The organism is Algoriphagus aquaeductus (genome assembly GCF_003253485.1).
Classification (GTDB): Bacteria; Bacteroidota; Bacteroidia; order Cytophagales; family Cyclobacteriaceae; genus Algoriphagus; species Algoriphagus aquaeductus.
The window spans coordinates 230,686-288,356 of sequence record NZ_QKTX01000001.1; the positions used below are offsets into that span (position 1 = coordinate 230,686).

Sequence of the window (57,671 nt, forward strand, 5' to 3'; positions counted from 1 at the left end):
CATGGCAGGTCCGGTGTATTATCGTTCGGATTTCGAAAAGTCTGAGGTCCGATTTCCGGGATATTTTGACGGGAAGGCCTTTTTCTACGATTGGATGCGCAATTGGATCTTCACGGTCAAGCTGACTGAGGATTTTCAGTACGACACGATGGAGCGCTTTATGCCTTCCACGGTTTTTGACAAACCCGTAGATATGCAGTTTGCCAAGGATGGCTCGCTGTACATCTTGGAATACGGCACGTTTTGGAGTGCGCAGAATGACGATTCGGGAATCTATCGGATTGAATTTGCCTCAGGCAATCGCAAACCCCAAGTGAAGGCGACAGCTAACCAACTAACCGGAGCAGCTCCGCTTCAGGTACAGTTTTCATCGGAAGGATCTGTCGATTTGGATGAGGGCGATGTGCTGACTTACGAATGGGATTTTGGAAATGGAGAGAAAACCTCAGAGCCAAATCCAAGCTTTACCTTTTCCAAACCCGGTGTTTATCCCGTTAAGCTGATCCTCAAGGATAAGGAAGGAGCGGTAGCCACCACTACTCTGGAAATCAAAGTCGGCAACGAAGCTCCTTCGGTCAAGATTGACTGGAAGGGTAACCGAAGCTTTTATTTTGGGCCAGAATCCATTGCTTATGAAGTTAAGGTGAGCGATGCCGAGGATGGAGCGATTGATTCCAATCGCGTGAGGTTTTCGATTGATTACTTGGAGGGAGGTTTTGATTTGGTGCAGGCAGGTCATCAGGCTGATGAACCGGTGAGTTTGGGCGAAAACTATATTACCCAAGCGGGCTGCAAAGCTTGCCACGCGGTAGCCAATGAATCCATCGGTCCGGACTACACGGCAGTTTCTAACAAATACCTGAATCAATCCAATGCACGTGCGTACTTGATCGATAAAATCACCAATGGTGGTGGTGGGGTTTGGGGAGAACGCATCATGCCCGGACATACTCATTTGCCCCCTGCTCAAGTGGAGGCGATAGTCGATTTTATTTTGGGAATAGCCAATCCGAAAGCCAATGTCAGAACATTACCTCTTACCGGAAGCTATGCAATTGACCGAACAGATTTACGAGACGGATATTACCTGATTCAGGCATCCTATGAGGATTTGGGAGCCAATGGAATCCCCCCGCTCAAGTCTCAGGAGGTTTTGACGCTACGCCATGCTACCGTTAGGGCTTCCTCTGCCAATCTGCTCAAAGACGTAGCCAAAGCCAATGGACCCCAGTTTCAGTTTGTCCGGTTTACAGCCTCTCAGGCATGGATCAAGTTTGACCAGATCGACCTAAGCGGAATAAAGTCAATAGACCTTGCGCTCAATCCGGGAAATACCAAAGGTAAAATCCAGTTGAGATCGGGAAGTCCGGAAGGCCAAGTCGTGGGGGAAACCAAAGTGCTTACTAGAGATGATCGACCTAAAGGCCAGGAAGGGCAGTTTTTCACCATTTCAGTTGCTATTACTCCTCCCACTGAGGCGTCAGATTTGTATTTGGTATTTGTGCCTGAGGGGGATGTGTCGATATGGAATACCTTCAATTTAAACACCCTTCATTTCAAGAAGAAAGCAGATTAATGCAAGGCCAGTCCAATCTGCAGGATGATCATGGAAGTTTTTGTTCGCCCGGTTTGATAGGAAAAGTTGCCCAAATTGTCCACTTGGATCGATCCTCGCTCTACAAAATTGATCGTGTCACCGTATTGGTAAAGGATTTTCATATAGAAGGAGGCCGTGTTTGGTTCTCCTTCTTTGGGCAGCTGACGGTTGAAAAAACCCACACCAAGATTTAATCCGAGTCCGCCAAATTTGGTGGACATCAATTGGACTGCTTCCTCGCCATTGATGATCGTTTCCAATAAGGTGTCGTCAAATTGTGTGGAGGTGGACAGAATTTTCCAGCCAAATCCGCCGTCAAAAAATGGAGTGAACCCCTCTTCTTTTTCGAATGGAAAATAGCGGATGATTGGGCCAACCGTCACGAAGTTATAATTGGTTTTTAGTGGAGGATAGGTGGGACTCGCATCGATTTTTTCTTTTCCCAGATAGATATAATTGAATTCTGCTCCGAGGTGCACCGGAGAAAATAGCCCTCGACCTTTGGGATTCACCAAAACATTAACCCCGCCGCCCAATCCGGGGAAGTTTTTTTCTCCGAAAATCGAACGCTTCATTTCCGTAGTCGGCATTCCCATGGTGCCATACATTCCGCCATGAAAAATACCCTGTGCTTTTGAAGGTGATGGAATGACCAGAAAACAGGCCAAGATGATACAAATAGCAAATCTGTCCATATGCGATTTCGATTAGATGAACTGATAAAACCATGGATAAATGAATCCTACTAGGAAGTTGGCCTGAAAAAAAGGAAATCAGGTCAGTCCTGATCAAAAGTTTAATTGACTTTCACTTTTGCGAAAACTGATTTTGACAAAATCTCCAAAAATAGTCGAAGGGGAAAGGATGGATTTCGGATTTGAGTAAAAAACAGACCAATCACCTGAAGTTCAAACTAAAAACCGTCTTTTTTTCAGGCTCAGAAACCACCGTTAAGCTTCCCCGATGCAGGTTCATGATCTGTCGTGAAATCGCCAATCCAATACCCGATCCGGTCTTTTTGGTGGTATAAAAAGGTACAAAAATCCGTTCCAAAGCTTCAGGAACGATCCCCGGTCCATTGTCTTCGATTTGGATGAGGCTTCCCAGATCACCCTGACCGATGGCTCGAATCCAGATCTGTCGATCCGCTTGATTTTGTAAAGATTCGGAAGCGTTTTTGACCAGATTGATCAAGATCATGGTGATTTGATCCGGATCACAAAGGATTTCCAGATTTTCCGGGTTCAGGTCTTTGTGAACTTCGATTTCCTTGGATTTCAGGTCTTCTTTCATCAATTGGCAAACATTCTCGATCAAATTTTCAACAGAAACCAGCTCTTTTTTGGGTTGAGGAATATTGGTGTAGTCCCGGTACGCATTCACAAAATTCACCAAGCCCTTACTTCGGTTGGCAATGGTGTCCAGTCCTTCCTGAATATCCAAAAAGCCATCTTTTTTGATCAAGATGCCCTCTTGCTGCACGTAGCTGTCCTCATCCAGGATGGTACGGAGCGAATCCACCAAACTGGAAATCGGCGTGATGGAATTCATGATTTCGTGTCGAAGCACTTTAGTCAGGTTTTGCCAAGCCTCCAGTTCGTTGGATTGGAGTTCGGCATTGATGTTTTGAAAGGAGAGGAGGGTCCAGCTTTTCCCTCCCATTTTCAGCGCAGTGGATTGGATGATCAGGTGCATGGTGGGATTGACCTTGAAGGAGACCCGCTGCCCGGGCTTCATTTCCAGAATTTCCTGTAGGAGTTTTTTGGAAAGCTTGCCCAGATCGCTGATGTCCCGAAACTGAGGGATTTGCAGGAGATGCTTGGCGGCATTGTTGATCACTCCGATTTTTCCCTCTGCATTGAAGGAGATAATTCCGGTATTGATATGTTGGATGATCACTTGGAGGAAAAGCATCTGTTCCTCCTTTTCGGCCCGGGTCTGCTTGAAAACCTCCATTACTTCATTGAAGGCTTGATTGACTTCACGGAAGGACTGCCCCATTTTACTGTCTGTGGTGAAAGATGAAGAGAAATCCGCAAAACGAATGGAGTCTAAAAAGCGGGCAAGTTTTTGATTGATCGAGTTGACATAATAGATCATCTCTCCGGCCAAAAACGCCACAATGACCACCAAAATCCCCGGCGCAAGCCAGAGCTCTTTGGTGTAGAATAGCCAAACCGCGAGAAAAATAAGTCCTGTGATGGCCAGAATACGGATACTGATTCCAACCGAAAATCTCCTATAAACCATATTTTTCAAGTCTTCGGTACAGCGAAGATCGGGTCAAGCCAAGTTCATCTGCAGCCCGGGTGATGTGCCCGTTGTGTTTTTGGAGTGCTTTCCGGATGAGGATCCGTTCCACGTCTTCGATATTGAGGTGCTCCAAGCTCACATTTTCCTCCGATTTTTCAGGCTGCCCCATTTTTTGCAAAAACAGATCTTCGGGTTGCAGCACGTTGTGGTTGGACATGATCACCGCCCGCTCGATGCTGTGTTGCAGTTCGCGGATATTTCCCGGCCAATGATATTTGGTCATTCGTTTCAACAGCGGTTCGGAGGCCTTACGGATGTCTTTGTTGTATTTTTTGGAATAGTAGCTGATAAAATGATCGGCCAAAAGCGGGATATCTTCCACCCGCTCTCGAAGTGGAGGCAAGGTGATCTCGATGGTATTGATCCGGTAAAGTAAATCCTGCCGGAAACTGTTGTCATAGACCATGTTGTACACCGGCATGTTGGTGGCCGAAATCAGCCGAATATTCACGTCTACCGGTCTATTTGCGCCCACTCGCGTGACTTGTCGGTTTTGAAGTGCTGCCAGTAACTTTGCTTGGAGTGGGAGGGGGAGGTTTCCGATTTCGTCCAAAAATAGGGTTCCCTTGTGCGCTTGTTCGAATCGGCCTGCACGGTCTTCTTTGGCATCGGTGAAAGCGCCTTTTTTGTGTCCAAAAAGCTCTGATTCAAAGAGAGTGGAGGTGATCGAACCTAAATCAACCCCTACAAATGCCTCCCGGCTTCGTCTGGAATGTCGGTGAATGGCACGGGCAATCAGTTCTTTTCCGGTTCCGTTTTCTCCTAAGATCAGGACATTGGCATCTGTAGTTGCTACCCGCTCGATGGTTTCAAAAACTTTTTGCATGACAGGACTTTGGCCAATGATGTCTTTAAACTTATTGTCTATGTCCTGCTGAAGCGTTTGCTTCTGGTCCTTGAGCAGGTTGACCTCCAATTTTTTCTGACGGAGTTGGAGTGCAGAGTTTAGAGTGGCCAGAAGGCGCTCGTTTTCCCAAGGCTTGAGCACAAAGTCCGTTGCCCCTTCTTTGATTGCCTTTACCGCCAGATTCACATCTCCATAAGCGGTGATCAGCACGACAACAGCCGATGGATCGAGCTCCAAAATCCGATCCAGCCAATAGAAGCCTTCCTGACCTGAACTCACGTCTTTGGTGAAGTTCATATCGAGCAGGATTACATCGTAGTTTTCATTGTGCGTAAGGATGGGCAGCAGGTCCGGGTTGGTTTCGGTGTCCACCTGGGCAAAGTGTCTTTTTAGAAAAATTTTGGCGGCTTTAAGCAAGTCTTCATTGTCATCGACGATGAGGATTTTTCCGGTACGTTGCTCGTTCATATTAGAGAAAGTTTTAAAGTCGGCAATTGCCCACTGATCAATGGGATTCCAAAAGTCTGCCGAATTGGATTTTTGGTCAAAAATTTTCCAAAAGGTCCGTTTTCGGGCAAAAATGGCCGATTTTGGCTAGGGCAACCTTGACTAAAAGATAGAATTAAATTTTCGGCTTTGAATCACTTTTGTTCGCTGGCGGACGAAAATGTTCGAGAAGGATTTTTCCTTTCTCACCTAAATCCCGTTTTTGGGGCGATTCTGGCCTTTTTGGGCATGGCACAGCCTTTGGCACATAGGAAGCACCGCCACTAGGCAGCAACACACAATGGACAGAAAAATTGAAAAGAAAACCTGGACTCCCAAAAAGATAGCCGCCATCCTCGGAGGGGCTGTGGTACTTGGGGGAATTATTTACCAGTTGGGATTTGCCGATCATCGCTCCACCATGAATGTGGAAAAGGACCGAATCAGTATAGGGACAGTCAAAACCGGGGAATTTACCGATTACATTTTGGTCTCCGGACAGATTGAACCGGCACGAACTGTTTACCTCGATGCCATCGAAGGAGGGGTCATTCATAAGGTAGTTCGTGAATCCGGAGCCCTCCTTAGAAGAGGAGATACCATCCTGGTCCTCAACAATTCCAATCTTCAGCTCGATGTCATGCAGCGGGAGACCATGCTCTATGAGCAAATCAATAACCTCCGGCAAACCCGATTGCTTTTGGATCAAAACGACCTCAGTCAGCAGGGGCAATTGGCAGAAATCGATTACCAGATCAGCCTTTTGGAACCTCAATACAAGCGATTCAAGGAATTGCATGAGAAAAAGCTGGTTTCTGATCGGGAATTTGAAGAGGTCAAGGAGCAATACGATTACAATGTGAAGCGAAAGAAGCTTACATACGCCTCCTATAAAAATGACTCCATCGCCCGCTCTATCCAGCTCAACCAATTGAGAATGTCTGAAAATCGGATGAATGCATCCCTCACGGGTGTAGGCAACATTCTGGATAATCTGATCATCACTGCACCGATTGCCGGTCAATTGGCTACCCCTCAGCAACTGGAAGTCGGGCAGGCTATCAATCCCGGTCAGCGTTATGGACAGATCGATATTCTGGATGAATTCAAAGTGAGGGTACCGATCGATGAGCTGTATTTGCCCCGAATCAGTCAGGGGCTTAGAGGGAAGTTTACGCTCAGCGGACAGGAATATGAGCTGGAGATCTCCAAAATCTACCCAACCATTGCCAATGGTCGCTTTGAGGTGGATATGATTTTCACCGGAACAGCTCCTGAAGGAATCCGAAGAGGGCAGAGTGTACGAATCCGTCTCGAGCTCGGCCAAAGCGAGCAAAGCCTGCTCCTACCGACCGGAGGCTTCTTCAAAGACACCGGAGGAAATTGGGTCTACGTGCTGAATGCTTCCGGCAATGCTGAAAAAAGAACCATCCGCCTGGGTAGAAAAAATCCTGAGTTCTATGAAGTCCTCGAAGGCCTGGTTGAAGGAGAAAAAGTGATCATCAGCGGGTATGAGAATTTCGGGACGAATGAAGTGTTGAATCTGAAATAAGTGGGAAGACGGAAGACCGGAGACTGAAGACAGATGACCGAAGATTGGTTAAGAGTTTCTGGAATAGGTGGAAGATTGATTGTTTTCTATCCTTGAATTTGGTGAATAATTTTAATATTAAGTTCTGATAATCAAATCAATAAATAGATGAGCTTTAAATTTGAAAAACTTTTAATCTGGCAAAAAGCCATGGATTTGGCTGAAGAAATCCATGAGCTTTCTAAGAAATTTCCCAAAGAGGAATTGTACAACCTGACAGGCCAAATCAATCGGGCTGCTGATTCAATTGCCTTAAATATTGCCGAAGGCTCAATTTCCCAGACTAATCCAGAGCAACATAGGTTTCTTGGTTATTCAATCAGATCTATTGCTGAGGTAGTTACCTGCCTGTATAAAGCAAAGCGAAGGAATTATATAACTATCGAAGAATTTGAAAAAAATTATAAGGATAGTTTTGATCTGATGAATATGACCATTGGATTTAAGAATAACATTAAATGAATTTAACCCCCAAACTTTAATTAATCGATGGGATCCGGATTCTTCGGTCTTCGGTCTCCCGTCTTCAATCTCATCACTATGGAAAACGTCATCAAAACCGTAAATCTCAAAAAGCTTTACACCACAGAAGAAGTCGAGACTACCGCGCTCGACGGCATTCAAATCGAAATCAAAAAAGGAGAATTTGTCGCCATCATGGGACCTTCGGGTTGTGGCAAGTCCACCTTACTCAACATCATTGGGCTCCTGGATAATCCGGATAGCGGAGAATATTATTTTCTCGATAAAGAAGTTGCAGGATATTCCGAAAGGCAGCGCTCCTCTTTGAGAAAAGGAAACATCGGCTTTGTGTTCCAAAGCTTTAATCTGATCGATGAACTGACGGTGTTTGAAAATGTCGAATTGCCGCTTTTGTACCTGAAAATCGGTACAGATGAGCGTAAAAAGCGAGTGGAGGAAGTACTTACCCGTATGAATATCATGCACCGACGCAATCACTTTCCTCAGCAGCTTTCGGGTGGACAGCAGCAGCGTGTGGCCATTGCCCGCGCAATTGTGGCTAAGCCGGCTGTCATCCTTGCCGATGAACCTACCGGTAACTTGGATTCAAAAAATGGGGAAGAAGTAATGCGGCTTTTAGAGGAGTTAAACAATGAAGGGACTACCATCGTGATGGTAACCCACTCTCCTCATGATGCTAATTATGCCCATCGCGTGATCAATCTCTTTGACGGAAAAGTGGTGACGGAGAATATCCGGGAGCAATTTCATGTATGATGAAGGGAAGAATGGGAGTAAGGAAGTCAGGAGGTCATTTTCCTCCTGAGTTTGCACTTACGCGATCCGTTGGCTTTTTGGTTTTCAAAGTAGCCCGAAATGCTCCCATACTGTTCATCAAAGCATAGGCTTGAGTATAAAAGTTGGAAAAATCAGCTTCAGATAGATACTTCCTTCTTCTTGCCTTGTGCAAACAGGTGACCACCTCAGCTAATGATCGTAACGAATAACCGATGAATTTTCGGAATTCCTTGTTCGATTGGCCAGTGGAGCCTTCGGCGATATTTAGAGCTATGGAATCAGCTGCTCTTCGAATTTGTGAGATCAAATTGTATTTCTCGTCGATCGGAAATTGGCCTGAGGCATCAAAAATCAACTCCCCAAAATCCATCGCTGTGTGCCAGATTCTTAGTTTTTCAAATTTGAAAGTTTCCATGATTGGCTAGATTAAATGATGTTAACTGAATGAAAATCAAATTATTGAAATTAGAAGGATTTTAAAACATCTCTCCCAAATTCTATTCAACAAGCTTCCTAACCTCCAAACTTCCCAACTCCCATATCCCCACACTTCCCAACTCCCATACCTCCATCCTCCCCAACTTCCCAACCCCCAAACTTCCCAACTTCTCATGCTAACCAACTACCTAAAAATCGCGCTTCGTGGCTTTGCCAAACACAAACTCACCTTTCTGATCAATACACTGGGATTGTCGCTCGGACTATGGGCAGCGGTGCTGATCGGACTATGGATCAAGAGTGAATTTGAAGTCGGAAAAGGACTTGCCCAATCCGATCAGGTCTATCGGGTCATGGAGCATCAATCCTATGGAGCTCAGATTTTCACTACAACCTCCACTCCCGGGATTTTGGCTGAAACCATGAAAGAAAGCCTTTCTGAAGTAGAAAAAGCGGCTACTTATTCCTGGAATGAAGAGCATCTCTTTGTCAATGGGGAAAAGCGGGTGAAATTGAATGGATTTTTTGCCGGGGCAGATTACCTCCACATCATGCAATACCCATTTCTGCATGGCAACAAGGAATTGGCTCTTACCGATAAGTCCCACATTGTATTGACAGAGGAGGCGGCAGTCAAACTCTTCGGTACTACAGATGCTATCGGGGAATCAGTTCAGTTGATCAGCAATGAAGAAGAAGAACTATATGTGGTGCAGGGTGTGCTCAAGAGCTTGGGATCTACCGTCAGCAGTGCTTTTGAATACATTTTGCCCTATCAGGTGATGTTTGACAAACCTTACAATCAATGGTTGAAATACTGGGGAAATAACGGCCCGAGTACTATCGTGAAATTGAGGGCTGGAACTGATGGGGAGAAGTTTTCCGAATCAATCAAAGACTTTATTCTCGAGCGAAATGAAAACAGCAATGTAAAACTATTTGCCTACCCCCAAAGCGAATTGTATCTCCATGGCTCCTGGAAAGACGGCAAGCTGCAAGAAGGAAGAATTAAAACCGTAAAGCTTTTTGCCATGATCGGGTTCTTTATTTTGCTGATTGCCTGTATCAATTTTATGAACCTTTCCACGGCCAAATCCCAAAAGCGGGCTAAAGAAGTGGGGGTTCGGAAAGTTTCCGGTGCGGATAAGTCCTCATTGGTGTACCAATTTCTGAGCGAATCAGTCTTGATTACGGTTTTTTCAGGAATTCTGGCTTTGCTATTGGTACAGATTACCCTTCCCGTTTTCAATACCCTTACAGGGAAACAAATGGTTTTGCCCTTGGGTGAGGGTATGTTTTGGGCTCAGTTTGGGGCGGTGATTTTGTTTACCGGATTGGTTTCGGGCAGTTATCCGGCATTTTACCTTTCAGCTACCAAGGTGGTATCGGTTTTCAAAAATCACATTCAGGGTAGCAAACGGGTCGTATTGGCACGAAAAGGATTGGTTCTCTTCCAGTTTATTTTGGCTACAGCCTTGATTGTTTCTACCGTGGTGGTTTTTCAACAGATCAATTATGCTCTGAAGCAAAATATTGGGTATGAAAAAGATCAGTTGATCATGGTACCCTTGGAGGGGGAGCTGTTTGGGAAGTATGAGATCTTCAAGACCCAATTGGAAAATAATCCCAATATCGAATCAGTCACTCGGACTACGCATAACTTACTTGGTCGAAACTCCAATACTGGAGGTGTGGAATGGGAGGGGAAAGATCCCGAGTTCAATGCGCTATTTGAGCGGATTTTGGTGGATTATGACTATCTCTCCACGATGGGTATGAAGCTGATCGATGGGGAGGACTTTTCAAGGGACAAAGGCTCAGATTCTACCCAATCGGTGATTTTGAATCAGCGGGCATTTGAAATCATCACTCAGGCCAATCCCGAAGTGCGAACGGTCATCATCAATGGAGAGACCCGACAGGTGACTGGGGTGGTGGAAGATTTTCATTTCCAAAGTTTCCACCAAGTCATGGAGCCTGCCTTCATTATATTGGATCCGAGTTACGCTAGCAATGCTTTCATCAGGGTAAAGGCCGGGGAAATGGAAAAAACTTTGGGTGCTATCCAAGCAGTTGCCGAGGAGCTGAATCCTGTTTTTCCATTCACCTATCAATTTATGGATGACAACTACGCCCGCTTGTATCAGGATGATGTGAGGTTAAGGGATTTAGCTCAGTATTTCAGCATTTTGACGATTTTGATTTCCTGCTTGGGCTTATTGGGACTTTCTGCTCATGTGGCTGAGCAAAAAACCAAGGAAATCGGCATCCGAAAAGTACTGGGAGCATCTACGTTCAATATTCTTCAGGTGATCAATCGGGAGTTTATTCTGGTCGTGATGGTGTCCATTTTGATCGGTTCGGGCTTGGCTTATTGGTTTATGAGCGACTGGTTGGAAGGATATGCTTACCGAATTGATTTTGAGTGGTGGTTTATTCCTTTGGCGGCTGTATTGATTCTAGGGATTGCCTTGATCACTGTTACCCTCCAATCCATCAAAGCGGTGAGAAGTAATCCGGTCCAAGCGATCAAGACGGAATAAGCCAACTATTCATTTTTCCATTCACCATCATTCACAGGCCCTCTTATGATCCTAAACTATCTACGGGTATCGCTAAGAAGTTTACTCAAGCGTAGTGTATTTTCCTCCGTCAATCTTGTGGGATTGATTTTGGGCCTGGTGACCTTTTTGGTACTTTTCGCCTTTGTCGCTACCCAATGGAGTTATAATGAATTCCATATTCGAAAGGATGATCTGTACCGGGTCGTAGTCACCGAGGGCAAGGGTGATTATGAGATTTTCCTTCCTCCGGGGTATGGGCCTATCTTGAAGAGCAACTTTGAAGAGGTGGAGTCAGTCCTTCGGATTGCCTCTGGAATTGGAAGCGGTCTTCTTGCAGTCCCAGACACAGATTTGGCGTTTACAGAAGAGCAAATCTCCTTCGTGGAGGGAGATTTCTTCCGAGCATTTTCTTTTGACATAGTCAGGGGGAACGCTGACCTCAGTAGACCTAAAACGGCTGTTCTTTCAGAATCTTTCGCTCAAAAGCTTTTTGGAGATCAAGATCCTTTGGGGAAAATATTTTCCTTAAGCAATCAGTTTGGAAAAACGGAATTGACGGTCACTGGGGTTATTGCAGCTATATCACCCCGTTCTGATTTTCAAGGTGAGGTTTTTGTATCCATTCATACCCTGGAAAATCCAGCCTATCGTCAGGGCAACGACTGGGCAAATCCGGATGGCTTAGAATCTGGATTTGTAAACCTTATACTTCTAACCAAGGCTGGAGTTTCGGGTGGAGAATTGTCGGAAAGACTGACTTCTTTTATCCAAAAGAATCCTGGGTCAGAGAATTCCCAAGTGCTTTTACAACCCTTCCGGGAGATTCACTTGGGCGGGAGTATTGGAGATCCGATGCCTAGTTATTCAGAAATGGGCAGTGTCTTGGTCTTTTTGGCCATTGCCGTGTTAATCTTGGCGATTGCCTATGTCAATTACCTCAATCTTTCCTCTGCTTCGATCTTGACCAGAATCAAGGAAATCCGTATGCGTCGGATCTTGGGGGCGAGATCATGGCAGCTTGCCCAGCAGTTTATGGCTGAAACGCTCGTATTGATGATCTTGGCTTTGGTGATTTCATCCATAATCTTGGTAATCATAGCCCCTTATCTGGACCAAGTCTTCGGAACTCCTATTTGGTTGTGGGCATTGGGAAAGCCGTCAGCCCTCTTGGCAATTTTGATACTCTTGGGGTTTTGCGTGCTGATTTCGGGGTTTTATGTGGTCTTTTTGTCTGGAAGATTTGAGAAAAAATCCCGTATGCATTTCAAGCTTGATCATCAGTGGCTTCGCAAATCATTGGTTGTCTTCCAGTTTGTGATTTCGGGAGTGATTATCACCTGTACGTTGGTAATCCGGGACCAACTCACATTCATGCAAAATCAGAATCTGGGAATGAATGTGAGCCAAAAAGTGGCCATAGCGGGCCCGAATGATATCGGGGACAACCGTGATGCGAAGATCAATTCATTCAGGGATGCCTTGTCAGCCAAATCTTATATCAAAGGATTGGCTGGGTCTAATAATATACCCGGAATCGGATATAATTTTTCAGCAGGGGGGTTCAGTCCTCAAGTGCCAAGACCGGAAGATGAAGAGCACACCTACTCCATGCTGATTGTCGATGAACAGTTTTTTACAGTCTACGAGATTGATGTACTGGCGGGCAGAAATTTTACTCCCGATGAAACAAAGTCCAGCTGGAACTCTTCTTACAAGGTTATCCTCAACGAAAAGGCCGCTCGTCAGCTTGGCTTTGAAAATCCTGAATCGGCTGCAGGACAGACGATTCTTTGGGGAAAACCTTTTGAAGTAGTCGGCGTGGTACGCGACTATCACCATATGTCTCTCAGAGAAGAAATTCGACCTAGTGTGTTTCTCCCTAGTCAGGCGGGTGGGTTTTTTACCCTGATCTTGGAACCTTCCAGAATAAAGGAGCACCTGGAGGAAATCAAAAATCTTTATCAGGATATTTTTCCGGGCAATCCATTCAATTACTCCTTTACCGATGAAGTGTTTGCCCGGCAATACCGGACAGAAGCCCAATTAAGTCTGGCTTTCAGCATCGCAGGGATCTTGGCAATCGTGATATCCTGTCTCGGGCTGTTTGGATTGGCAGCGTATTCCGTGCAGCAAAGAACCAAAGAAATCGGAATCCGAAAAGTATTGGGGGCCAGCAGTGAAAGTTTGGTTCGATTGGTCAGTAAGGATTTTATGATTTTGGTGGGATTGGCAATTTTATTGGCAATTCCGATTGCCTGGTATGTGATGAGGGCTTGGCAAATGGACTTTCCCTATCAGGCTGGTTTGTCTCTCACCACCTTTGTATCAGCTGGAGCCTTGAGTCTTTTTGTCGCTTTATTGACAGTAGGATTTCAGGCTGTACGGGCTGCCTGGGCCAACCCTGTCGATTCCATCCAAAACGAATAATTTCAAGGATACTCCCATCTAGCCAGATGGATTTTATTTTTTTGTCCGCCTTCGACCAAACTGGACAGATGGCGTTCAGTTTTGTTAGGGTGTAAATGCCATTTGGGGGCTCCTTTGGGCATTTTTATTTTTTGATCCACTATTTGCAACTAATGGGTGAAAAGCAGCATCTGCTTATTTGAAAACTAAACCAACCTCCACTTTTCCAAAAACTAAACCAACTAACCCCGCCAGATATGTGGAAAAACTATTTGAAAATCGCCTATCGTAATGTCCTGAAAAGCAAGGTCTATTCCGGGATCAATATCCTAGGCTTGAGCTTGGGGATGGCAGCGTCTATTTTGATTTTGATTTACATCGTGGATGAACTCAGCTATGACAAATTCCACCCGAATGCAGAGCTGATCTACCGCGTGGGAATGCAAGGCAGTATGAACGGGAATGAGTTTGATATGCCTTTTTCGCCTGCACCGATGGCTCAGGCCATCAAGGACGAAATACCGGAGGCTGCTGATGTGATTCGTTTGGGTCTTTTTCGGACCATGCCGGTGCGTTACGAAGAAAAGTCATTCACAGAGCCGATTACGTTGGTGGCGGACCCGAATTTCTTCGATTTTTTTGGATTTGATTTGGTCAAAGGTGATCCAAAAACGGCATTGGTGGGTCCTAATCGAGTGATTTTGACAGAATCTGCTGCTAAAAGATATTTTGGTGAAGAGGAGGCTATTGGAAAGGTTTTATTTCGAGGCTCTGATAAAACGGCAACTGAAGTCACGGGAGTCGTTGTCGATCCCCCACACAATTCACATATCGATTTCAATATGATTTTGTCCGGGGATAGCTGGAGCTATATGAAAGATCCACAGTGGTCTTCCAACAACCTGTATACCTACTATCGGATTCATCCTGGATCAGATCCGGCCAAAGTCAAAACCATCTTGGATGGATTTATTCCCAAATACTTTGGTCCTGAGGTTCAGAGATTTCTGGGGATTTCATTGGAGGCTTTTCAGGAACAAGGGAATCGCTTTGGTTACGTAGTGTATCCCTTGCTGGACATTCATCTCAAATCCGGAACTGCCGAGGAAATCAAGCCCGGTGGGAGTATTCAATACCTCTATATTTTTGGAGCAGTAGCGCTTTTCATTATTCTGATTGCCTGTATCAATTTCATGAATTTGTCTACCGCCCGTGCCTCTAACCGTGCCAAAGAAGTGGGGGTAAGAAAGGCTGTCGGTGCGGAAAAAAGTCGCTTAGTCATTCAGTTTTTGTCCGAATCATTTTTGTATTGTTTGATTTCCTGGGTAGTGGCCTTGGTTTTTATCCTGTTGGCACTTTATCCATTCAATCAGCTTTCGGGGAAAGAATTGGGCTTGGGAATCTTTACAAATCCCTTGATTTTGTTGGGGATCTTTGGATTCTTGGTTTCAGTTGGTTTTTTGGCTGGATCCTATCCTGCATTTTATCTAACCTCTTTTTCACCGGTGACGGTCTTGAAGGGGAAAATCCGGAGTGGGGTGAAGCGCTCCAATTTTCGAAACGGGTTGGTTGTTTTTCAGTTTTTGATTTCCATTTGCCTGATCATCAGCAGTATGGTCGTGTATAAGCAGCTTCGATTTATGCAGGAAAAAAATCTGGGATTCCAAAAAGAGAATGTGATCGACCTGTTGCATACCCGTGCTTTGGGCAATAATGCAGAGGCGTTTAAGCAGGAATTATTAAGTCAAACCGGCTTCGTGGCGGCAAGTTACGCCAATACACTTCCACCAAATATTGATTGGTCCTCGGTATTCAAGACGACAGATACCCAACAGGATTTTCTTTGCAATCTCAATTTTGTAGACCATGATCAGCAGCAGGCCTTGGGCTATGAATTGGTTCAGGGAAGGTTTTTCTCTCGAGAATTCCCCAGTGATACCGGAACTGTGATATTGAACGAAACGGCTTTCAGACAAATGGGCTGGACTACACTGGACGGAAGCCAAAAAGTAAGTGGTTTTTGGAATGTCAATTCTGAACCGGTAGAGCGGACTGTCATTGGAGTCATGCGTGATTTCAACTTTGAAAGTTTGAGAGCAACTGTAAAGCCTTTGATCATGACACTGGGCCCTACGCCCAACAATGAGATGGCGATCCGAATTAGCCCGGGTAATCCCCAAGAGAAAATAGCGCAATTGGAGCAACTGTGGAAAAAACATGCTGATGGAGCGGCCTTTGAATATACTTTCATCGATTCCAACTTTGCGACCCTTTTTCAGGCAGAGGCTAAAATGGGCAAAATCATTTTGGTCTTCACGGTATTGGCGATCAGCATTGCCTGTTTGGGCCTTTTTGGACTTGCAGCTTATACGACCGAGCAGCGATCCAAAGAAATCAGTATCCGTAAGGCGCTGGGGGCATCGATGAGTCATTTGGTGACCATTTTGAGCAAGGACTTTATCTTGTTGGTGCTCATTGCTTTTTTGATTGCCGGACCTTTGAGCTATTTCCTGATGGAAAAATATTGGCTGCAAAACTTCGCTTTCCGAACGTCCATTGATCTGGTATTGGTGGGGATTTCAGGATTGATATCGATTGTAATCGCCTGGTTGACTGTTAGTTTTCAAAGTTTCAAGACAGCAGCCTCCAATCCGGTGGATTATTTGAAAAATGAATAAGCTGCTTTGATTTCCGTTTTGTCCGTTGGCGGTCAAAAATTTCCCCCAACGGACAACCTAATCCCAAAAAACCTTGAATACATGCTCTTTTCGCATGTTTTCCACTGGCATAATAAATGAAATTCATAAACCATTCTAAACTCAACTTGCTATGAAGATTACCTCAATTCTTTCCGCCCTTTTTCTTTTTATGGCTGTCGTGTTCACAGCTCATGCCCAAAATTCCCAAACCCGTACTCCCGGTACTTTTACCCGCGTGGAGACTGGAGGGAGTTGGGATGTATTTATTACCAAAGGAAACAAAGATGAAGTCCGACTGGAATCTGCCTCCTTTGATCTCAATAAGGTCATCACAGAGCTTGATGGCAGAACTTTGAAAATCAAACTCGAGAAAGGCAACTATCGAAACGTAGAGCTTCAAGTGTATGTCACGGTTCGCGAATTGGAAGCCGTTGGCTGCTCTGGATCCGGAAATGTCCTGTTGGCTTCGGATTTTGGTGCTGACGAATTTTCAATTGGTACCTCAGGTTCGGGTACCATCAAGGCCAAATCCATCAATGCCCGTAACTTGAATGTAGGCATGAGCGGTTCGGGTGATGTAGAAATCGAAGGAGGTCAAGTGGACTATGTGACGATCGGACAGTCCGGTTCGGGGGATTTTGAAGGAATAGACCTCAATGCCCAAACCGTAAAAATCGGTAAGTCCGGCTCAGGACAAACGCATATCACCGCCATCAAAAGCCTCACGGTAGGAGCATCCGGATCAGGAAACGTTTACTACAGAGGCAATCCTGAAATGCAAAAAGTCGGAATCAGCGGTTCTGCCAAGCTGATCAAGGAATAATTACCCAGCCCTATCTATCTCCAGTGCCGGTCAGGTTTCCTGATCGGCACTTTTTCCAGTTTGACCCAATTTATCACCCCAACCCCATCCAGTCATGCTGAAGAATTACCTGAAAATCGCGTACCGTAATCTCCTCAAAAACAAGGTCTACACAGCGATCAATGTGATTGGACTGACTTTGGGCCTGACCTGTTGCCTACTGATTTTTCTTCAGGTGAAGGATGAATTGAGTTATGACTCGTTTTGGGCGGAAAAGGAAAAACTCTATCGGGTAGCATTGGAACGAATCTATCCTGATCACATCAATCTGTATGCGACCATCCCGGATGGATTTGCGGAGGTGTTTAAAAATGAAATTCCTGAGGTAGAAAATGCCACCAGGCTTTTTTCATTTGGTGACTTTGCCAGTACGATTCAGATTGAGGAGGATTTTTATGAGGAACGGGCCGTGGCTTTAGCCGATTCCAATTTTTTTGAATTGTTTCCTATTCGGCTGATTCAGGGTGACCCTCGAACTGCACTTTACAAAACTCAAGCAGTGGTACTCAGCGAAACACTCTCAAAAAATTATTTTAATTCCACCGATATACTGGGGAAGGTTTTTAAGCTCAATGGCCAAGATGTGGAAGTCACCGGTGTAATGGAAGATTTGCCCACAAATTCGCACCTATATTTTGAATTACTTGGAACCACTGCCGGGCAACCCTTCAATAACAATCCTACCTATGCCGCATTTTCAGCCTTGACCTATGTCAAACTTCGGGAAAATGCCACACCAGAATCAGTAGAAAAGGCCATTCCTCCTTTGGTGAAAAAATATGCGGCGGGACAGATCGAAAGGAACACTGGCGTCAACTACGAGGATTATGTCGCTGCGGGCAATGGATACAATTATTTCCTTCAACCCCTGACTAAAATTCACCTTACTTCCCAACTTCAAGGTGAACTCAAAGCCAACGGAAATATTCGGTATGTGTATATTTTTATTTCTGTCGCGCTGTTTATCCTTTTGATTGCCTCGGTCAACTTTATCAATCTCGCCACAGCGCGTTCCGCAGAGCGTTCCAAAGAGGTGGGCGTGAGAAAAGCCATGGGATCGGATCGCAAGCAGCTGATTGTTCAGTTCCTGATGGAGGCCAGTCTTTTGGTAGCAGTGAGTATGCTGTTGTCCTTGATGCTGGTAGGATTAATTCTGCCTTGGTTTAATGGCCTGGCTCAAAAGGAGTTACACTTGAGTCTGAACGTGATCCAAGACTTGATACCGGGGTTATTGGGCATGGGAATCCTCGTCGCTTTGATTGCCGGGTACTATCCGGCATTTCAGATTTCCAATATGCACGCGGTGGAAATCATGAAGGGTAAATTTACCTCTTCTCAAAAAGGACAGTTTCTTAGAAATGGATTAGTGGTTTTCCAGTTTGCCATATCCATAATTTTGATCGCGGGTACGTTGATCATCAACAGACAAATGGAATTCATTCAAACCAAGAATCTGGGTTTCCAAAGGGAGAATATGGTCGTAATCGACCGCTTTAATCAATTGGAAAATCCGGAAACATTTCGGGAGGAAGTCCTCAAACTTCCGGGAGTGATGGAGGCCGGAGGCAGTACCAATATGCCCGGGAAGGGATTTTTCGGAGTTCAGTTTACGCCGGAGGGAAAGGCGGAGGTACTTACCGGCAAAGGAATGGTGGTAGATGATTTTTTTCTTACAACCATGAATATCCGGATGAACGAGGGGAGGTTTTTTGACCAGGACTTCAATGACAGCACTTCTGTGATTCTCAATCGCGCTGCAGCCCAATCTTTTGGGCTCAATGATAGCCCGATCGGTAGCAAGATTTACAGTACGGTCAGGCTGAATGGTGAAGATGTAACGGTTCCGTTTACAGTAATCGGTATCGCAGAAGATTTCCATTTTGAGTCCCTGCATTTGCCGATTACTCCTTTGGCAATTTTTAGCTTGGAGTCCGGAATGGGATTAAGTGCGTATTTGGCTGTTAATATTTCTGGAGATTACCTTCCCTCCACTCTGGGTGAAATTGAAAACCTATGGGGACGGTTTGGTCAAAATCAACCTTTTTCTTTTTATTTTCTGGAAAATGATCTGGAACAACTGTATCAAAATGAGCAGGTTTCAGGGAAAATCCTCACTTCCTTCTCTATTCTGGCCATCGTCATTGCCTGTATTGGTTTGTTTGGTTTGGCGGCTTACACTGCGCATCAAAAAACCAAAGAAATCGGAGTGCGAAAAGTACTGGGAGCTTCCACGACAAGTTTGGTCTGGATGCTTACCACCAAATTCAGCCGATTGGTCATATTGGCTTTTGTCATCGGTGCTCCCGTAGCCTACTATGCCATGACTCAATGGCTCAAATCCTTTGCCTATCAGACCGAAATGAACCTTTTCCTTTTCTTTTCGGCAGGTTTGGCCACCTTGATCATCGCAGTCCTGACCGTAAGTTATCAGGCGTTTTCTGCAGCCCGAAACAATCCAGTGAAAAGCCTCAAAACTGAATAAATCCAACTAGCCATGTTCAAAAACTATTTCAAAATCGTCTTCCGGAATGCCAAAAAGCATCCGATGTATGTCTTGATCAACCTGATAGGCCTTGCCCTGGGAATGGCAGTGAGTATGGTTATTTTATTGTACGTGCAGTTTGAATTGAGCTATGATCGGCACCATCCGGATGGAGACCGGATTTTCAGAGTGAGTAGGGCATGGTTTAATCCAGATGGGGAAATCAGTCTCCACTTGGGCCATACTGCACCACCTTTTGGTCCCTTGATTCAGTCGGATTTTCCTGAGGACGTGGAGGTTTCTGCACGGATATTCAATTTTAATCCCTTAATCAAATCCGGCACGGAGGCTTTCGAAGAGGATCGGTTTTTCTTTGCCGACCCGGAGGCTTTTGATCTTTTTTCCTGGGAAATTGTAGCAGGTCAGGGCAAGGAAGCTCTCCTTGAAGCAGAAGGAATAATTCTGACCGAATCCACAGCCAAGCGTTATTTTGGGAATCAGTCTCCCATTGGCAAAGAGCTGATTGCGGTTCTCCCGGGAGGAGATTATCCCCTTCAGGTAAGAGGAGTGATGAAGGATCTGCCCGAAAACTCACACTTTCATGTGGATTTTGTGGCCTCGATGATTCCGGTTGTTCAGTTTTATGGAGGATTGGAAGGCTTTATGTCCAACTACGGATCCAATAATTTTTCGACCTTTATCAAGCTGAAAGAAGGTGTCAAGTATCAGGATTTTGAAAGTCAGCTTCCGAGCCTGATTGACCGGCACATGGGAGCCAATCAGGCAGGAATTCCAGCCTCTCAGGGCACCAAACTGTTCCTTTGGCCCATTGCAGACATTCACCTGCATTCCAATCTTGCTTCCGAAATCGAGCCCAATGGCAATATCGATTACGTGTACATTTACCTCACGGTGGCATTTTTTATCCTGTTGATTGCCTGTATCAATTTCATGAATCTCTCAACAGCCCGGTCTTCTCTGCGGTCGATGGAAGTGGGGCTTCGCAAAGTGATGGGTGCAGACCGCTCCATTTTGATCCGTCAGTTTATGGGGGAGTCTCTGGTGATGACCTTTCTTTCCATGGTCTTGGCATTGTTGCTGGTGTGGTTGTTTTTGCCGCTGTTTTCTGATTTTGTCGAAAAACCACTTAGTTTCAACCTGATTACTCATCCCGAGTATTTGTTGGGAATAGGGGGGATTATGTTGTTCGTGGGTCTGATTTCAGGAAGTTACCCTGCGCTGTTTTTATCCGGATTTATGCCTGCAAGGGTCTTGAAAGGAACTTTCAAGGCCGGGAAAGGCCATGAGCGATTCCGGGCAGTTTTGGTGGTGGGGCAATTCGCCATCTCGGTGGTACTCATCGTGGCGGTTTTGGTGGTGGTCAATCAGCTCAATTTTATGCAAAGCAAAGATTTGGGCTTTCAGAAGGAAGATATTGTGGTCTTGCCCAACAGTCCCCAAATCAATGAAAATTACCTGATCATCAAAGATCGTCTGGAAAACCATCCCGGCATCCGTGCGGTTTCCATGTCCAGCAGAGTTCCTTCAGGAAGGTTGCTGGACTCTCAGGGAACCACGGCTGAAGTCAATGGAGAATTGACCCAGATCGATGTTCGGATTGCGGATATTCATGTGGGACACAACTTTTTGGAGACCTACGGAATACCTGTGGTAGCGGGGCGAACCTTTGATTTTCTTCAGGCCAGCGATTCTACCCAGGCTTTTGTGCTCAACGAAACGGCTATCCGTGCGGTAGGCTGGAGCAGTGCCGAAGAGGCCATCGGCAAGCAGTTTCAATACGGCGGAAGAAGAGGCTTTGTCACCGGAGTAATGAAGGATTTTCACTTTGAAAGCTTGCATCAGCCCATTGTGCCGATTGTATTTATGATTTCTCAAAACCGAAACAACCTGCTCAGTATCAAAATCGATGCGACCCAACGGGAGGAGGTTTTGGCTTATCTGAAAGGGGAATGGGCACAACTTCGACCTGATTTTCCATTTGAACCCCTGTTTGTGGATGAAGGGTTTAACCGACAATATGAGGCTGAAAATAGGTTGAAGACCATTTTTACTTTTTTCTCAGGTCTGGCAGTGTTGATTTCGATATTGGGATTGCTGGGTTTGGTCACATTTGCCACTGAGCAGCGAACCCGGGAAATTGGCATCCGCAAAGTCATGGGGGCAGAGACAGGAAATATTTTGGTGTTGCTCGGCAAAGATTTTATGAAGCTGGTGGGAATCGGTTTTGTCTTGGCAGTGCCGATTTCATGGTTTGGACTGAACTCGTGGCTGGATGACTTCGCCTATCATATTGGCATCAATTGGACCGTATTCTTGGTTGCCGGGATATTGGCAGGCCTGATAGCAGCCCTTACGGTGACTTCCCAGACCATCAAAGCTGCTTGGGCCAATCCGGTGAAGAGTATCAAGAATGAGTAGGGGAGTTGGGGGCAAGGAGGTAAGGGAGTTGGGAGGTAAGTAAAAAAGAGAAGAGTTTATTCAAAATATGGACTTTATTAACCTCAAAGCTAAAATCTTCTTCATCTTCCTACTTCCCAACTTCCATGCTTTCCAATCGCTCTACATCAAAAAACCATTTTCCACAGGATAGGGAGAGGGGAGTTCCTTTTCTCCCATCATTTCCAGCAATTCAATTTCGATCATGCGGGAAATGGACGAAATCGGTACATCGTTGTAAGCACCTTCGAAAGGATTTTCGGAATAGTCTCCGATCCGATCTACCAAAAAGAAAATCCAGATGATAATCCCCGAGAAAGGGATGGTCAGCCAATAATGCAGTTTGGTGGATTGCTCAAAAATATCAAGAAGTCCAAAGGGAATCAGTGCGCAGAAAATGTAATTGATAAACATGCCCGTGGAGGCATACTGCCGGGGAAAGGGGAAGTTTTTGATCCGCTCGGTCATACCCTGTACATCATACAGTTTGGTGACCAGATCCTGAAGCCACACTTGCGTGATTTCCCCGATGAGCTTACGGTCACTGAGAGCCTGTAGGGCAATCCGTTGGGTTTTGAGCAAATGGGTAGGGAAATTTCCAAAGGATTTCAAGACTTCCAACTCCTCCTGAGTAAGGTATCTCTCGATTTCAGGAAGCACGCCTTTTTTCATCTCCTCCTGAAATGTCGGAGTGAAAATCATGTTTTCGATGGGCCCATTATGCTCCCAGGATTTTCCTTTCCGCATGGCATGTTTTAGGGCCAGAGTCCAGGCGATATGACGACGGATCAATTCGTTTTTTTCTGATTGAGAAACTTTCTCTTCCGGTAAACTTAAGACTGCTGTCGCAAAGGATCGGCTGTAGTTGATGATGGAACCCCAGATTTTTCGAGCCTCCCAAGTACGGTCATAGGAGGAATTGTTTTTGAAGCCAAGGTAAAAAGCGACCGCAATACCGATGACAGATACCGGCTGCCAGGGAAGGGAAAATGGGATACCCGTGATTTCATACAAAACGATGATCGCTGCAGAATAGAGAAAGGCATTTCTGAGGGGTTTCTTCGACCATTTGATGGTGCTTTGGATTTGATAATGTCGGTTGACAAACATGCGGAGATCAGTTAAAAATCAAGATTGACTTTGGCATTCTGAGGTATTGGACTTAATTACTTTTATTCCAGTAGATCTTCAGGTTTTTGGTGGAGCGTCCTGAGGCAATCAAATCCAGCTTGCCATCACCATTCAGATCTGCAGCCTGAATATCCTCGCAGGCCATGCCGTTTTGATCAATCCAAACTTCCTCAAATTCCGAGAAAGAGCTGTTTTTTGGGATGAAAAGCTTGATCCCAATCTCCTGCTGTTCATTGGGATTTCTCCATCCAACTGCAATTTGATCAGAACCCAGATTCAGAAAATCACCTATGGCTAAGGCATGTCCTTCTTTCAGGTTATCGTTCAAAAGAATACGTTTGGTTGGAGAAGCGGGTGAGTTTGGATTGGTCCCTTCATACACCACCAAATTGTTCCCATGCATGGGTTCGACGGTTGCTAAAAATTGTTTTCCGCTTGAAAAATTCCCCAGCCTTAATTCTCCGACTCCTCCATGTCCCGAAATCGCCAAGGGCTCATTCTTCCACTTGCCTTGTACCGGAGAAAGTACGCGAGCCCCTTCTTTTCCTCCCAAAATAAGGCCCTCGTTCAATCCCCTGCTGACCACATCGAGGTTGTGGGTTAAGTGCATGTTTTCATCAATCACTTTGTAATCCCAATCTCCAGATGGATTTTGGGGAAACTCATAAGCCATAACTTTGACGCCTTCACCTTCTCCGTTTTTATTGCCTCTGCCATGAAGCGGCACGACGATCAAGTATGCTTTTCCATCGGATTTGACCCAGCGCATGCGGTGAGTGGTCGGTTCGTGATGCAGTGGTTTGGGAGTCCACATTTGAGTAGGATCGGCCGGTCGACTGAGGTAGAAAACTGCTCCTGATTTTTCCGGATCTGAGGTTTCTCCGGGGTTCCACTGGGCACCAACAGCCACTTCCACCTTTCCATCCCCGTCCAAATCACGGGCAGCAATGCATACATTGTCGGATACAGTAAGATTGGAAGCCATGACGTGCCTTTTCCAATCTCCGTTTCGATACCAGACGATCTCGGTTTTGTCTGCCAATAAGATATCCGGCTTCCCGTCTCCATCCACATCTCCAATGGCCATTCCATAGCCGATGGAGATCTTATCATCGATGACCTGCGGTTCAAACTTGGGATCTGAAGAGGAGGCAGGTAAAACCAAGAAAAGTGAAAGCAGTGGAGAAAATAACATGTTATTTTGTGCTGGGTTGATTTTCAAGATAATGTATTTTCGGAAAAAACAGTAAATCCTTAGATTTCAATATCCTGAGTGTGCTGAAGTGAATGCGCTTCTGAAAGCTGGGCTCCATTTTTTATTGCAAAATCAATTTCGACCGCCATCGGACAAAATCGTTCGCTTGATTCCTTGGGCTTTATTCAAAAATGCCCTTTTCGCCTAGTTTAAGGCGATTTTGAGCTGGCATAAATCTGGAACAGAAGGTAAAGGCATGTCCTTATTTGATTACTAAACCACTTTCTCTTTCAGTCTTTATGTGGATCAATTACCTCAAAGTCGGATTTCGGAATCTGCTCAAGCACCGATCGTATACCCTAATCAACCTGATCGGATTGACGGTAGGAGTAGCCGTGACCACGCTCCTGTTTTTTTATGTCCAATTTCAGGTCAGTTTTGATTCTTTTCATCCGGACCAGCCCAATTTGTATCGAGTCCTTCGGGTCCAAAATGGAAACCAAGGGGAATTTCGTTTCCCTTCTCTTCCTTTGGTTTTAGGGACTGTCATTGAGGAAAATCTGGCTGACCGCGTGGATTATACCAATTTTGTTCCGAACAACTTTTTGGTCAAGCGTGCCAATGGAGATGGCTTCAACCAATCCGTAACGCTGGTGAGTTCGGACTTTTTTGAAATGTTTGGATACCAAATGCTCCAGGGTGTGTATCCTAAAAGCCGGGAAGAAAGAGCGGGGATTGTATTGTCCAAAACCGCAGCCACCCGGTTTTTTGGAGAGGAAAACCCAATCGGTCAGGAACTTCAAATCAGGTTGACTGACGAATTGCTCAATTATGAGGTCATTGGATTGATCGAAGATACCCCGGGAAATTCCAGCTTATCCTATGAAATTCTGATGCATGATTCCAACTTGGAGATCCTTTTTACGGAAAACATGCGGAGTCATTGGTATATGTCATTTGGCGACGGATATGCGCGCCTGAAAAATGGAATGACTCCCGTACAGTTTGAGCAAGTGACCAAAGACTTTGTCAAGCGGAATTTCCAGGACCCAAAGGAAGCTGCCAATTATGGCTTTGGCCTTCAGGAACTTTCGGATATGCATCTCAATATCGAGGTACCATCCGGCATCGCTACGGTGGTCAATCCTCGGATACTATGGATTCTTTCCGGGGTGGCTGTGCTGATTATTTTGATTGCCTGTATCAACTTCACCACCATGGCCATTGGGAATTCAGCAAGCAGATCCAAGGAAGTTGGGGTGCGAAAAACCATGGGAGCAGGATTTGGACAACTTTTCGGTCAATTTATGGCCGAGTCGGTGATTTTGACTGCAGTTTCTATGGGATTAGGCGTGATGTTGGCCTATCTGTTTCTACCCGTTTTCAATTCGCTGATGCAAACCCGGATGGAAATCAATTTTGAAGCGAATCAGCTGATTATTTTGCTGGGATTGGGCTTATTTATCGCATGGGTAGCCGGTTGTTATCCCTCGATTTTCTTGGCCTCTTTTCGTCCTGTTCAGGTATTGAAATCGAATCTTTCTCTTCGTTTTGGAAAGCAAAACCTTCGGATGAGCATGCTCGCCCTTCAGTTTTTTATTTGCACGCTATTGGTGACCTGCACCTTGGTGATGGTCAAACAAATGAAGACGGTAGAAAACTTCGACTTGGGTGCAGCTAAATCGGACATTATCCAGGTTCAGGTACCTCCGCCAGCTGCGCAGGGATTAGTAGAGCAGATTCAGAAAAGTTTTGACTATGCCCAGCCGTTCAAAAATGAGCTCAGAAAATTACCAGAGGTACTCCATACTTCCATTGCCACAGCTATGTATGGGGATAACTCTTGGTTTTCGGTTGGTTTCCGCAATCCAGACCAGGAAGAGGGAATTGATTTTCATCTCAATATCGTAGATGAGGATTTTGTGGAATTCTTTAACCTTGATCTGATAGAAGGGCGGAACTTCACCACCAATAATCCTTCAGATCTATCCAATGCATTTGTCATGAATGAATCCATGAAGAAACTTTTGGGCTGGGATGAAGCCTTTGGCAAAAGTCTGGAAAGTGAACGTCCTTTTGGTGAAAACCGAGCCATCGGTGTGGTTAAGGATTTTCACTACGAAAGTTTGTTCCAGCAAGTCGAACCGGCAATATTGATTATGAAGCCGGATCATTTCTTCAAAGGATTCCGAAACCTGACTATGGAAGACCAAATGATTGCTAAAATTTATATTAAGGTTAAATCTGAGGATAAACAAGCCTTGATCCAGCGGCTGGAAGGAATCTGGAAGGACTTGTATGGTTCGGACCCTTTTGATTACAGCTTTATTGAGGATGAAATCGCAAGGGAATATGAGCAGGCCAACAGCTTGAGTTCTTTGGTGACCATAGCAGCACTAGTTGCTCTGGTGATTGCGGGCATGGGTTTGTTTGCTATGGCTTCCCTCGCGATTACGAGCCGATTGAAGGAAATCGGGATACGAAGGGTGATGGGGGCAACGACCCAAGAAATCTCGCTTTTGTTTAACCGACAGTTTCTGAAAGTGACTTTGGTGGGGGTCTTGACATCCATTCCGGTCAGTTATTGCCTGATGCAGATTTGGCTGGAGGACTTTGCGGTCAAGGTTCCATTGGGAGCTGGCGTTTTCCTGCTGTCGCTTTTGGTCGGTGTGATTTTCTCCATCCTAATCGTGAGTCTTGAGACCATCAAAGCTACCTGGATCAATCCAACCAAGCTGCTGAGAAGCGAGTGAGATTAGATTTTAGACCTGAGATATAAGACCCAAGATGTAAGACAAAAGATGCCAGAACCTACACTCGAGACGGAAAGATCTATCATCTGGTACTGGCTGCTCTAAATCGACTTAACTCCCCAACCTCCAACTTCCTTACCACCACAACTCCTATGCTCAAAAACTACTTTAAAATCGCCCTTCGAAACCTAATCAAGAACAAACTTCATTTTGGGATTAATTTGATTGGCTTGACCTTGGGTTTAGGGGTCAGTATTTTAATTTTTTTCTTTGTGCAGTTTGAGTTAACCTTTGATGACTTCCATGAGGAGAGCGAGCTTATTTTTCGACTGGAGCGCCATGAAATGGGGGAGGATGGAATCGGAAGTTCCTTTTCTACTCCCGTGATTACGGCTCCGACATTCAAAGGAGAATTTGCCCAAGTAACGCATGCTACCCAACTTATAGGGGCTTCAGCACAGGCCTATTTAGATGAGTCTATCACACAAAATCAGGAATACCTCCTGGTGAATACAGACTTTCTGGAGATTTTCAGCTTTCCCTTACTGAAGGGGGATCGGTCCAAAGTTTTGGAGGATAAATATAGTGTGGTGGTTACAGAAACGGTAGCCAAAAAATACTTCGGAGAAGCAGATCCATTGGGGAAATCCATCCGACTAAAAATGGGTGAAAATTTCGAGGAGTACCAGGTTACAGGCCTCTTGGCTGATATTCCGGCCAATTCAAGTCTCAAGTTTGAAATGCTGATCAATAACCTGAACTTGGATTATTCGATAAGTAAGCAAAGTCAAAACTCTTGGTTCAATGTCTACGGTGATACTTACCTCAAGATTACCGATCCTCAGGCTAAAGGTACCATTGAAGCAGGGGTGGAAGGGATGATGAAAAAAGCTTTGGGAACTAATTATAAGGAGGGTGAATATTATTTTACACTTCAATCTTTGAGTGATATTCACCTTTCGGACGCGTCCAATTCCGGAATGGCCGAAACAACAAGGCCCTCCCTTTTGTTGATTCTGACAGGTATTGCATTTTTGATTCTATTGATCGCTTGCATCAATTTTACCACTATGGCGATCGGTCGGGCAACCACCCGAGCTAAGGAGGTGGGGGTTCGAAAAACCATGGGTGCCGAATTTATCCAACTGGTATTCCAATTTTTGACAGAGGCTTTTTTGATTACACTTTCAGCTTTGGCTTTGGGATTACTTCTAGCAGAAGCTTTACTTCCCATTTTTAATGACCTTTTTGAAAAGCAACTTCAGCTGGTCTACGGTCCTATTCAAATCCTTATCTTATTAGGCCTGGTCTGTATCATTACTTTTTTAGCTGGTGCATATCCTGCATTATTTATGTCAGGGCTTCGTCCCATCCAAGTGTTGAAAGGAAACTTATCCATTCGATTTGGAAAGCAGGCTCTACGAAAAGGCTTGGTCGCATTTCAGTTTTTAATATCCTTTTTGCTGATCGCTTCCACCATGATCATGGTGAATCAAATGAATGTGATCCGAAATTTTGATTTGGGATTTGATCAGGAGATGGTGGTGCTGGTAGATGTCCCGGAATATCCGAGTACAAGCTTTATCAAGTCCATAGAGGCAGGTTTTGCCCAGGCTGAACTGTATCGTCAGTCGCTTGCCGGTCGATCAGAAGTACAGTCTGCAGGGATTACGATTTCCACTTATGGTGATGATGCATTTTGGAATGCCGGATTTCCCACTGAAGAGGGGAAACAGTTCAATTTCAGAGTCAATTTTGTAGGAGGAGATTATGTGAAAACGATGGGACTGGAGATGGTCGAAGGTCGTGACTTCAATCCTCAACCCGGTGCGGATAGTAGTGCTTTCATAATTAATGAGACTTTTGCTAACGCAATGAAATGGTCTGATCCACTGGGCGAGGTGATGCCCAATTCCAGATTTACCTCTCATCAGATTGTAGGAGTGGTTAAGGATTTTCATCATAATTCGCTTTATAATCAAATTGAGCCGGTCCTTTTGGCAAAAAGTCCCAAAGCCCTGTTTAGTGGAATAAACGAACTGATGATCAATTCAGCGACTAATCCCAAGGTAATGGTGAAAGGCAAAGGAATGAACTTTGAAGCATTTCGAGCGATACTTGAAGAAGAGTGGAAGCGGGTTTTTCCTTTGGAAGCTTTTAGCTTCAGTTTTTTGGATGAAACGGTAGAAGCTCAATACAAGGCTGACGAGCGTTTGGGGAAAATGGTCTTTATAGCCGCTTCCATTGCCATTTTGATCGCTGCCATGGGTCTATTTGCGATGGCTGCATTGAGTATAGCTGGTCGAACCAAGGAAATTGGTATCCGAAAAGTCCTCGGAGCCTCAAGCTTGAGTATTTCTTGGATGTTTAATAAAGAGTTTCTTTTGATCACTTTAGCCGGTGTCTTGTTTGGCTTGCCTCTTAGCAGGTTTTTGATGAGAGATTGGATCGAGCAATTTGCAACAAGGGAATGGCCTTCATGGGTAAATTTCTTGTTGTTGACTCTACTCGGCATTGGATTCACCTTGGCTATCGTCACTGTCCAATCCTTGCGTGCCACACAAATGAACCCAGTGAAAACATTAAAAGACGAATAAAGTAGGGAAGTCTCAAGATAGTAGATCCAAGACGCTAGACACAAGACACAAGATGTTGATATCTAGTATCAAGACCCAAGTATTAAGAGTTTTGAGCGACCAAACGAGAGGCGAAAACAAAGTCTCATTAATCCAGTATTCAGCCGAAAAATTACCAATAGAGAATGACCAATTTCAGGGGATGACAGTGTGAGTTCACTTTAATATTGAATTTGATAATTGATCATTGAATTTGATTATTGAAAATTGATTTCTCAAAACTCCCTATTTCCAACTCCCTAACTTCCACAACTCCCATGCTCAAAAACTACTTTAAAATCGCCTGGAGAAATCTGACTCGAAACAAGCTCCGATCGCTGATTCATATTTTGGGTTTGTCGTTGGGAATCTCGATCAGTTACCTGATTTACAATGTGATTGTCCATGCATATAGTTTTGACCGATTTCATCCGGATCGGGAAAATATCTATCGGATCAATACCTTGACTGATTGGGGTGATGGGGGGCTTTTCCCCAATCCCGGCGTCCCGGGTCCTTTGGGAGATGTGATCCAAGAGGAATTAAGTAGCGTGACGCACAAGTCAACTCTCTACACGCTCCATGATGTTCTGACTTTTGTTCCAGAGCAGAATCGGGTTTTGGGAAGAAACAGCGATGTGACCTTTGCAGATGGTGGATTTTTCAAAATTTTTCCAAGAAAGTGGTTGGTTGGAAATCCCGAAAAGGCACTGGAGGCTCCTCACACCGTGGTGATTACCGAATCAAGGCTGAGAAAATATTTCCCTGAACTTTCACCTGCAGATGCCCTGGGCAAAGAGATTGCTTGGGTGGACCGTGACACATTGATTGCTCAAATCACCGGAGTAGTTGCTGATTTTGATCAGCCTACGGATCTGATTTTTAATGAATTTATTTCTTATGCCTCCCTGGATACAGAAGAGGAAAAAGAATGGTATGGCCTTCATGAATGGGGCTCTGTCAATTCAAGTTCCAACCTTTTCGTCAAAGTTTCCGAATCTACTGATTCTTCGGCTCTGAATCGGGGATTGGAAGCGATTGCCCAAAAGCACTATTCCAAAGATGAGGAGGCCAAGACCTCCTTCTTTGCCGAACCGCTCTCAGAAATTCATTTTTCCAGCAACTACACCGATACTGCCGTTTCAAGGGAGTTTCTGAAAGGGCTGACTTGGGTTGGGTCGATCATATTGGTATTGGCCTGTCTGAATTTCATCAATTTGGAAACCGCTCAGGCCATCAGTAGGGCAAAAGAAGTGGGAATCCGGAAGACCTTGGGGAGCAGGAGAAAGGAGCTGATTTTTCAGTTTTTGACAGAGACATTGGTACTTGTGATCGTAGCCCTTTTGACGAGCTTTGGCTTGGTGGAGGTGATCCGATTGATTTTTGGGTCCTATCTGCCGGCAGATCTCCGGATTAACCCTCTTTCCCAACCAAACCTGCTTTTTTTCATATCCTTCCCTTTGCTTTTGACTTTGATTACCGGCATTTATCCTGCTTTGGTACTTTCTGGCTATCAACCACAACGGGCATTGAAGGGGGAAATGGGTGTGAATCACGGGTTTTCATTGGGAGTATTCCTGCGAAAAAATTTGACTATTCTTCAGTTTACAGCTTCGATTGCTTTTATCATTTTGGTCTTGGTTCTAAACCAGCAAATCCGCTATGTGAGCAGTCAGCCCTTGGGTTTTGAAAAGGAGTCTTTACTTTATGCGCGGTTGCCGTTTATGTCCGAACCTGCCAAGATGCAAAAGTTGCAGGACAGATTGAGTCAGCAGAGTTTTGTTACGGGTGCAAGCTTGAGCGGTAGTTTGGTTTCTTCCTCCAGTCTGTGGACCTCTGATGCCTATGTACCTGTGGATACGAGTGAGCGACAGATTTTTATCCAAGTAATGAATGTGGATTCGGCTTTTGTCCGGGTCAATCAAATCGAACACCTGGCCGGAAAGCAAGGCTTGGGTGCTGCCGATGAGGTGATCGTCAATGCCAATTTTATCAGAGAAATGGGTCTGACTGATCCCGGGGAAGCTATTGGACTCCAGATCAGATTCAATGGCAACCAAAAGAAAATTGTGGGGGTAATCGGGAATTTTCATTCCAGAACATTTCGGGAAGAAATCCGGCCAATGGTAATGACGACCAATCCTACTTTCTTTCAGACCATCACCGTGCGGATCTCTCCGGGTCAAAATCTCGCTCAGGCTAAGTCTGATCTGGAATCGGTTTACAAAGAAATTTATCCCTATGAGACCGCCTCATTTTCTTTTTTGGATGAGGAAATGGAGCGGTTTTATGCTCAAGATATCAAGATCAGAAATGTTTTGGGGGCAGCATGTTTCTTGGCGATTTTGATTTCGGCTATGGGATTATTTGGTCTTTCCTCCTATACGATTGCTCAGCGGACCAAGGAAATCAGTATCCGAAAAGTACTTGGTGCCTCGGTAACACAGATTTTGGGTTTGATTTCCAAAGAATATGTGCTCCTCGTCCTGACTTCTTTTGCCTTAGCTATTTATCCTGCCTATTATTTCCTTCAATCTTGGCTGCAGGAATTTACTTACAAAATAGATATGCCTTTTGGGCTTTATGGACTTGCCGGAGTGGGAGTGATGTTGATTTGCCTACTGATTGTGGGACTTCATTCCTACGCTGCTGCACTGACCAATCCTGCCAAAGTGCTGAAAGATGAGTAGTGGGGATAGGTAAGGATTTGAATTTAATTCTTTATAACCTCTTTTCAGTTTCCTTCATTGACACAATAGAGTAGGAAAGGTCTTTTCCATTGCTAAGTGTAAACGTAAACATCCATTTGACCAAGCGCAATTCAGAAGTGCTAAACTGACCCACGGGTAGTTTTAATACGACCTGATTCCAGCCTTTTTTTAAAGAAATAGATGTCGGTGGTCTGCTTTGAAAATTCTCATTTGCCAAAGCGATCTCGTTGCTTTTCTCGACATGCCTGTTTTGCCAATTTGGGGGTGAAATAACCTGACCATTTACCCAAATCTTACTGCCTTTCCAGTCCCAATCGCCAGCAGGTGGGGGCAAGTCTCTTTCAGATCGGCTGTAGTCTTGGAAAGATATCCAAGCAGATACTTCCTGATCGATAGGGGAATAGACCCTTGTGATAGCATAAGCAGTTGAATTCGGTTTAGGATCACTTACATAAGCAGGTACTAATGGTCCCCAAACATGCCGAAGATAAATCGTGCCTCCTCTTGCCTCAAATTGAGGAAAGGATTCAAGGGATGTTGTATCATTCGAGAGCAGTACTTTTTCTACAGGGAAAATCCGATCCAAGTCTCCCTCATTATCAAATGGACCGATGATTTTCCAGGCATACTCAGGTTGCTTGACATAGGGGAATGGATGGTTTGAAAAGTAGGAGGTTTGATGATGAAGTAATCGGTCTTCAAACTCCTCCCAAGCCTCACGCTCTGAACCTGCCTCCGGATACCGTACTCCCACTTCGTCAAAGTACCCATCTCCTCCGCCTTGCCAGGTTCTCTCTGCAAAGGTTAGCATCAAGGGGTAAAAGTTGTTTTCAAGTAAAATTGATTCGGAATCAGCCAATTTCCGGTCGTTCCATGTCGCCAGGATCGATCCTGCTACCACCTCATCACCTTGAGGTTGTCCCAGGACATTGCTTCGAAACAGGCTAACCAAATCCGAAAAAGGATCAAAATGATTGATGTAATGAAAGCGGGAATCAATCACAGGGATAGTCCCATTGCGCTTTCCCTGGTAGCTCCAAAGATGCAGCATATCGATTTCCCCTTCCTGATAATCCCAACCCGGATTCCAGGAAATCACCTTGAAGCCCAGACTTCTGGCAAAGGCAACCATTTCCGGCACAAACTCAGGGTCGGTGAATTCCACCTCGTCCGTACCCAAATGGATGTAAGGAGAATCCTTGAATAACTCCCGCGCCTCCTCCAAAATCATTTTCAGGGCTCTGATTCCTTGAGGACTCTGCATATCAACTCCTAAAGCTCGCTTAAACGCAGCACTGTGACCCGGCATATCGATTTCTGGTATTACGGTCACTTGGTGAAGTTTGGCAACTTCCAGAAGCTTGCGGACATCCGATTTGGTATAAAAAAGCCCAGGGAAACGCTCCATATTTTCAGCCGCAGTCAGTTCGGGGAAAATTTCTGATTCCAGCCTCCAGGCCAAATCCTCCGTCAAATGCCAATGAAATACATTGATCTTGTAAGCCGAAAGAATACGAATCTGTTCCATCAGCTCCTCTACTGGAATAAAACTCCTCCCCACATCGTGCATAAATCCACGAATCCGAAATGCCGGCCAGTCGTTAATGTGTACTGCTTGAAAAAATAAGGTTCCAGATTCATTCTCTTTTCCAAGTTGCTTCAGGGTTTGCCAAGCGTTGAAAACCCCCGCCGAGGTCAAGGCCTCAAACTTTATCCCAGATTGGTCGACTAAGAGGCGATAAGCCTGATTATGATTTACTTGAGCCTCGGGGATTTCACTCAGCCAGTGGATTTGAAACCAGGAAGGAAAGTCAATTACCTGACTCGAATCCTTGAGAAACAGCAAAAGCTTTTCCTCTAACTGGATGAATTCCTCTTTCCCTCCCTGAAACCTGAAATGTCCCTCTTGGAGTACAGATTCCTGCGGTTTGGGAATGAGGAATTCTACTTGGGCAAAAGACCGATTAAGAAAAATACCCACAAAACACACAAGAAAAAGAGCAATTCGATTCATAGTCGAGGAGTAAGGCATGGGATCGGTTTTTGGGTTAATTCAAATCGAAATGGTGCAGCGGGCCATCCGCTCTCATCGGTTAAATTGATCCGGGGAAAAGGAGAAAAACCAAACCAAATTTCCTCGGCCTCAACTTCATGAGGGAGTGGAATAAAAATATGATTTCCTTCAATTTTTCCGACAATAGGGATTTTTCGGCCCTTTGAAGCGATGATCTCAAGTTCGGTTATGGGTTGATTATCTCTGGTTTGTAATTTTCCAAAGGCCTCAAAATAAAGAACCAATTGATTCCGGTCTTGGGAAATGGACAGTAGTTTTGGTCCATGAATGGGAAACTTTTTCAACCCGTAGGTCAGGTGGAGTGCTTGACTGGCTAATCTGAGCCCTACTTCTTTTTTGTTTCTTGGATGTACATCCAAACTATCACCCAAATCAATACTGGAAATTAGGTAGACATCCGTCAGATCATTCGCCAACTCTTCCTGTATTTCTCTAAAATAGGGCCATTCCGGTCTGGACATACCCGGCAGTTGAACTGTAAAGATGGGTAAAGTCTTTCCGAAGACTTCTTGCAAGTCCTTTCTCAACTTCTCAAACATAGTTCGATAAAGGTCTGGATGGTGCACATTACTTTCTCCCTGATACCAAATGACGCCTTTGATGGGGATGTTCCGGACTTGGGAAAGCATGGATTCATGCAAATAAGCAGGCTCAAAAGGATGTCTTTGGGGACTTTCAAACTGATCTCCCAGGTTTTCAGCAACCCGACTTCTGACCCACGGCATGATAAAATCAGATTTTTTCCAATCCTTCAGCATATCGACCAAAAGGTCGTCTTGTTCGATCGAAGCTCTACTCAAAAAAGATTCAATCGGTGCCCCACCTACCGAAATTTGTATGATGCCAACAGGAACCTCTAAGGTCTCTTGCAGCCGCTTTCCGAAAAAATAGGCTACTCCCGAAGCATTCGGAAGTTCTTCTACACTGAGCCATTTTTCTTCAAAAAAATCAAGATTTTGGACCGCTTTTAGCGTTTCCTCATCCCAAGGCAGTTGGTCCATGGGCACTTGAGGCCTAAACGTATAAAAATGTGGCGGATCCTTTTCTGAACTCAAATTGGCTGCTGCTGTACCGTCATTGGACTGTGAAAGCGGCCAGTCCATGTTGGATTGGCCCATTGCCAACCAGACCTCACCCACCCAGAGGGAATCCAGGGTCATTTTACCTTTTGGGGATTCTATCTTTAGCGGAAAAGGTCCCCCAGCCTTGATTCCCTCAAGTGCTACCATCCATTTCCCATTTTGATCCACTCGTGTCAGCCCTTTTTTCTCCTGAAAATCAACCTGAACCGTATCCTCTGGATTCCCTTTGCCGAAAAACCAAACTTTTTCACTTTGTTGAATGACCGCGCCATTTTGAAAAAACTTATCCAACTGAAAACCACCAAAATCCCCCGTAATCTTTGAATACACAGCCTGAGAAAGAATCCTTGCTCCCTCAACGTTCGGGTGAAGTTGGTCCGGCAAAAGATCAGGCCTGGAGTGGAGCGGAGCAAAAAAATCCACCAATTCTAACTCATGATCCGTTGCCACCTTCCTGATTTTTAGCCTGATTTCTTTATGCCAGTCTCTAGTGCCGGATTTGAACCGGGGATGCCCGCTGAAAATCGGAGACAATTCTGCCAGTAGTATCCGAGTGGCTGGGTTTATTTGCTTCAAGGTATCAATCAGGGCAGCGTAATCCTGCTCAAACTCACTCTGGTAACTAGGCCAATTGCGAGGATCGGTGTCATTTAGCCCTAAATGAATCACAACCACATCCGGACGAAATGCCAATGCTTGTTTAAACTCTTCCGTTTTGAAATAGGGATTGTGTCCGTTTCGGAGTAGGGTTGTTCCGTTTTTTCCAAAATTACTTACCGCATAATTATCCCCCAACAAGTCCTGAAGCTGCCCCGGATAGGAAAGCCTGTTTCTGGAATCTATCCCAAATCCAAAAGTAACAGAGTCTCCGATGCAGGCCACTTTGATTTTTTGGGCTAAACCCGCCTGAATGAAAAAGCAGGAAAACCAAGCCATTAAAAAGAATTTTCGAAGAGCATTTTCTGCAACATTTGGATTCATATTTTGATAATTTGATGATTGCTTCCTTCTGGGTTATTGGGGTTAGGTTTTTAACTCCAAGTGTCTAGAAATTCCTGATCTGTTGAAGACCTAGAATTGCATTAATCAGAGTGGCAAATCCATCATCTGACAGTCGAAGCCTTACTCCTCAAGGGCTTTCCAAACTTGATATAATCCCCTAGGCACATGAAAGCATCCTTTCCATTTTCCTCCAATGAGAGGGAGCAAAACCTCTCCCTGACGGTTGAGATAGCCAAACCACTCCCCGGATTCGGGATCAGCAAAATGCTCCCAAGAGTAGGTGTGTACTTTTTCAAACAGCTTCAAAAGCTCAGGGTTTTTGGTGAATCGATAGGCTTTAGCCAGAGCAACCAGTGTTTCCAGATGTACCCACCAGAGTTTTTGGTCCCATTCCAAGCTTAAGGGTGGTTTGCCTTTTGCATCCATGAAGTAGAAAATCCCTCCGTATTGGGTATCCCATCCATATTCCAATATGGAGACCACGGACTGAATCGCCTGATCCATCAAGTGCTGATTATTTCGCCGATGGGCAATGTCCATCATAAACCACATCGCTTCGATCCCGTGTCCCGGATTGATGAGCCTGCCTTCAAAAGAATCGCAAAGACTGCCATCAGGCATTACGTTTTCGTAAATCAATCCGGTCTCCTTATCCCGAAATACCTCCATAACTTCGTGAATGCACTCGTCAATCGTCTGCTCGACCAATTCTTTGTCAAGTAGCGGTTCCAGTTCCAGACATAGATTGCTTAGGATCATGGGTAGTGAAAAGTTCTTTAATGGACGCGTTCCAGGGTAAGACTTTGCGTATTTCCCTTTTGGATTGGACTTTCGGGAAAGAATATTCTCAAACGTGTTTTTGGCCAGGTTTAGGACTTTTTCATCCTGTGTTGCTAGTCCATATTGACCAAAGGCCATGGCAGCAAAGCAATCCGAAAAGATATTGTAGGGCTGAACCAAGGGCTTACCCTCCCGAGTCAGAGAAAAATAAAAGTTACCCTTTTTGTCCCGGCCATATTTTTTCAGGAAATCTACCCCGTCTTTTGCCAAGGAAAGCCATTTGGGATTTTTTTCTACCTGATTGAAGAGCATGGAAAAAGTCCAGGCCTGCCTTCCCTGCAGCCAAACAAATTTGTCGGTATCGTACACTTTTCCCTCTCGATCCAAACAGGTAAAATATCCTCCATAAACCGGGTCGGGAGAATTCATTTCCCAAAAAGGAATCACATCTTCCAAAAGGGCTTTGCGGTACTGTTCTGAATAAGAGATCATTACTTGGTCAAGATTTCACTGAGTGGAATAATTTGAAAAGTCATATTTGCCACACTGCTTTCGTAAAGAATTCCTACTTCTTTGTCATTGATCATGGTGAGGCAGGAGTAACCCCAGCCCGTTCCTTCGTCCAAAAGCACCTTCAAGTCCTCTGGCCAGGAATCCCCATCATTCAAGCTAGCTTTGATTGTAATATGATGTCTGCCTTTTTCAGTAGCTGGATTGGAAAAAAGTAGCATTCCGGCATGGAAAGGATTGTCGATGATACTTGCCATACAGACAGGTTCGGGTAGGGCTGATCTGGAAGTGGCATGCTCGGTCCAGGTTTTTCCCAAGTCACTCGTGATGGAAATCGATCGGCTTCCGCCTCGGTTGTCCCGCATATTGAGCATCAGGGAGCCGTCTTGGAGTTCCACAACTTGGGCTTCCGTGGTATTGGATTTGGCACCTGAACCGACTTTCCAGGTTTTTCCTTTGTCTTTGCTGTAGATGATCGTGCTATGCGGCATCTGATCTTTGTCTTTGAACTGCGCCGGAAATACCAAGGTGCCGTCTTTCATGGTGATGCCTTTACCAGGACCGTTGAAAAAGAGATTCCACTCCGGATTTTTAATTTGGTCAGTGATGATGATGGGTTCAGACCAGCTTTGTCCGTCATCCTCCGATTTGACCAGAACAAATTGCCCGGTTTCAGAAGGGCTCATCCCTGGCCTGGAAGAGTTCCAAGCCATTTCTCCGGGTTTGCCATTCAGCCAAAGTGCTGCCACCCAAATGTGACCAGTCTCGTGATCGACCAAAATAGCAGGGTCGCCGATACCGTTTTGATCCTGAGGAAGTCCTCCGTATTCACCCATATCCATGATGACTTTCATGGGTTCCCAGCTTTTGCCTCCATCGGTGCTTCTGCTCAGCCCCACATCGATATCGCCTTGTAAATCTCTACTCGTATTTCTGCGGATATCATAGACTGCTAAAAGAGTCCCTTTGGTACTGGTCACCAAACCCGGAATCCGATAGGAGTGAACCCCGTCATCGCCAAAATCTCTCAGTGGAGTAGCCACTCGGTACGGTTCGATTTGACGGGATTGGACAATAGGGATTTGTTTGCCATCGGTCTCTATTGAAGTGGGCTTGATTTCTATCCGATCTCTCAGGTTATGTTCAGAACTTAGCTTGACAGAAATGGTGATTTTATCCAAATGGCCAATTTTTTCAGAGTTATAGTCCAGCTGGACTTTCCCCTTCACCTCTTTTTGTTCTGCAATGACTTCGATCTCTTTTTCCGAGGCCTTTATTGTGAGCCTTACTGACTCAAAAGAACTTTCGCTCCGAATATCCAAAGTCAGGTTTCCTTCCTTGTTGAGCGAAAGGCGATTCAAATCCAAAGTACCGACTTCCACCCATTGGCCTTGGGGAAGGGGTACAAAAAGCGGAGAATAGGTTATAGAGTTAGCAGAATTAGTCTTTTCCTGACAAGTGGCGCTCATCAGGGTTGCTAGTCCAATCCCTATTATGGAAAGCATGTGTTTGATCATGGTAATTTTCAGGTTTATAATTAGGCTTCGATAGGAGATTCCTTAGGTTTGGTTTCTTTGTTTTTTTGATCAATCATTGACTTTAGTGTCAGTTTTTTGATGTTTACTGGAGGGGGAGAAGGGAAAAATCGGCTAAACATCCAAGTGATCCCCATTGCACTGGCCAATCCTGTCAGAGCGTATAGGTGAATGCTTAGATCCGTTTGATATTTGATCAAAACCTGCACGACTGCACTGCCAATAAATCCAATCAGAGCGCCCTGGGCATTGGCTTTTTCGGAAAGTATTCCGATCAGGAATATTCCTCCCATTCCTCCGGCAAACAATCCGATCAGCATATTGAATTGATCCCAAAGCGATGGGATTCCAAGATTTGCCATCCACAAAGCCAGGGCCGTCCCTCCAGTTCCGATGATGATGGTCGTTGCCCTTGCAAAACTCAAAGCTTTGATTTTTCTGCCGATCAATCTGGAAAAAGCGGGATGAAAATCGGTGGTGATGACGGTGGCTACCGAGTTCATGCTGCTGTCGAGACTGGACATAGCGGCTGCAAACACGGCCGCAATCATCAAACCCGAAACACCATTAGGCAATTCGGTGACGATATACCAAGGGAAAATACTGTCTGTATTAGGGATAATTGGAGAAAGCTCCTCGGGATGTTGCTTGTAAAATAAATAAAGCGCTGTACCGATTGAAAAGAAGATCAAGGCAGAAGGAAGGGCCATCCAAGCACCTGTTCGGATTCCTTTTGCGGCTGTCGTCTCATCTTTTGTGGTCAGGTAGCGTTGGATTACGGTCTGATCACTTCCGTATTGAACAAGGTTACTCGCTAAACCTCCAAAAAGGATCACCCAAATGGCGGTGCCGCTGAAGTCCAGGCTCCAGTCGAAGATTCTCATTTTTCCGCTATCCAAAGCCATAGCTTGAAATTGTTCCCAATCGAGGTCCACCGAAAATCCCAGATAGATCAAGCTGATAAATGCCCCACCGAGCAAAATCACCACTTGAACCACATCGGTCCAGATCACAGCCTCAATGCCGCCCAAAACGGTGTAGAAAATACTCAACACGCCCATAATCAGGATGCATACTTCGACTTCTATGCCCGTTACGACCGCCAAAGCCAAGGAAGGAAGTAAAAGCACAATGCCCAATCTACCCAATTGGAGAGCGACGTAGACCATGCTACCGATCAGACGGACTGTCCGATTAAATCTCATCTCGAGGTATTCGTATGCGGTGGTTAGATCTAGCCTTCTGAAAAAAGGTAAAAACCAGGCAATAATGATCGGGGAGATCATAATGATGGTCAGCAATAAGAAAAAGAGAGTCCAGTCTGTTGCAAAAGTCTTGGCGGGAATCGCCATAAAGGTGATCGCGCTCAATTGGGTGCCAAATACGCTGATCCCCGCCGCCCACCAGGGTACACGTCCGCCTGCTTTGAAATAATCACTGGCATCGTGCTGCTTTCGGGAAACCCAAATCCCGATCAGGATCAAAATGGCTAAATACCCGATCAAAATCGAATAATTGAGCACTCCAAAACTCTGATTACTGACCAGGTTCAGTTCATAGATTACTGGGCTACGCTCACCCGGGGCAATTTCTCCCGAGATCAAAAGGGCTGACTTTCCTATGGTCACCAATGAAGATTGAACGGGGGAAGGAAATTCCAAATCCTCCAATTGTGTCCAAGTATCGGTCATGGTATGATAAGCCAAAACAGTCTTGCTAAATCCGGGATGAGTAGATAAAATGGATTTTTGAATCGCAGCCAGTGAATCTTTTTGGTATGGAGATGTATTGGCTTCGACTAATGAATTCTGAATTTTCTCGAGCGAATTAAAAGGTTCTGATTCTACCCCTCCGATCAACAGGATATGCCCAGAACCAAGTGGATCTGCTGCAAATGCTGACAAGGGCAAAACCTTATCGCCAAGGGTAATAGGGGATTTTTTCACCCAGCTATTTTTGGATGGCAGAAAGGCATAATGATCCGAAAAAACCTCACTGATGGGTTTTTCTCCTTTATACCTTCCTCCCATCAAATGAATTTGCGCTGTTTCGCCGTTAGACTGAACGACTAAGGCTGCATGAGACCGAGTTGGTCCTGGCCAAGTAGGAAGTGATCTCCATGACGGCTGCTCAGATCGGAGGTCCAAACTGAGGAAAATACCTTCCGGATGCGAATTAACTGCTCCGGCTATGTAGATGACTTCATCCAGAATCACGGCAGAAGTATTGGCCATAGGCCAAGGTAAGGAGGGCAGGGCGGTAATGTCCACAGAATGCCTGTCTGCTCCGATCGATACTTGGAGTACATCCGAGAGTTCTCCCTGTTCATTTTCACCTCCAATCAAAATCAGACCCTTTGAGCTGCTAACAGCTGATCCATAAGCCATGGGTTTGGGAAGTGCGAATTTTCCTAAACTTTTCCAGTTAAATTTTCCCTCTGAAGTTTGAATTAAGGATATCTGGTCCCAATACTTTTTAATCCCGCCTTCCCAAGGCTTTTTCCCTGGGAAATTAGCTCCTCCCGCCAAAATCACTGTTCCTTGATGAACCCCGGCATAGTGACCGGCGAAACCTTTTCCAAATCCAACTGCAACAGAATCCGGTAAACTCAATGCCTTTTTCCAGGAGAGGGATTCGGTTTTGAATCCTTCCTGAGCATTGATCGAGTAAGAGAAAAAAATCAGGCAAGAAATGAGAAGAATTAGATTTTTCACAAGAGGATAGGTTAGTAGGGGCGCAGGTTTTCAGAATTATTAAACAGAGTCAGAAAGCTGAAAGAATCCAATTCGATCCAAGGCTTCTTTTAGTTCTTCTCTTTTTGTTTCAGATAGCTGATTTCCAGGAGATCGAAAGTCACCACAGTCAATCCCGCAAAATTTGAGGATAGCTTTCCCCGCCACAGCTCCCCCAAATTGGGAGTAGTGGGCAATGATATCAATCGACTTTTCCTGAAGGGCAAGTGCTTTATTGAGATCCTTTTCTTCAAAAGCCTGGATAATCTTCTGATATAGCGGAGCCGCATAGTTGTAGGTACTGCCGACTCCACCTTTGGCGCCCATGGCTAATCCTGCCAGGAGCATTTCGTCCCAGCCCCAGAGAATATCAAACTTGGAATTCTGATGGCGAAGGCATTGGTTGAATTCCATGAGATCGGTATGGGTGTATTTGATTCCTGCAAAAGAGGGAATTTCGGTTCCAGCCACATCCAAAAGCCTGACCATGGACAAATTCACTTGGGTGAGCAGGGGAATGTGGTAAAAGTAAAAGGCGAGATTCGGGGCGGCAGCTGCTATCGGTTTGAGAAAATCTGTGAGCGATTCCACTGAGCCGGGCTTTACATAAAAAGGGGCATTGGAGGAGATACCATAGATACCTTGCTCCTGAGCAAAAGCTGCGAGTTCGATACCTTCTGCCTGAGAAGTTCCTGAAACCATGGCAATGACTTTAAAGTCCTCCGAATTGTATGGTGCCCAAGCAGCGGTCAATGCTTTTTTTTCCGACAAAGTCAGCGAAGCCCCCTCACCGGTAGTTCCGTTGATAAAAGCGCCGACTACTCCATTTTTTTTGAGGTGCTCAGCATAGGCCGGGATGATCCCTAGATCGAGTTGGCTTTTGGAGTCAAAAGGAGAGAAGGTGGCTGTGATTAGGCCTTTAATTTTTTGGTAGTTCATTTGCGTATTTGATCAGAGGATGAGGAAAAAGGAACCGGCCAAGAGGCCGGCTCTTTTCTAATCTTAGTACTCAATCTATTTCTAACTCTATGAAGAACAGGATTAATTTCCGTAGCCGGGATTCTGGGTGATTTTGGAATTGAGACTGATGGTTCCCAAAGAGATCGGCCATAATTCCAAATGACGCTGATTTGCACGGTTTTTTAGGGAAGGGACTTTTTCAAACGCCTTGTCAAAGCGGATCAAATCCCACCATCTTTTTCCTTCGAAGCTCAGTTCAAGCAAGCGCTCCTGAAGAATTGCTTCATCATTTTCTGCCTGAGAGCCTCTCGTAAACCTAAACTCTTCAAATGCAGATCCATAAGCTCTTTGTCTGACTTGGTTGATTTCTGCACTTGGATCCTGTCCTAAGGCATTTTTCGCTTCAGCAATCAAAAGCAGGAGGTCGGCATGGCGGTAAATGATCACATCATCGATAAACCTCCTTCCGGATGGATCGATGAAGCCTCTGTATTTCAGGACTGCAGATCCGTAATAAGTTAAGTTTCCGGCTGCGTTCGGTACATTAATCTCCACGAAAGTTGCGTTTTTACGCTTGTCTTTTTCATGAAATGCAGATCTGACGATCTGTGATGGAGCCATCCGGTTGAGTCCTCCACCCTGACCAATGAGTGCTTTTGCTTCAGGGCTGATTTTAGCAGGAATTTCATCATCACGGATATATAGGGTGTTGTTATAGTTTGCCCCTGCCTCCAAATCCAGGAATCGTACAGCGAAAAGGATTTCCGAATTCCCTTTATTGTTGTATCGAAAAACCCGATCAAAATCTGCCTGTAAGGCCAATCCCGGAGCGGATGCTGCCTCAGTTAGCGCCTTCAGCGCTTCGGTAACATCGGCTTGTCCACCACCGCTTTTTTTTCCGGTCCAGAGATAGACTTCCCCTTTTAGCATCAATGCAGCTGGTTTTGACCAGAAAGCTTTTCCTGAGGCTAGATTGTTATTGGGGTATAGACTGATTGCCTTGTCCAAATCTGACTTGATGAGCGTGAAAATTTCATCCAAGGATGCCCTTGATTTGAAGGTAGTCTGAGCGTCATATCCTTCTGTAGGGTCAGTGACAAGAGGTGTTCCGCCCCATGTTTTTGCCATGACGAAGTAGACGTAAGCGCGCATTGTGTAGGCTTGAGCCAACATTCGGTCTTTGTTGGCCTGAGTAGAGAAGTTGATTCCGGGGACATACTTGATAATGAGATTGGCATCATGGATGATCGTGTAGAGTCTTAACCAGTTGGGACCTGCAAAATTTGGATCTAAGGTGTTTTCGAAATAGCGTTCTCGGCCTTCAGAGGCCTGAAGTCCATAAGTCAGGGTTTCGCTTCTGGATTCTCCCCAGAAAAACAGATTGTTTGAGGCTTCATCTCGGAAGCGGACATACATGCCGTTGAGAGCCCCATTGGCATTCTCTTCACTTACCCAAAATCCGGCAGTGGTAATACTGCTTATAGGTGTAAGTTCTAGTTGATCAGTACAACTGGGGGCGATGCTTAAAGCACCCAGTAACATAGAGTAAAGCCCTAAGGATTTTATAGATAGTTTCATGTTATTCTGCAGGTTAGAAGTTGACATTGATTCCCAAAAGGAAACTTCTTGGAATTGGATATCGGCCTGAATCGGTTCCTCCTTCTTCCGGATTCAAACCGGTATAGTTGGTAAAATAATGAAGGTTCGTTCCGGTGAAGTAGGCTCTTACAGAAGGGATTCGAAGTGGTTTCAGGATGCTTTGGGGCAGGTTGTACGCCAGCGTAACTTCCCTCAAAGCCAAGTAATCCCCTTTTTCGTGATAGAAGGTACTGCCCCGGAAGGAGTTGTTTTGAGCCAATTGGTCAGCCCACATGTATCTAGGGAATTGAGTTTGATCTCCCTGATTTTGCCAGGATTGAGTAGTCTCTTGGAGCATTCCGATATCGCCCTGGTATTGCCCGTTGAAGGTGGCTCGGGTCAGGTGATAAATAGTGTGGCCCAAAGCAAAGTCGGTTCGAACGGTCAAACTAAGACGCTTGTAATTGAACGTGTTGTGGAAGCCACCGGTGAATTTTGGGAAAATGTTACCGGCATAAACCCGGTCTCGGCTATCGATGGTGTCGTTTTTGTCCAAATCAGCCCAGTTGACATCGCCGCCAAACTTTCTTTTGTCATTCCCGGGCACCAAAAGGTCCAACGGGGCACTCCTTGCTTCTTCATCAGTGGCATACACATTCAGTTGTTGGTAGGCAAACAGGTCACCCAATCGGCCACCCTCCTGAAGTCCTCCTTTCCATATATATTGTCCAAGCAGTGGATCAAATACCAAAACTCCTCCGATTCTGTTGTTCTCGTTGTTGTTTTCAGGCAGTTGGACAATAGTGTTTAAGTTTCTCGCAGCAACCACTGAGGTTGTCCATGAAAAATCATTTTTCTGTACCAAAGTGGCATTCACTTCCAACTCCACCCCTTTATTTCTCAAAGAACCCAGATTGGTCAAAATCGAAGAGAAGCCAGTTGATTGTGGAAGTTCCAAATTGGTCAAAAGGTCGTCCGTAACGCGATTGTAGTAGTCAAATACGATCGTAACTTTATTTGCCAAGAGCCCCATGTCCAATCCGATGTCCAAAGTCTTGGATCTTTCCCAGCGGAGATCCTGATTGGCCATTCGGTTGTTTTGAATTGCCGCTCCGTTATTATATCTGGAACCGACTGAATAAAGTCCCTGAGCGTGAAAATCTGAAAGGTTGCCGATATTTCCGTTGACCCCATAACTCGCTCGGAGTTTGAGCGAGGAAACTTGCTTCGGAATGCTGCTCCAGAATTCTTCTTTATGCAAATTCCATCCAGCCGAAACCCCTGGGAAAAAACCCCAATAGTTATTTGCTCCCAGGTTTGAAGCTCCATCTTGTCGTGCGGAAAGGGAAAAGAGGTATTTTTTGTCAAAGTCATAGTTTACTCTTCCAAAAAAGCCGATGATCCGCTGCTGAGAATGGGAGGAAGAAACACCTGTTGGTTCAGCAGAAGCATTCAGTGTTGGAATCAAATCTGATGCAGCTCCCCTGCCGGATGCTGAGGCTGCATAGTTTTGACGATCGTAATATGAACCCCCGACTTTGGCCTGAAAATTATGAGCCCCGAGCGATTTGCTGTAGGTAAAGACCCCGTCAAACTGCTTTTGCCAATAGAGGGTATTATTGAAGGAAGCTGCCCGAGAGTCTACAAACTGGGTCGGGGTATTGAAGAATGACTTTTGAAAATCATTGAATGTTCCCTGAACAAAATACAAAGAGGCGATAGGCTCAAAAGTCAGCTCTGGAAGAATTTGATATACGCCTCCTGCTGAAAGCGTGAGTCTATTAGTTGAATTGAAGGCCTGTGATCGGCTCAAATGATAGAGGGGATTCCCTATGCTTCGATTTTGCCCCGGTGCTAAGGTACCGTCTTCATAGCGTAATTTGGCAGTGGGTGGAAGTCCAAGAGCTCTCTGAAAAAGCTCATTTTCGCTGAATACCTGCTTGTTGGAGGAATTCGTGAAATTTAATCTGCCATAAACTGACAATTTTTTATTTACCTCAACGTCTCCGTTCATTCGGACCGTGAAGCGCTTGAAGTCGGTATTGATTGCTACTCCTTCACTATTGAGATAGCCTATCCCCATATCAAACCGAGCCTTTTCAGATCCTCCTGAAACTTGTACATAGTGATTCTGTGAGGTAGCCTTCCGGAAAAGGATGTCTTGCCAATTGACTTCGTCGAAAATAATCGTCTTGGTCGGATCCACCGGGTCTGGCATAGATTGCCAACCTTCTTTTAGTTTGTGCTCATTCTCGGGGGTAAGATATTGAGGAGTAAAAGCGGTGTTGTTGTTGAGATTATTTCCAATTCCAAACCCATTGGCTTGGTTCAATCTGAACAGTTGACCCGGATTCTTTTCTGCCAAACGCATAATTCCGGTTCGGTTGAAATAGATATAATCTCTTGCCGAGGCCATCTCATACTGGTTCCACATTTCGGACACTCCGAAATTGTATCGATAGGATACCGATGTTTTTCCTGCTTTTCCTGTTTTGGTAGTGATGATCACTACCCCATTGGACCCCCGTGCTCCATAGATTGCTGTTGCAGCTGCATCTTTCAAAACTTGGAAAGATTCTATGTCGTCGGGGTTGATGTCATTCATATTGTTTCGAATGACTCCATCTATGATATAGAGTGGCTCCGCTCCGTTGGGATTGTTGATGGATGTACCTCCTCTGACAATAACCCGAGGGGCAGCTCCGGGTTGTCCGGTCGTTGTCTGGACCCGTACCCCAGAGACTGTTCCCTGCATAGCAGAAGCGGCATTGGCGAAGGGCACATTTTCCAACACTCGTTGGTCCACTTTGGAGACTGCTGAGGTTAGAGTTTCTCTGGACTGTTCGCCATAACCGATCACCAAAACTTCATTTAAATTTTGGGAATCAAGTTGGAGAGCGATGTCAAGCTTGCTTTGTGCAGCGATGGTGTATTCCCGGGTTGCATAGCCGATATAGCTAAATCTTAACTTGGCTCCGGGCGCCACCCGAATGGAATAATTCCCGTCCAGATCGGTGACTGTACCGGTGGTCGTGCCCATAATTAACACATTGACGCCTGGAAGGCTTTCGCCTGAGTTAGCGTCCGTTACCTTTCCGCTTACTTCTAGTTCCCCTTGTGCATAACCCGTCCGGATTAGTAAGGAGAAAAGCAAAAGCAGCAGGATACGTTGAAAGTCAAAGTACTTCATGCTTTTTTTGGAGTTTATTGTGATTGGTGAATTTGCCAGACTTTCTTCCCAATAAGTGGAAAAAAACCTGGTCAAACCTAGCTAGAGGCTCCAAAATGGGTAGGGGAGAAAAATCCGGAAATCGGTAGGTAATGGTCTGTTAAGGGAGATGAAAATCCGTATTTATGGGTAATAAAGTCCGAACTTCGTTGGGACTACCATTACCCTAGTCGGATTACTGATTACTTTTACCATTGAAAGCCATGCAGGAGATAGTAAAAGGTTCAATTATTTTCAAACAAAGATTCATTTTCAAGGGGATCTTTATGGTCCTGTTTTGGGCAGGGGGGGCATTTTCGGCTTGGACTCAGTCATCTAAGCCGGAAGAAAGCAATTCTTCTTTACCCCTTAAGTTTGCTCATTACTCAGGAAAAAGCGGCCTTCCCCAAAACTCCGTGCTGGCCATCTTTCAAGACAAAACCGGATTTATCTGGATGGGTACAGATGATGGGTTGGCCCGATTTGACGGTTACCAGTTTCAGGTTTTTCGACACCTTCCCGGAAATTCTACTTCCATTCACAATAATGTCATCCGGGCGATTATTGCTGATCCTGCGGGCAATCTTTGGATAGGTACTGAAGGGGGAGGTATCTCCATATTCAATCCTAAAAATGAAGTATTCTATAATCTGGCAAATCTGTCTCATGCCACCCTTGATTTAGGAACTTCCAAAATTTCCAGTTTGCTGATTGATAATCAGAATCAGATTTGGGTAGGAACCAATGGAAATGGTTTGTTTAAAATATCACTTGATTTCTCTGTGTTAAGTGGTCCTGATTCTTATCAAGATAAAATTAAGGTCAATTCTTTTAATTCAGGAAATGCAAATTTGCAGGATGATAAGATCTGGAATGTCTATCAGGACAAAAAAGGAAACCTCTGGATTGGAACTCTAGAAGGCGGAGTGTATATCCTTCCTGCTGGGGAAAATAAGCCTAGAAAACTTGAACTCTATTATAATGGGATGGCTGTTTCTTCGATAAAAAGCTTCTACGAAGACCAGCAGGGCAACTTTTGGATAGGAACTGAAAAGCAAGGACTATTTTACCAACCCTCAGGCAAGTCTGAATTTCAGCAAGTTTTTTTACCGGAAAAACGAAAGAGTTTTCAACAAAAAGAACTTAATGTCACCAGCATTCAGGAGGACCTTCAGGGCAATCTCTGGATCGGAACCTTAGGAAGAGGATTGTATATCCTAAACCCGAAATCGAGGGAAATTTTTCATTTTGAAGATGATCCAAGTGATCCATATAGTTTAAATGGAAATTCTGTTTATACCCAATTCCGGGATCGGGCTGGAAATATATGGTTGGGAATGTATTCTGGAGAGGGATTAAACAAAGTATCTCCTTCCTTACAGCAGTTTGAACATATCCGCTATGATCCAGATTTGCAAAGAGGATTATCCGGTAAAATGGTCAAATCGATTCTGAAAGATCGATCCGGTAATCTTTGGATAGGATTGTTTAATGGAGGCCTCAACTTTCTTCCGGCAAATTCCTCACAGTTTACCTACTTTTCTGCGGAAGGACGCGGGTTCCTTTCCCACAACCATGTTCAGTCAATTTTTCAACGAACCAATGGAGAAATTTGGATTGGAACAGACGGAGGTGGGATTACAGTTTATAATCCGGAGACAAAAAAAGCTTCATATCTTAAATACGATCCTGCCCAAAAGCTCTCATTGAGTAAAAATGAAGTATGGGCCATGGCGGAAGATAAAAACGGACAAATCTGGATTGGAACTGCCAATGGAGGAGGCCTCAATCAATATGATCCCCAAACTGGGAGGATTCAACATTATGTGAACCAGCCCGGCCAATCCAATAGCATCTTATTCAACGATGTGAGAGCGTTGTTGGTAGATTCTAAAAATAACCTTTGGGTAGGAACGTATGGGGGTGGATTGAGTAGGATGGATTTGGCAAAAAGAGAGTTTCAGCATTTTGTCCATGGCAATGCCTTGTATCCTCAAATAAGTCACAATATCATTACTTCCATTTTGGAGGATAATAAGGGGTTTATTTGGGTAGGAACTTTTGGTGGAGGACTACAGCGGATCAATCCCCTGACTGATAGCGTTCACGTACTTAGAGAAAAAGATGGTTTGCCCTCTGATATTGTCAAGGCGATCTTGGAAGATAATCAGGGACAGCTTTGGATCAGTACAGTCAACGGCCTTTCTGCCTTGGATCCGGTCAACCTGACTTTTCGAAACTATAAGGAGGAGGACGGACTTCAGTCTGATGAGTTTAATCTGGGCTCTGCATTTAAGGACAAAGACGGGAGACTATATTTTGGGGGAATAAATGGATTCAATTCTTTTTTCCCGGATAGGATAGAACCTTATCCAACTCCGAAAGCACCTGTCCTTACTGGGCTTAAGGTACTAAACCAAAAAGTAACTCCGGGTGAGCTTTGGGATGGAAAAATTATTTTAGAGAGGTCTATAACCTTTTTAGATGAAGTACAATTAGAAATAGATCAAAATTCCTTTGAGTTTGAATTTAGTTCATTAGAGTACCTTTCTCAGGAGAAAATTCACTTTGAATATCAACTCATCGGCTATGATCCTGATTGGATCAAAACGAACTCTCAGCGTAGGTTTGCTAATTATTCCAACTTGCCCCCCGGCACTTACCAATTCAGGATTCGGGCTGCTTACGAAGGAGATGTCCAGTATTCCCCCATTCGTGAAGTTAAAGTGCTGGTTCATCCACCTTGGTTTCGGTCACCGATTGCCTTTTGGGTTTATTTTATTCTTCTCATTGGTCTAGCCTATTCTGTCAAATCTTTTGTTTCTTGGAGAATTAAGTTGCGAAATGACCTTCGTTTCGAAAGACTTGAAAAGGAGAAGCAGGAAGAAGTCAATCAGTTGAAATTGAGGTTTTTTACGAATGTTTCTCATGAACTTCGGACACCTTTGATGCTCATCAAGTCTCCTCTGGAGAGACTGGTCCAACGATTGGACTTGCCTCAGGATGTTCAAAGGCAGTTAGACTCCATTCATGCCAATTCAGCCCGACTGTTAAGGCTGATCAATCAGCTTTTAGATTTCAGAAAACAGGAAACAGGCCATCTGAAGCTTGCGGTTAAGAAAGTGCAGTTACGTTCGTTTTTGACTCAAATCAAGGAATCTTTCGACGTGATCGCTGAACAACGTAACATAGAATTTTCCTTGAATCTTGGCGAGAATCTTCCCGACCATGTTTGGATGGATCCTGATCAGATGGAAAAAGTTTTTTATAATCTGATTTTTAACGCTTTTAAGTTTACTCCTGATTATGGGAAAATTAGCATTGGTGCAGTGCTCGGAAGCTTTGGTTCTGAGAAGGAGAGTCTGATTCCGGGCGTATGCTTTCAGGTAGAGGACAATGGAAGAGGAATACCCAATGATCAATTAGATCGAGTTTTTGACCGATTTTTCCAAGTAAAAGAAAAAGGCATTTCCCAAACTGCAGGAACCGGAATCGGTCTGGCACTTTCTAAAAATCTAGTGGAGTTTCATAAAGGACAAATAAGAGTACAAAGTATCCCTAATGAAAAAACAGTTTTCCAGGTAAATATGAGGTTGGGATTTGACCACTTCGAGAAGCACGAATTGACTGATGAGGATCCGTCTCAGGTGGAAAGTGAATGGGTAAAGACAGAAGTAGCCAGACTAAGTCTTCATTCAGGTACCTCCCCAATTAAAGAAAAAGAAAAAATGAAAAGGATTATTAGAGAGAGGCCGATGATTCTTTTAGTTGAAGACAATCCGGAGCTTTTGGAGCTGTTAGAATCTGTTATGGAAAGTTATTTCAATGTTGTAACTGCTGCAAATGGAAAAGAGGCTTTGGATATATTGTCCAATCAGGCGGTAGATTTTATCATTTCTGATGTAATGATGCCAGAAATGGATGGGGTCGAATTGTGCGCGCGCGTCAAAGGAAGTATTCAGCTTAGTCATATCCCTTTTATTTTGCTCACTGCCAAAAGCTCGCATGAACATCAATTACACGGATACGAAGCAGGTGCTGACGATTATATTCCCAAACCTTTCAACTTGGATTTATTAGTCCTCAAGGTGAAAAACCTATTGGACACCCGAGAAAAAATCCATCTTCAATTTAAATCCTCTCCAGACTTGGGCCTTCATCTTAAAATAGGAAATTCCTCAGATGAAAAGTTTATTAAAAAGGCTATGGATGTAGTGGAAGCCAATTTGGAATCAGAAAACTTTGGTATTCAGGATTTGGTAACCGAATTGGGGGTCAGCAGAACCTTACTTTTTGAGAAGTTCAAGTCGCTGCTTGGTCATACTCCAAATGAATTTATCCAAACGATCAAATTAAAATATGCCGCGCAGTGGATCAGGAAAAGTGATTTGAAAATCAATGAAATAGCATTCAAAGTTGGGTATTCGGATCCTAAATATTTTTCCAAAATTTTCCAGAAACAATTTGGGATGAGTCCTTCCCAATTTAAAAAGTCCTGATTTTTTCAGGTTTTATAAATGGGTATATCCACTTTCTAACCAGTAGGAATAGCTGGCTTATGAAATTTATCGAAAAGGTTGAAATCAGAAATCCTTCGGTCATCTGTCTTCAGACCCATTTATCAAAGAAGATTTGGCCGATGGTGCAATGGTGAAAATTCATATTTTTTAAATTTTAGGTAAAAATTACCCATTCTTCTCGGAGATTTTTTTTCCATTTGAATTTCTGGCCCGATCAATTGAACAGCGGCACTTGAAAAACCAATTACTCTTCTAGATTTGTACATCTGCCAGCTAGATATCCAAATCCATGAAGAAACCTGTGATCATCTCGATTTTTACTTCTGTTTTTTTCCTCGTTTATGGCCATAGCCTTGCTCAGGAAAGCGGATATGTTTCCCTTTTCAACGGAAAAAATCTTGACGGTTGGGTGGGAAATAAAGAATCCTATCAGGCCAAAGACGGGATGATTGTCATCGAGACCAAAGGAGGAGGAGGGGGAAACCTATTTACTGAAAAGGAATACGGGAATTTCATTCTTCGATTCGAATTTCAACTCACACCCGGTGCCAATAATGGCCTTGGAATCCATGCACCACTTGAAGGGGACGCAGCTTACGTGGGAAAAGAGCTCCAGATTTTGGACAATGAGCATGAGAAATACGCCAAACTGGAAACTTATCAATACCATGGTTCGGTCTATGGGGTCATGCCTGCCAAACGAGGCTTCCTTAAACCCACCGGCGAGTGGAATCAGCAGGAAGTCATCGTCGAGCATCCCAAAATAAAAATCATCCTTAACGGAACTACAATCCTCGAGGGAGATTACCTCGAGTCCAGCAAAAACGGAACCTTGGACAAAAAAGATCATCCCGGATTGCAGCGAAGTAGCGGGCATATTGGCTTTCTAGGCCATGGGGATGTGGTCCATTTCCGAAATATCCGAATCAAAGAATTACCTAACGCTCAATAATAAACCCCAACCTGATGAAGAGAAATTTTCAGATCATCGATCGAAGGGACTTTCTGAAAAAGTCCATCCTAGGTGCCGCCGGATTGGCATTGGCACCTTCACTTTTGGCAAAAGCCCAAGCAGCCGGACGTCTCCGGACTGCTCATATTGGACTAGGTGCGATGGGAATGGAGGACTTGAAAGCAATCGCCTCTCATGAGCTTGTCGATGTGGTCGCGCTCTGTGATGTAGATAGCAAGGCGCTACAGGGGGCAAGAGCTTTATACCCGAAAGCGAAAATATATCCCGACTATCGAGTGATGCTAAAGGATATGGAAAATGAGATCGATGCGGTGATCGTATCCACCCCTGATCATACCCATGCTCCAGCTTCCCTCATGGCGATGAAAATGGATAAGCCGGTGTATTGCCAAAAACCGCTTACCCATCATGTGACCGAGGCTCGGGAAATGAAAGCGCTAGCTGCTGAGAAAAAATTGGTGACTCAAATGGGAATCCAAGTCCATTCTTTCTATGATTACAAATTAGCTACCCTGTTGATTCAGTCGGGAATAATCGGGAAAGTTCATACCGTGAGAGCTTGGTCTCCTAAAAACTGGGGGACTGATAAGCCGACCCCTATGGGAAGTGACGCTGTTCCGGAAAATTTGGACTGGAATCTCTGGCTGGGTACAGCTCCCAATCGTCCATACAAAGAAGGGGAGTATCACCCCGGCAATTGGAGAAAGGTATTGGATTTTGGATGCGGCACGCTAGGCGATATGGGAGTACATATTTTTGATACGCCATACAATGCGCTCCAGCTCGATGTCCCACGCACCATTATAAACATTTGCAGGAAACCTACCGGATTTGGATTTCCGGAGAATAACATCGTCACTTACGAGTTTCCTCAGACTCCCTATACCACCGAGACACTCAAGTGGGTATGGTATGACGGACCAGGAGCTCCGGCAGATCATGAAGACCTGAAGTTGCCCAACGGGGATGCCCTTCCGGATCAGGGTGCGATGTTTTTGGGAGAAAAAGGAAGATTGCTTTTGCCTCACTTCCAGCAGCTTCCGAGATTGATCGTGGATGGTCAATATCAAAGTTTTGATGTCGCCCCGTTTAATTTGGGTGCACCAGTCAAGGACTACGAGGGTGAAAGCAAAAAGCACTACCACCAGTTTGTGGATGCCTGCCTGGGCAAAGACGAATGTTCTGCACCCTTTGAATACTCTGCCCGATTGACTGAAACCATTTTGTTGGGTGTGATTGCGGGACGTTTTCCCAACGAAACCCTGCATTGGGATAGTAAAAAAGCCCGATTTGCTGAGAAAAAGGCAAATAAGTACCTCGGTGGAAAATATCGAAAGTTTTAAGCTAGTAGCAAGAAGCTAGTGAGGAAGCGAGAGACAAGAAAAAAGAGACAGGAAGCGAGAATTAATTAGCCATCTTGGAATGGAGAACGGGGGACAAAATTCCAACTGCTCCCTAAACACTGCCTGTTGATTCGTCCGCTGGCGAACAAAAATGTTCGAGAATTTTGTGGTTCGATTTCTCAAAAATGGCCCCTGGAGCGATTCTAGGGGCTTTTTTATTGGCATAATACTGGGAGCTTTGGGGAAGAAAAAATGGATGTGAAAAGTTTTATTCTTTACTAAGCCAACGTTTTACCATGTGGAAAAACTATTTTAAAATCTCTCTTAGAAACCTTCAGAAGCGAAAGCTTTATGCAGGAATCAATTTGCTGGGCTTAACCTTGGCCATCACCAGTTTTTTAGCTATTGGACTTTTCATCCATCACGAGTGGAGCTACGACCGCATGTATACCGGTTCCGACCGAATCTACCGGATCAATCAGGAGTTCACTATGGGTGGGGAATCTCAATTGGCAAGTACCTCACCGTCCGCCTTGATGCCGACTTTGCTGGAGGAATTTCCTGAAGTAGAGACGGGTACGCTGGTTTTTGATCTGAGTATTTTTTCGTCGGTAATGATCGATGCCGGTACAGGCAATAGCGAGGAAAATAAGTTTGCCTACGTGGATGAGCGATTTTTTGAGGTGTTTGATTTTCGGTTGCTGGCAGGACAACCCGGAAGAATCCTCTCTGAACCCAATCAAATCGTACTGACCGAAAATACAGCCAATCGATACTTTGGTTCTGCCCAAAATGCAGAAGGTAAGATCCTAAAAGTGGAAGGGAAAGATTACCTCATCACCGGAGTTATGGAAAATTTCCCCAGCAACAGTCATTTGGATTTTGACTTTTTGGCTTCCTTCAAAACTCACCGTCATGGACGCGAACCTGCTTGGTCTCCGAGTAATTACTATTCCTATGTCAAATTGAAAGAGGGGGCAGATATCGCTGACTTTCAAGCCAAACTTCCGGCTATGATCGAAAAGTACCTTGGTGCAGATATGAGGGAATATGGGTTTAGCTTTGCCTTTTTTCCACAGCCAGTCACGGCTATTCACCTGGGGAATCAAAGTTTGAATTCAATCAAGCCCGGAACCGACATCCAGTACCTATACATATTTGCAGTAGTCGCCCTATTGTTGGTCGTGATTGGGGTGATTAATTATGTCAATCTGGCCACTGCGGAGGCCACTGAAAGACACAAAGAGGTGGGTCTTCGAAAGGTCATGGGGGCGGAGCGTTTCCAGCTTTTTGGACAGTTTGTAGCCGAATCCATGGTTTTGACCGCTGCGGCTGTTGGACTTAGTCTGGTAGGAATATACCTTCTCTCTGAGCCCCTTACCGGATTGGTTGGATTCAAGATCAGCTTGGATCCCCTGTTGTCCCTTCCAGGTTGGATGGGTATCCTTTTATTTGTGATTTTGATAGGCTTGTTGGCCGGGATATACCCTTCACTGATTCTTTCGGGAATGAGACCCATTCAGGCTTTGGGTAATAAAGTGAAAATCGGAAGTGGCGCTTGGGTTAGGAAAGGCTTGGTAGTGATACAGTTTTTTTTCTCCATAGGGTTGTTGATCGCAACGCTACTGGTCAAAGATCAACTGGAGTACATGCAGGAAGTGAATTTGGGCTATACCAAAGAGCGGTTGATTTCGATCAATTTTCACTACAATCTGATTCCAAAAGCTGAGGCAATCCAGCAGGAATTGGTACGCACCGGTTCGGCCGAAACCATAGCCCTTGCGGCCAATATGCCTGTTCATGTAAAGGCCAAATACTCCATTTTCCCGGGTGGAGATAATGATCGGGAAGTAATGGTCACGGGCTATGCAGGGGATCATCACCTGCTGAAGACCGCAGGATTGGAATTGATTTCGGGGCAGGATTTTTCGGAGACAGATATGATGCGCAATCAGCAGGCTGATACCGTGAGTGGCTATCCCATCCTGCTCAATGAAACCTCGGTCAAGGAGTTGGGCTGGTCTGTGGAAGATGCAGTGGGGAAAAAGGTGAATTTTGGTGGGGGAACAGCTTGGGTCAAAGGGGTGGTTAAGAACTTCTACTTCAATTCGCTGCATCATCAGGTAGGGCCAATGGTAATTTTCCTGAATCCGGATGAAACCAATGTCATGCTGATCCGAATTCCGGCCGGTGACCCCTCAGCGCATTTAGCATCCTTAGGGGAAGCTTGGAAGACGCTTGTTCCCGATCGCCCCTTCAATTATCAATTTGTAGATCAGGCCTATGCCCAACAGTACCGCTCGGAAGAAAAAGTGGGGATTCTATTCGGAGTATTTTCCGGTTTGGCCATTTTCATTGCCCTGATGGGATTGTTTGGATTGGTGTCCTATGTGGCCCTTCGAAGAACCAGGGAGATCGGAATTCGGAAAGTTTTGGGTGCAACCCAAACCGACGTGGTGGGAGTTTTGGCAGCTGACTTTTTTAAACTGTTGTTCCTTGCAGCCTTGTTGGCCATCGCAGTGAGCTGGTGGTTTATCCGATCCTGGCTACAAGGTTTCGCTCATCAGACTGCTGTCGAGATTTATCCTTTTCTGACAGCCATCCTCTTGGTACTGTTGCTGTCAGTTCTTACCATATTCTATAGGAGTTGGAAGGTGTACACACTCAATCCATCCAAAACCTTGAAAAATGACTAATCCATTGAATAATATACTATGATTCAACTTACCGAACTGGACAAATTTATCGAGTCCCGTTTTCAGCGGGTCTTCCTGCTCAAAGGAATTCATCTCACGATTAATGAGGGAGAGTTTCTGACTTTGATGGGGCCTTCGGGCGCAGGAAAATCCACCTTGCTCAATATCCTCGGCTTGTTGGACGAGGATTATCAGGGCACTTATTCCTTTCTTGGAAAGGATATCCGGGCGATGAAGGCCAAAGAGCGCTCCAATCTGCACAAAAGTGAGT

Annotated in this window: 32 protein-coding genes (2 of these 32 only partly in view); 18 read left to right on the plus strand and 14 right to left on the minus strand. The window is 44.8% G+C overall.

All coding sequences use genetic code 11. From position 1 onward, the window contains the following. A protein-coding gene (locus tag CLV31_RS01060; protein WP_111391018.1) for a PQQ-dependent sugar dehydrogenase crosses the window boundary here: on the plus strand, nt 1-1,576 show its 3' portion. The gene continues 1,097 nt to the left of window position 1, outside the view; only the last 1,576 of its 2,673 coding nucleotides appear in the window; its start codon lies beyond the left edge, outside the window; its stop codon occupies nt 1,574-1,576. Here CLV31_RS01060 and CLV31_RS01065 read toward each other — a convergent pair. The 3 genes from CLV31_RS01065 to CLV31_RS01075 all read right to left on the minus strand — a co-directional run bounded on the left by CLV31_RS01065 (nt 1,573) and on the right by CLV31_RS01075 (nt 5,225). Then, the gene (locus CLV31_RS01065; RefSeq protein WP_111391019.1) at nt 1,573-2,292 is read right to left on the minus strand and encodes an outer membrane beta-barrel protein; all 720 of its coding nucleotides are present in this window, start codon (nt 2,290-2,292) and stop codon (nt 1,573-1,575) included. The two genes, CLV31_RS01060 and CLV31_RS01065, sit on opposite strands and share 4 nt — an antisense overlap. Before the next feature lie 202 nt (nt 2,293-2,494). After that, nucleotides 2,495-3,847 (minus strand): sensor histidine kinase, encoded by a 1,353-nt coding sequence (locus tag CLV31_RS01070; RefSeq protein ID WP_111391020.1) that lies wholly within the window; start codon nt 3,845-3,847, stop codon nt 2,495-2,497. Then, nucleotides 3,837-5,225 (minus strand): sigma-54-dependent transcriptional regulator, encoded by a 1,389-nt coding sequence (locus tag CLV31_RS01075; RefSeq protein ID WP_111391021.1) that lies wholly within the window; start codon nt 5,223-5,225, stop codon nt 3,837-3,839. Before CLV31_RS01075 ends, CLV31_RS01070 begins: the two co-directional genes overlap by 11 nt. 319 nt (nt 5,226-5,544) lie before the next feature. Between CLV31_RS01075 and CLV31_RS01080 the strand changes: the two genes are divergently transcribed. The 3 genes from CLV31_RS01080 to CLV31_RS01090 all read left to right on the plus strand — a co-directional run bounded on the left by CLV31_RS01080 (nt 5,545) and on the right by CLV31_RS01090 (nt 8,073). Beyond that, nucleotides 5,545-6,795, plus strand: a complete 1,251-nt coding sequence (locus CLV31_RS01080; protein ID WP_111391022.1) for an efflux RND transporter periplasmic adaptor subunit — start codon at nt 5,545-5,547, stop codon at nt 6,793-6,795. Nucleotides 6,796-6,942: 147 nt separating this feature from the next. Next, nucleotides 6,943-7,296, plus strand: coding sequence for a four helix bundle protein (locus CLV31_RS01085; RefSeq protein WP_111391023.1), 354 nt, complete (start codon nt 6,943-6,945; stop codon nt 7,294-7,296). Between the two features lie 78 nt (nt 7,297-7,374). Next, nucleotides 7,375-8,073, plus strand: coding sequence for an ABC transporter ATP-binding protein (locus CLV31_RS01090; RefSeq protein WP_111391259.1), 699 nt, complete (start codon nt 7,375-7,377; stop codon nt 8,071-8,073). Nucleotides 8,074-8,107: 34 nt separating this feature from the next. Here the strand turns inward: CLV31_RS01090 and CLV31_RS01095 are convergent, their stop codons facing one another. After that, on the minus strand, nt 8,108-8,509 hold the full coding sequence (locus CLV31_RS01095) for a four helix bundle protein (protein WP_111391024.1): 402 nt from the start codon (nt 8,507-8,509) through the stop codon (nt 8,108-8,110). A gap of 196 nt (nt 8,510-8,705) precedes the next feature. Between CLV31_RS01095 and CLV31_RS01100 the strand changes: the two genes are divergently transcribed. From CLV31_RS01100 to CLV31_RS01125, 6 genes are all read left to right on the plus strand, one after another. Further along, entirely contained in the window at nt 8,706-11,075 is a 2,370-nt protein-coding gene (locus CLV31_RS01100; RefSeq protein WP_111391025.1) for an ABC transporter permease, read from the plus strand. 45 nt (nt 11,076-11,120) lie between these two features. Continuing rightward, nucleotides 11,121-13,523 carry an ABC transporter permease gene (locus tag CLV31_RS01105; RefSeq protein WP_111391026.1) on the plus strand — a complete coding sequence of 801 codons (2,403 nt, stop codon included), beginning with the start codon at nt 11,121-11,123 and terminating at the stop codon, nt 13,521-13,523. A 236-nt stretch (nt 13,524-13,759) separates the two neighbouring features. After that, nucleotides 13,760-16,180 carry an ABC transporter permease gene (locus CLV31_RS01110; RefSeq protein ID WP_111391027.1) on the plus strand — a complete coding sequence of 807 codons (2,421 nt, stop codon included), beginning with the start codon at nt 13,760-13,762 and terminating at the stop codon, nt 16,178-16,180. 151 nt (nt 16,181-16,331) lie between these two features. Further along, nucleotides 16,332-17,024, plus strand: a complete 693-nt coding sequence (locus CLV31_RS01115; RefSeq protein WP_111391028.1) for a head GIN domain-containing protein — start codon at nt 16,332-16,334, stop codon at nt 17,022-17,024. Nucleotides 17,025-17,118: 94 nt separating this feature from the next. After that, entirely contained in the window at nt 17,119-19,545 is a 2,427-nt protein-coding gene (locus tag CLV31_RS01120) for an ABC transporter permease (RefSeq protein ID WP_111391029.1), read from the plus strand. A 12-nt stretch (nt 19,546-19,557) separates the two neighbouring features. Then, on the plus strand, nt 19,558-21,984 hold the full coding sequence (locus tag CLV31_RS01125) for an ABC transporter permease (protein ID WP_111391030.1): 2,427 nt from the start codon (nt 19,558-19,560) through the stop codon (nt 21,982-21,984). A gap of 141 nt (nt 21,985-22,125) precedes the next feature. On the opposite strand, the gene CLV31_RS01130 is transcribed toward CLV31_RS01125, so the two are convergent. Then, nucleotides 22,126-23,112: a bestrophin family protein gene (locus CLV31_RS01130; protein WP_111391031.1), complete on the minus strand. Its 987-nt coding sequence runs from the start codon at nt 23,110-23,112 to the stop codon at nt 22,126-22,128. A gap of 52 nt (nt 23,113-23,164) precedes the next feature. Further along, on the minus strand, nt 23,165-24,328 hold the full coding sequence (locus CLV31_RS01135) for an FG-GAP repeat domain-containing protein (protein ID WP_111391260.1): 1,164 nt from the start codon (nt 24,326-24,328) through the stop codon (nt 23,165-23,167). Between the two features lie 299 nt (nt 24,329-24,627). On the opposite strand from CLV31_RS01135, the gene CLV31_RS01140 reads away from it, so the two are divergent. The 3 genes from CLV31_RS01140 (at nt 24,628) to CLV31_RS01150 (ending at nt 32,386) form a co-directional block, all read left to right on the plus strand. Next, nucleotides 24,628-27,081 carry an ABC transporter permease gene (locus CLV31_RS01140; RefSeq protein WP_111391032.1) on the plus strand — a complete coding sequence of 818 codons (2,454 nt, stop codon included), beginning with the start codon at nt 24,628-24,630 and terminating at the stop codon, nt 27,079-27,081. A gap of 152 nt (nt 27,082-27,233) precedes the next feature. Continuing rightward, nucleotides 27,234-29,678: an ABC transporter permease gene (locus CLV31_RS01145; protein WP_111391033.1), complete on the plus strand. Its 2,445-nt coding sequence runs from the start codon at nt 27,234-27,236 to the stop codon at nt 29,676-29,678. A 296-nt stretch (nt 29,679-29,974) separates the two neighbouring features. Beyond that, on the plus strand, nt 29,975-32,386 hold the full coding sequence (locus CLV31_RS01150) for an FtsX-like permease family protein (RefSeq protein WP_111391034.1): 2,412 nt from the start codon (nt 29,975-29,977) through the stop codon (nt 32,384-32,386). A gap of 31 nt (nt 32,387-32,417) precedes the next feature. On the opposite strand, the gene CLV31_RS01155 is transcribed toward CLV31_RS01150, so the two are convergent. From CLV31_RS01155 to CLV31_RS01190, 8 genes are all read right to left on the minus strand, one after another. Further along, nucleotides 32,418-34,421, minus strand: coding sequence for a family 20 glycosylhydrolase (locus tag CLV31_RS01155; RefSeq protein ID WP_181452543.1), 2,004 nt, complete (start codon nt 34,419-34,421; stop codon nt 32,418-32,420). Continuing rightward, nucleotides 34,418-36,544 carry a GDSL-type esterase/lipase family protein gene (locus tag CLV31_RS01160; protein ID WP_111391036.1) on the minus strand — a complete coding sequence of 709 codons (2,127 nt, stop codon included), beginning with the start codon at nt 36,542-36,544 and terminating at the stop codon, nt 34,418-34,420. Before CLV31_RS01160 ends, CLV31_RS01155 begins: the two co-directional genes overlap by 4 nt. A 141-nt stretch (nt 36,545-36,685) precedes the next feature. Further along, a complete protein-coding gene (locus CLV31_RS01165) occupies nt 36,686-37,837 on the minus strand; it encodes an AGE family epimerase/isomerase (RefSeq protein ID WP_111391037.1) in 1,152 nt (383 codons plus the stop codon). Next, nucleotides 37,837-39,372 carry a sialidase family protein gene (locus CLV31_RS01170; RefSeq protein ID WP_111391038.1) on the minus strand — a complete coding sequence of 512 codons (1,536 nt, stop codon included), beginning with the start codon at nt 39,370-39,372 and terminating at the stop codon, nt 37,837-37,839. Before CLV31_RS01170 ends, CLV31_RS01165 begins: the two co-directional genes overlap by 1 nt. A gap of 20 nt (nt 39,373-39,392) precedes the next feature. Further along, nucleotides 39,393-42,104, minus strand: coding sequence for a sodium:solute symporter family transporter (locus CLV31_RS01175; RefSeq protein WP_245943297.1), 2,712 nt, complete (start codon nt 42,102-42,104; stop codon nt 39,393-39,395). Nucleotides 42,105-42,143: 39 nt separating this feature from the next. Then, the gene (locus tag CLV31_RS01180; protein ID WP_111391039.1) at nt 42,144-43,061 is read right to left on the minus strand and encodes a dihydrodipicolinate synthase family protein; all 918 of its coding nucleotides are present in this window, start codon (nt 43,059-43,061) and stop codon (nt 42,144-42,146) included. Nucleotides 43,062-43,163: 102 nt separating this feature from the next. Then, nucleotides 43,164-44,660: a RagB/SusD family nutrient uptake outer membrane protein gene (locus CLV31_RS01185; protein ID WP_111391040.1), complete on the minus strand. Its 1,497-nt coding sequence runs from the start codon at nt 44,658-44,660 to the stop codon at nt 43,164-43,166. A gap of 13 nt (nt 44,661-44,673) precedes the next feature. After that, entirely contained in the window at nt 44,674-47,850 is a 3,177-nt protein-coding gene (locus CLV31_RS01190; RefSeq protein ID WP_111391262.1) for a SusC/RagA family TonB-linked outer membrane protein, read from the minus strand. 242 nt (nt 47,851-48,092) lie between these two features. Between CLV31_RS01190 and CLV31_RS01195 the strand changes: the two genes are divergently transcribed. The 5 genes from CLV31_RS01195 to CLV31_RS01215 all read left to right on the plus strand — a co-directional run. After that, on the plus strand, nt 48,093-52,367 hold the full coding sequence (locus CLV31_RS01195; protein WP_111391041.1) for a hybrid sensor histidine kinase/response regulator transcription factor: 4,275 nt from the start codon (nt 48,093-48,095) through the stop codon (nt 52,365-52,367). 310 nt (nt 52,368-52,677) lie between these two features. Beyond that, nucleotides 52,678-53,340: a 3-keto-disaccharide hydrolase gene (locus CLV31_RS01200; RefSeq protein WP_111391042.1), complete on the plus strand. Its 663-nt coding sequence runs from the start codon at nt 52,678-52,680 to the stop codon at nt 53,338-53,340. Between the two features lie 14 nt (nt 53,341-53,354). Beyond that, entirely contained in the window at nt 53,355-54,704 is a 1,350-nt protein-coding gene (locus CLV31_RS01205; RefSeq protein WP_111391043.1) for a Gfo/Idh/MocA family protein, read from the plus strand. Between the two features lie 296 nt (nt 54,705-55,000). Further along, nucleotides 55,001-57,400, plus strand: coding sequence for an ABC transporter permease (locus CLV31_RS01210; protein WP_111391044.1), 2,400 nt, complete (start codon nt 55,001-55,003; stop codon nt 57,398-57,400). Between the two features lie 18 nt (nt 57,401-57,418). After that, a protein-coding gene (locus tag CLV31_RS01215) for an ABC transporter ATP-binding protein (protein ID WP_111391045.1) crosses the window boundary here: on the plus strand, nt 57,419-57,671 show its start. Its footprint extends 425 nt past the window's final position; the window shows 253 of its 678 coding nt (coding positions 1-253); its start codon is at nt 57,419-57,421; its stop codon lies beyond the right edge, outside the window.

Coding starts and splice junctions, on each gene's coding strand:
- CLV31_RS01125 (WP_111391030.1), top strand. CDS start 19,558: ATGTTCAAAAACTATTTCAAAATCGTCTTCCGGAATGCCAAAAAGCAT.
- CLV31_RS01205 (WP_111391043.1), top strand. CDS start 53,355: ATGAAGAGAAATTTTCAGATCATCGATCGAAGGGACTTTCTGAAAAAG.
- CLV31_RS01180 (WP_111391039.1), bottom strand. CDS start 43,061: ATGAACTACCAAAAAATTAAAGGCCTAATCACAGCCACCTTCTCTCCT.
- CLV31_RS01065 (WP_111391019.1), bottom strand. CDS start 2,292: ATGGACAGATTTGCTATTTGTATCATCTTGGCCTGTTTTCTGGTCATT.
- CLV31_RS01075 (WP_111391021.1), bottom strand. CDS start 5,225: ATGAACGAGCAACGTACCGGAAAAATCCTCATCGTCGATGACAATGAA.
- CLV31_RS01095 (WP_111391024.1), bottom strand. CDS start 8,509: ATGGAAACTTTCAAATTTGAAAAACTAAGAATCTGGCACACAGCGATG.
- CLV31_RS01160 (WP_111391036.1), bottom strand. CDS start 36,544: ATGAATCCAAATGTTGCAGAAAATGCTCTTCGAAAATTCTTTTTAATG.
- CLV31_RS01120 (WP_111391029.1), top strand. CDS start 17,119: ATGCTGAAGAATTACCTGAAAATCGCGTACCGTAATCTCCTCAAAAAC.
- CLV31_RS01150 (WP_111391034.1), top strand. CDS start 29,975: ATGCTCAAAAACTACTTTAAAATCGCCTGGAGAAATCTGACTCGAAAC.
- CLV31_RS01090 (WP_111391259.1), top strand. CDS start 7,375: ATGGAAAACGTCATCAAAACCGTAAATCTCAAAAAGCTTTACACCACA.
- CLV31_RS01165 (WP_111391037.1), bottom strand. CDS start 37,837: ATGATCTCTTATTCAGAACAGTACCGCAAAGCCCTTTTGGAAGATGTG.
- CLV31_RS01190 (WP_111391262.1), bottom strand. CDS start 47,850: ATGAAGTACTTTGACTTTCAACGTATCCTGCTGCTTTTGCTTTTCTCC.
- CLV31_RS01110 (WP_111391027.1), top strand. CDS start 13,760: ATGTGGAAAAACTATTTGAAAATCGCCTATCGTAATGTCCTGAAAAGC.
- CLV31_RS01140 (WP_111391032.1), top strand. CDS start 24,628: ATGTGGATCAATTACCTCAAAGTCGGATTTCGGAATCTGCTCAAGCAC.
- CLV31_RS01195 (WP_111391041.1), top strand. CDS start 48,093: ATGCAGGAGATAGTAAAAGGTTCAATTATTTTCAAACAAAGATTCATT.
- CLV31_RS01210 (WP_111391044.1), top strand. CDS start 55,001: ATGTGGAAAAACTATTTTAAAATCTCTCTTAGAAACCTTCAGAAGCGA.
- CLV31_RS01130 (WP_111391031.1), bottom strand. CDS start 23,112: ATGTTTGTCAACCGACATTATCAAATCCAAAGCACCATCAAATGGTCG.
- CLV31_RS01115 (WP_111391028.1), top strand. CDS start 16,332: ATGAAGATTACCTCAATTCTTTCCGCCCTTTTTCTTTTTATGGCTGTC.
- CLV31_RS01185 (WP_111391040.1), bottom strand. CDS start 44,660: ATGAAACTATCTATAAAATCCTTAGGGCTTTACTCTATGTTACTGGGT.
- CLV31_RS01080 (WP_111391022.1), top strand. CDS start 5,545: ATGGACAGAAAAATTGAAAAGAAAACCTGGACTCCCAAAAAGATAGCC.
- CLV31_RS01170 (WP_111391038.1), bottom strand. CDS start 39,372: ATGATCAAACACATGCTTTCCATAATAGGGATTGGACTAGCAACCCTG.
- CLV31_RS01145 (WP_111391033.1), top strand. CDS start 27,234: ATGCTCAAAAACTACTTTAAAATCGCCCTTCGAAACCTAATCAAGAAC.
- CLV31_RS01100 (WP_111391025.1), top strand. CDS start 8,706: ATGCTAACCAACTACCTAAAAATCGCGCTTCGTGGCTTTGCCAAACAC.
- CLV31_RS01200 (WP_111391042.1), top strand. CDS start 52,678: ATGAAGAAACCTGTGATCATCTCGATTTTTACTTCTGTTTTTTTCCTC.
- CLV31_RS01085 (WP_111391023.1), top strand. CDS start 6,943: ATGAGCTTTAAATTTGAAAAACTTTTAATCTGGCAAAAAGCCATGGAT.
- CLV31_RS01155 (WP_181452543.1), bottom strand. CDS start 34,421: ATGAATCGAATTGCTCTTTTTCTTGTGTGTTTTGTGGGTATTTTTCTT.
- CLV31_RS01105 (WP_111391026.1), top strand. CDS start 11,121: ATGATCCTAAACTATCTACGGGTATCGCTAAGAAGTTTACTCAAGCGT.
- CLV31_RS01070 (WP_111391020.1), bottom strand. CDS start 3,847: ATGGTTTATAGGAGATTTTCGGTTGGAATCAGTATCCGTATTCTGGCC.
- CLV31_RS01135 (WP_111391260.1), bottom strand. CDS start 24,328: ATGTTATTTTCTCCACTGCTTTCACTTTTCTTGGTTTTACCTGCCTCC.